Raw genomic sequence first — 56,937 nt, 5'->3', positions numbered from 1 at the left:
GCCATGCGATGTCGAATGGGGCATCGCTCACTTCGCTGCATAAAAGTTATCTGCAAAGTTTTTGTTCCGTGCCTGCGGTCGTTGCGCGTCAGCAATATGATCTTGAGCAGGCCGAGCTGCGTGTTCGCGCCCAGCCAAGCCCTGAGAACAAGAAATGGCAGAAAATTCACGCCGAGCTGTACGATGCGATTAACTGAAAGCCTGATGACTCAGACCGTCAGCTGCTAGGGTTCGCCATACAAACCGATGAGTCGGCGCACCACGCCATTGGTCCAGCCAAAGCCGTCCTGCAACGGATATTCCCCTCCGCCGCCTTCGCGCGGCGCGGCGTCGGCTATGTGGTATTTTTCGATAAGTTTGTGGTGTTCCTGATAAAAGAGATTCACCGTTTTCAGCCAGTTACGGGCAATTTCATCCCCGAGATGGTCGTCACCGTACAGTTTGAAGCCCTGGATCGCCATCCACTGCAGCGGCGCCCAGCCGTTGGGTTTATCCCATTGCTCACCGGTTTCATGCTCCGTGGCTAAAATGCCACCGGGCGTGAGCAGGCGACTGCGAACTGCGTTAGCAAGCCGATCGGCTTGTTCATGCGTTGCCATACCGACATACAGCGGCACAATACTGGCGGCAGAGAACAGGGCCATTTGTTCGCGCCGCCAGTCGTAATCGCGATAGCAGCCGTTTTCATCGTCCCAGAGATAGCGGTTTACCGCATCACGACGATCGCTGGCTTTCTGGCGAAACAGCTCTTCCGTTTCTTTGTCACCTTTCAGCGCGGAAATATTGGCGATAGTGCTTTCCAGCTTGTAGAGGAATGCGTTCAGGTCAATTGGGATGAACTGCGTGGTGCGTATGCTGGCAAGGCGGCCTGCGTCGCGCAGCCAGCGCGATGAATAATCCCAGCCAGAAGCCGCGCCCGCGCGTAAATCCCGATACACTTCATTGGGCGGGCGACCCGAATGCTTGGCGGTCTCGACGTCTTCAAGCCATGACTCATCGCGCGGCGTATCACGATCGTCCCAATAGCGGTTAAGTAGAGAGCCGTCCGACATTCTGATCACGTGGCGGTAGGCCTGGTTGAGTACCAGGGAATCGGCGCCATCCATCCAGAACGCGTACTCCATTTTTAGATGATCAAGGTAACGACGCGCGCCGCGTACGCCATCTTCTTCAAACAGCTCCACCATCAGGGCAAAAACGGGCGGCTGTGAGCGGCTCAGATAGTAAGTACGGTTGCCGTTCGGGATGTGACCATAGTTTTCAATCATCCAGGCAAAGTTATCTGCCATACATTTCAGCAAATCTTCGCGGCCGCTCTCTGCCAGACCCAGCATGGTAAAGTAGGAATCCCAGTAGTATGTTTCGCTAAAACGCCCGCCTGGCACAATGTATGACTGCGGTAACGCCAGCAGCGAGGACCAGGGAATGTGATCCTGCGGCTCGCGCGTCAGCACCGGCCACAGTTGATCGATATGTTCTTTCAGCGAACTTTCCGGGTCAGAAACGTATTCGCTGGAGGGCGTTTCCGGGAGCCAGAAATGGTTCTCGACGAAGCGTCGCAGATCGAAGTCCCGATGGCGTTTAACCTTGCGATAGCGAATTAAAATGTCGAGCGGGTCCATTTTGGGCGCACAATCTGGGAAGGTTTTACTATCCGCAAACAGTTTGGATGACTGGACGTGTTCGAACAGTTCGAGATAACGATCGGCAGGGGTTAACGCATCTGAAGCGGGAAGTCCTTCAATCATCTCCGGCTCAGGCTCCGCCTCAATCATTTCATCCAGCTTTAACTCGCACGGATCCATTTCATAAAGCAGATCGATGTCGATCGTCATTTCTTCAGAAGGGGCGTGGGGTAGTTTCTGGTTGAGCATAATGAGAAAGACCTCCGATGGACGTTGAAAGATTAAGGCTATTGCCCGGTCGTCAGTTAAGCGTAGACATTCGCTTCGGTGTCGGGTGAGTAAAGCGTGCGGTTGATCACGTTTTAATGCTGAGCAAAATTTAAAGAATCAGACTATCCCAATGAAAATAATGGATAATTCAAAGTTCTGCATGATCTGAATATATTCCATTTTCAGAGCATTCGATTGCAACGAGGTGTGAACAGAGACAGGTAACGCCTTATCTCTATAATAGGCGCAGGCTATTCTATTGATAGTTCTCCTCCATGTAATTGCTTGATACTTATCAAAATAGTAATCCCCTTATTTCCTATGATGGTCAGGTCTGACAAAGACTGTGCATTAATTATTCTAATTTTTCTGGGTCACAATAACTCACAACGGTGAGGGTAAAATAATGAAAATCATTACCCGTCTTACCGCGATTGCCATAGCTGGCATCGTGATTTGTTATTTTGGATTATCCGGTTATGTGTGGTATCACGATAATCAACGTAGCAAACAGGCTGATGTTCAGGCCTCTACGCTGGAAGAAAATAATAAGGTATTAGGTTTTTTACGCGAAAAAGGATGCGATTATTGTCACACGCCTTCAGCTGAATTACCTTTCTATTCTTCTTTTCCTGTCGCTAAGCAGTTGATGAATTATGATATTCAACTGGGATACAAATCATTCAATCTTGAAGCCGTTCGTGCGGCGCTGGTCGCAGATAAACCCGTTTCGCAAAGCGACCTGAATAAAATTGAATGGGTGATGCAGTACGACACCATGCCGCCAACGCGATATACCGCGCTGCACTGGGCCGGGAAGGTCAGCGATACGGAGCGAGCCGAGATCCTGGGCTGGATTGCGAAACAGCGTGAGCAGTATTACGCCAGTAACGATACCGCCGCGCAGCATCGTAATGAACCGGTACAACCGATACCAGAAAGTATCCCGACCGATGCCCGCAAAGTAGCGCTTGGCTTTACGCTTTACCACGACCCGCGTATTTCAGGCGACAGCACAATTTCTTGCGCGCATTGCCACGCCCTGAATGCAGGCGGCGTGGATGGCCGGAAAACGTCGATCGGCGTAGGCGGCGCCGTTGGCCCGATTAATGCGCCGACGGTGTTTAACTCGGTCTTCAACGTTGAACAATTCTGGGATGGTCGTGCGCCAACATTGCAGGCGCAGGCAGGCGGCCCGCCGTTGAACCCTATCGAAATGGCATCTAAATCCTGGGACGAAATTATCCAAAAACTGGATAAGGATCCGCAATTGAAGCAGGAGTTTATTGCGGTTTATCCGCAGGGATTCAGCGGGGATAATATTACCGATGCGATTGCTGAGTTTGAGAAAACGCTAATTACGCCAAATTCGCCGTTTGATAAATGGCTACGCGGCGATGAAGCGGCGTTAACTGCTCAGCAGAAACATGGCTATCAATTGTTTAAAGATAATAAGTGTGCGACCTGTCATGGCGGTATTATTTTAGGCGGGCGCTCATTTGAGCCATTGGGGTTGAAAAAGGACTTTAATTTCGGTGAGGTCACTGCCGCAGATATTGGCCGCATGAACGTCACTAATGAATTACGTGACAAGCTGCGTCAAAAAGTCCCGGGCTTGCGTAACGTTGCGCTGACTGCGCCTTATTTCCATCGCGGTGATGTGCCTACGCTCGATGGTGCGGTAAAACTGATGCTGCGTTATCAGGTGGGTAAAGAACTGCCGCAGGAAGATATCGACGATATCGTGGCGTTCCTCGAAAGCTTAAACGGCGTGTATACGCCATATATGCAGGGTAAATAAGAGAAAACCGGATGGCAAAGCACCATCCGGTTTATTTATTGCTTAACGCATGGTAACGAATTCTTCTGCCGCCGTTGGATGAATCGCAACGGTGTTATCAAAGTCTTTCTTGGTTGCGCCCATTTTCAGCGCGACCGCGAAGCCTTGCAGCATTTCATCCATTCCAAAACCAATACCGTGAATACCGACAATTTTCTCTTCCGGACCGACGCAAACCAGCTTCATGCGGCATGGCTGACGGTGTGTGGTGACAGCGGTATACATTGCGGTAAATGATGATTTATACACTTTCACCTGGTCATCGCCGTGCTGTTCGCGAGCCTGCTGCTCGGTCAGGCCCACGGTGCCAATTGGCGGGTGGCTGAAGACCACGGTCGGGATGTTGTTGTAGTCCAGATGCTCGTCCGGCTTGTTGTTAAACAGACGTTCGGACAGGCGACGGCCCGCGGCAACGGCAACCGGCGTCAGCTCAACGGCACCGGTATTGTCGCCGACGGCATAAATACCCGGCACGCTGGTGTTCTGGAATTTATCAACGACGATGTAGCCTTTTTCGTTGGTTTTCACGCCGGTAACAGCCAGATTGAAGTTGTCCGTTTCTGGCTCACGACCAATCGCCCAAATCAGGCAGTCTACCGTTTCGCTACGACCATCTTCCAGTTGCAGGGTCAGGCTGCCGTCAGCGTTTTTAACAACCGCTTTTGGAATCGCGTGAGTATGCAGAGTCGGGCCTTCGGCGTTCATCACCTCAACCAGCGTGTCGACGATCATCGGATCAAAGCTACGCAGCGGCGCGTGTTTGCGTACGAACAGGTGCGTTTGGGCACCCAGGCCGTTAATCACACCAGCCAGCTCAACGGCAATGTAGCCTGCACCAACAACAGCCACGCGTTCTGGTAACGCTGGCAGCTCAAAGAAACCATTAGAATCAATACCGTATTCCGCGCCAGGGACAGCCGGGCGACTCGGGCGACCACCAGTGGCAATCAAAATATGATCGGCAGTGATGATTTCACCATTCACTTCAACGGTTTTTGCATCAACGAAGCGCGCAAAGCCTTTGATCACATCGACATTATTTTTGCCCAGCACGTTGTCGTACGAGGTATGAATACGATCGATATAAGCGGTACGCGTGGCGATCAGTTTATCCCAGTCGAACTTATTGATGGTGGTGTCGAAACCGTAATCCGGACCGTACATGTGGATCGCTTCGCGGACCTGTGCGGCATGCCACATCACTTTCTTCGGTACGCAGCCAACGTTAACGCAGGTGCCGCCTAACTCTTTGGCTTCAATCAGTGCGCATTTTTGACCGTACATTGCTGCACGGTTAATGGAGGCAATACCGCCGCTGCCGCCGCCAATAGCGATGTAATCATAGTGCTTGGTCATGACCGCTCCTTTATGTTCATTGTAGGGCGGAGAAGCGTTACGCCATCCGCCAAAATATTCGCGATTGTATACCTGATATTAAAAGGTTCCACCGATGGCTGCGATTACTCCGGCACTATCCAGCTTACGGAAGTATGCCCGGTTCCTGTCGGAACCAGTTTGCTGTGCAACCACGGCAGGACGTTGTTCATCTGCTGCTCCAGCTTCCACGGTGGGTTAATCACAATCATGCCGGATGCCGTCATGCCGCGCTGATCGCTGTCCGGGCGTACTGCCAGCTCAATTTGCAGAATTTTACGGATGCCGGTGTCTTCGAGATCGTGGATCATGCGCTTGATTTGTTGGCGCAGAACCACTGGATACCACAACGCATAGGTGCCGGTCGCGAAACGTTTGTAGCCTTCGTTAATACCGGTCACTACTGCCTGGTAGTCGCTTTTGATTTCGTAGGGTGGATCGATAAGGATCAACCCACGACGGGAAACCGGCGGTAATTTTGCTTTCAGCTGCTGATAACCATCGGCTTTGGCCACGCGAGCGCGCTCATCTTTCTGGAATTCGCCGCGCAGCAGAGGGAAGTCGCTCGGGTGCAGTTCAGTTAATTGCAGACTGTCCTGTTCACGCAGCAGCTGGCGAGCAATTAACGGAGAGCCCGGGTAGTAGCGCAGCTGACCGCTACGGTTGAAGTGCTGCACTACGCCAATGTAGGGTTCCAGTTCGGCAGGCAAATCGTCCTGCTGCCAGATACGGGCGATCCCTTCCAGGTATTCACCGGTGCGTTCGGCATGCTCACTGCTCAGCTGATAACGGCCAGCACCAGCATGGGTGTCCAGATAAAGAAACGGTTTTTCTTTCTCTTTGAGCGATTCAATGATCAGGCTCTGAACGGTGTGTTTAAGGACGTCGGCGTGGTTGCCTGCGTGATAACTGTGGCGATAACTGAGCATGGGTAATGAAATTCCGCTGAAATGACGATTTGCCACAGTTTACAGCAGATCGGCACAGATTACCCGCAGGCCCGGTAAGAGCAGCGCCACCGGGCGTCTTTCCATCACGGTTAGCATTGAAATCCTCTACACTTAACCCCATTGTACAAATTAATATGCACAGCGCCGGATACGCGCTTCATTCACTCTTTTCAACAGGACCGCGCTAATGACCAATCCATTGCTGACTCCCTTCGAACTGCCGCCGTTTTCTAAAATTCAGCCAGAGCACGTTGTGCCTGCCGTCACTAAGGCGCTGAACGATTGCCGTGAAAATGTTGAGCGAGTGGTTGCGCAGGGCGCGCCGTACACCTGGGAAAATCTCTGCCAGCCGTTGGCGGAAGTCGACGATGTGCTGGGGCGTATTTTCTCTCCGGTTAGCCACCTGAATTCGGTGAAAAACAGCCCGGAACTGCGTGAAGCCTACGAACAAACGCTGCCGCTGCTGTCTGAATACAGTACCTGGGTTGGACAACATGAAGGCCTGTACAAAGCGTACCGCGACCTGCGTGATGGCGATCATTACGCCACCCTGAACACCGCACAGAAAAAAGCGGTTGATAACGCGCTGCGCGATTTTGAGCTTTCTGGTATTGGTCTGCCGAAGGAAAAACAGCAGCGCTATGGTGAGATTGCCACCCGCCTGTCTGAGCTCGGCAACCTGTACAGCAATAACGTCCTCGATGCTACGATGGGCTGGACCAAGCTGGTGACCGACGAAGCGGAACTTGCCGGGATGCCGGAAAGCGCGCTGGCCGCCGCAAAAGCGCAGGCTGAAGCCAAAGAGCAGGAAGGCTATCTGTTAACCCTGGATATCCCAAGCTACCTGCCGGTGATGACCTACTGTGATAACCAGGGGCTGCGTGAAGAGATGTATCGTGCATACTCCACGCGCGCATCTGACCAGGGGCCAAACGCGGGCAAATGGGACAACAGCCCGATAATGGAAGAGATCCTCGCGCTGCGCCACGAACTGGCACAACTGCTGGGCTTTGAGAGCTACGCCTTTAAATCTCTGGCTACCAAAATGGCGGAGAACCCGCAGCAGGTACTCGACTTCCTGACTGACCTGGCGAAACGTGCCCGTCCGCAGGGTGAGAAAGAGCTGGCTCAGCTGCGCGCCTTCGCGAAAGCGGAATTTGGTGTTGATGAGCTACAGCCGTGGGATATCGCTTACTACAGCGAGAAACAAAAACAGCACCTCTACAGCATCAGCGACGAGCAGCTGCGTCCTTACTTCCCGGAAAACAAAGCCGTTAACGGTCTGTTTGAAGTGGTTAAACGTATTTATGGCATCACCGCCAAAGAGCGCACCGATGTTGACGTCTGGCATCCGGAAGTTCGTTTCTTCGAGCTGTACGACGAAAACAACGAGCTGCGCGGCAGCTTCTATCTTGATCTGTATGCCCGTGAACATAAACGCGGTGGGGCGTGGATGGACGACTGTGTCGGCCAGATGCGCAAGACAGACGGCACATTGCAAAAGCCGGTCGCTTACCTGACCTGTAACTTTAACCGTCCGGTGAACGGTAAACCTGCGCTGTTTACCCACGATGAAGTGATCACCCTGTTCCACGAGTTCGGCCACGGTCTGCACCATATGCTGACCCGTGTCGAAACCGCGGGCGTTTCCGGTATCAACGGTGTGCCATGGGATGCGGTCGAACTGCCGAGCCAGTTTATGGAGAACTGGTGTTGGGAGCCGGAAGCGTTGGCGTTTATCTCTGGTCACTTTGAGACCGGTGAGCCGCTGCCGAAGGAACTGCTGGATAAAATGCTGGCGGCGAAAAACTACCAGGCAGCGCTGTTTATTCTGCGTCAACTGGAGTTCGGTCTGTTTGATTTCCGTCTGCACGCGGAGTTTAACCCGCAGCAAGGGGCTAAAATCCTCGAGACGCTGGCGGAAATTAAAAAACAGGTCGCCGTGGTGCCGGGCCCAACGTGGGGCCGCTTCCCGCATGCCTTCAGCCACATTTTTGCTGGTGGCTACGCAGCGGGTTACTACAGCTATCTGTGGGCAGACGTACTGGCGGCAGATGCCTTCTCTCGCTTCGAAGATGAAGGGATTTTCAACCGTCAAACCGGACAATCGTTCCTCGATAACATCCTCACCCGTGGTGGTTCTGAAGAGCCGATGGAACTGTTCAAGCGCTTCCGTGGCCGCGAGCCACAGCTGGATGCAATGCTGGAGCATTACGGGATCAAAGGCTGATTTACCCGTCATACTTCAAGCTGCCTCTTCGGCAACTGCGCTCACTCACCCTGGTCACGTACTATTTGTACGTTCCCAGGGATTCCTTCACTTGTTGTCTTGATGCAACTCGAATTATTTAGGGTAAAGCGGAATTGAAAATCTGCTTAGTAGATGAAACAGGCGCCGGAGACGGCGCCTTATCTGTTCTTGCCGCCCGCTGGGGACTGGAACACGATGAAGATAACCTGATGGCGCTGGTGATGACGCCGGAACATCTGGAACTGCGCAAACGTGATGAACCCAAACTCGGCGGTATCTTCGTGGATTTCGTGGGCGGTGCGATGGCCCATCGGCGCAAATTTGGCGGTGGACGCGGTGAAGCGGTGGCGAAGGCGGTTGGCATTAAAGGCGATTACCTGCCGGATGTGGTCGATGCGACAGCTGGGCTGGGGCGCGATGCGTTTGTACTGGCCTCGGTAGGCTGCCGCGTACGAATGCTGGAACGTAATCCGGTAGTGGCGGCGCTGCTTGATGATGGCCTGGCGCGCGGCTATGCCGACCCGGAAATCGGTCCGTGGCTGCAGGAACGTTTACAGCTGATCCATGCGTCGAGTCTGACGGCGTTAACCGATATCACGCCGCGCCCGCAGGTGGTGTACCTCGATCCGATGTTTCCACATAAGCAGAAAAGCGCGCTGGTGAAAAAAGAAATGCGGGTGTTTCAGTCGCTGGTGGGGCCGGATTTAGATGCGGATGGGCTGCTGGAGCCTGCGCGTCAGTTGGCCACCAAACGTGTGGTGGTGAAGCGCCCAGACTATGCGCCGCCGCTGGCGGATGTCGCCACGCCGAACGCGGTTGTGACGAAAGGGCATCGGTTTGATATCTACGCTGGGACAGCATAGTTTGTAGATCTGTGCGCTGTGCTGCCTGATGCGCTGTGCTTATCAGGCCTACGGCAGCGTGTGGTTTGTAGGCCGGATAAGGCGTTTGCCGCATCCGGCTTGGTGCGCTGTGCTGCCTGATGCGCTGCGCTTATCAGGCCTACGGCAGCGTGTGGTTTGTAGGCCGGATAAGGCGTTAGCCGCATCCGGCTTGGTGCGCTGTGCTGCCTGATGTGCTGCGCTTATCAGGCCTACGGCAGCGTGTCTTTGTAGGCCGGATAAGGCGTTAGCCGCATCCGGATTGGTGCGCTGTGCTGCCTGATGCGCTGTGCTTATCAGGCCTACGACAGCGTGTCTTTGTAGGCCGGATAAGGCGTTAGCCGCATCCGGCATAACCTATTAAACAAACGGTGCCAGCGGGTCGGCAATCTCAAATGCTACTGCTCGGTCTGCTTTCGGTGGGTAAATCAGCTCGCTGACAATCGACACCTTCAGCTTCTTCGCTTCTGCGCGCGTCAGTTTCACCTGCTGATCCCATCCTTCGCTATACACCGCACCCCAGGCACCAAGATCCAGGCAGGTGACGTAGTTTTCCTGACGATATGGCAATGGCGTTACGTCCAACAGGTCCGCCGCGGCGTTATTACCGGCAAATTTACCCAACAAAATCGCGTGCTGACAGGTCATTAACGCATGGTTGCCTTTGTCGTCGGTGGCGGCATAGGCCACATCGCCAGTGGCGTAGATATCATCGTGACCCACAACCTGCAGATTGGCATTCACATGCAGACGGCCCTGCCGATCGCGCGGGGCGTTAATCTGTGCTGCCAGGCTATTAGCCTGCACGCCGACGGTCCAGATAACCGTCTGAGAGGCAATCACCTGCCCATCTTTCAGCGTGACGCCGGAGGCATCCACGCACTCTACTTCCGCATTGACCAGCCACTCGACGCCTAGTTCAGCAGAGGCTTCGATAATCACGTCACGTAATTCCTGGCTCCAGCGTCCTCCTGGTTGAGCACCGCGTTCAACTACGACAACTCTGGTCTTAGCATCAGCGCCCAATATTTCGCGCAAACGACCCGGTAATTCCAGCGCCATCTCTATCCCGGTGAAACCACCACCACAGACCACCACGGTATTACGAGCCTCACTTTCCGGTTGTAATGCCAGATTATTAATGTGCTGCTCCAGTACGGCGGCGCTCTCGAGTTGGTCGAGGTCAAACGCGTGCTCGGCGGCACCGGCGACGGCGTCGCGGTTTACGTGACTTCCGCTGGCGAGCACCAGGCGGTCATAGCGACGCAGATGAGTGTCACCGTTGGCATCTTTCCAGCTCACCTCTTTAGAGTCCGGGAGGATTTGCTCGACGTGACCTTGCAGGAAGTTGACGCCGGTAACGTCAAACAACGGTTGCAGTGGTGCGACCAGCGTATGAACGGCGCTTTCATAAAAGCGTGGGCGGACACGCAGCTCCGGCTGTGGCGCAATTACTGTAATATCAATTGCCTGCTGATGTTTATCCGCCAGTCGTGCGGCGCTTAATGCTGCCCACATACCGGCAAAGCCGGCGCCCACGATCAGAATTTGTTTACGCATTGGGGTTTTCTCACTGGTGACTACGAATTGTTTACTCGGATTTTATTTGTCGTAGTTGTGAATTGCAATGCGATCGAGCTCCTTTTTGCCTTAAAGGGTGGTGTCTCTTGATTATCTGTTTGATAAATATGTATTTAAATTTGTTTTGTGAAAAGGGGTCACTTTGCTGTCTGGAATGAATGAGATGAAAAAGCTACAATAAACTCAGATTCATTTTGGCTGAGATAAGAAAATGGCATTCTACAGTTCGGGAGTTGAGTACGGCATTCATAGCCTGATGTGTATGGTCGACAGTAAGGGCGACGCGCGGGATATGAGCGTGCGGGAAATAGCCGAACTGCAAAGCGTACCGTATGACTATCTGGCAAAAATTTTCACCCGTCTGTCCAAAGCGGGTCTGGTGCGCAGCATTGAAGGCAAAGGTGGCGGTTTCCAGTTAGCTAAACCCGCTGAACACATCACGGTGCTGGATGTGGTGAATGCTATTGATGGCGATAAGCGCATCTTTGAATGTCGTGAAATTCGCCAGCGGCTGGCGGTATTTGAGGAACATCCACCGGAGTGGGCCTGTGAAGGCATTTGTGGCGTGCGTTCGGTAATGGACATGGCCCAGCAGCGAATGGAAGAAGCGCTCGGTCAGCATACGATTCTGGACTTGGCGCGCAAAATGTACCGTAAAGCGCCGGACACTTTTGTGGTGGAAGTGCAGGAGTGGATAGACGCGCGTAAAGGGTAGTGAGTGAAAATGCCCGATAGCGCAAGGCGACCGGGCATGTTGAATGTAGACCGGATAGGGGCAATAGCCGCCATCCGGCACTGAAGGTTATTGCTCGGTGCTCGGCGTATTAATCATGCGGTTCAGCCATGGCACCATAATCGCCATAACAACCGTTACGGCCAGGGTGACAAGGCCAATCTTACTGAAGACGTTGGTATAGATAGGCAGCGTTTGCAGCGGGTCGGTGATGTTCTCTGGTACGGCGGTGAACGTGGCGACATAACCCCCCATCAGGAAGGCCGCGGCCTGCGTCAGGAACCACATCCCAAGAATGAAGCCCATCAGGTGTTGTGGCACGAGAGCGGCGACCATAGCCAGTCCCAGGGCGCTAATCAGCAGTTCACCCAGGCTCTGGAACAGATACACCAGCACGATAAACCACGGCGACGTCAGCCCCTGTGCATCGGCAAACCACATCCCGGCAGCGGTGGCCGTCAGGAAGCCCAATGAGCACAGGAACATACCGAGCGTAAATTTCATCGGCATGGTCAGATCTTTGCCTTTGTTGCCCAGACGGGTATAGATTGCGGCCAGTACCGGACTCGCCAGTACCACCCAGAACGGGTTCAGCGCCTGGAAGCTCACCGGGTTGATGGCGAAACCAAGAATTTCATGGTGTACGTTATTGATCGCAAAGAAGTTTAGCGATGTCGGCATCTGCGCGTACAGCACGTAGAACACCACCGCTTCCAGCATCAGGATAAAGGCCACGAACATCTTGTTGCGCCCGGTTTTATCCAGTTTGAATGCCTGACGGAAGAAGATGATGGTCACGGCAATCGACAGGACGATCAGCACCAGGTTGGCAATCTGCACGTTGTGCATCAGCCAAGCGCAGATAAATACCATCACTACCGTACCGGCCAACACGTACAGCAGGTTACGGAAGTTCAGTGGCTTATGGTCTGGCTCAGAGCCGATATTTTTCACCATTCCGCGGCAGGCAAAGTATACCAACAGCGCGACGATTAGTCCGGCTCCGCACAGGTTGTAAGTCACAGCGTAGCCAAACTTATCGGCAATCACCGGCGCCAGCGACAGTGACAGTAGCGAACCGATGTTAATCGACATATAAAACAGGGTGAAAGCACCGTCCAGACGGGCGTCTTTCGGGGGATAACATTTTGACAGCAGGCTTGCCGGGTTGGCTTTAAATAGCCCGTTACCAACGGCAATGGTACCCAAAGCAATAAAGATCAGATCCGGCTTAAGCAGCGACATCCCGGTCATGAAGTAGCCGATTGCCAGCACAATGGCACCGAGTACCAGCGTGCGCTTGGTGCCTAACAGATGGTCGCCGACGTAGCCGCCGATCGAGATCAGACCGTAAACCAGTGCGGCAAAGGCACCAAAGGTGACAAATGCCTGTTCTTGTGAAAATCCGAGCTGCTTAACAAAAAATACCGCCAGGATGCCCTGTACGCCGTAATAGCCAAATCGTTCCCATAATTCCACAAAGAAGATCATGAAGAACGGACGAGGTTGCTGCAGCAAGCCCGTAGGTGCAGTTTTATTCATATTCCATCGCCTTTCAAAGCCATCCCGAAAAGTATGAACGCGTATGCTTAAACGCGCCGAAAAAGTCTTATTTTTTTATAGACTGCGGTTATTGGCCGCAAGGGTAGAGTATTATAGAGATAGTTTTCGATCCAATTAGTTGATCACACTAATTATGATTTGTTTGTTGGATTGATGTACTAATTGTGACCGAATGATAAAAACAAAAACGCCCGCGAAGGCGGGCGTTTACAGGCTTAACGACTTGCAGTGGGCCGGGTTAACTTCCGGCGGCAAGCATTTTATGCTTCTTCGTCGTCACGCAGCGGAACAATCAACATGTCGACGTGGACGGTGTTGATCAGTTGGCGCGCGGAGGACATCAGTTTGCTCCAGAAATCCTGGTGGTGACCACAGACGACCAGATCCATGTCGTATTTTTTGATGGCATCAACCAGAACCTGACCCAGGTCGCCGCTACCGCTCAGGGTTTCGGTGATAGGGTAGCCTGCATTGGTGGACAGCTCGGTTAACGCGTGGTGGGTTTCTTCAGAAATGCGTTTCTGCATGTCGCCCAGATTCACGTCGATGAGCCCGGTGTACAGGTCGGAATAGTTTACGTCAACGTGGATAAGGGAGACTTTAGCATTGTAAGGTCGCGCCATAGAAACCGCTTTTTCAACCAGAACTTTGCTTTCCGGAGAAAGATCAACCGCGATAAGAATGTGTTTATAAGCCATAGTGTTACTCCTTCCATAAGTTGTCGATGACTAGCCTGCTGGCGTTATATGCCGCCGCGTCATCCGCGTCCTGCGAACCTTGTGCGCGGGGCTAGCCCAGTCGTAAAAACGTACCATATAAGGACTATCCTTACATTATAGCGACCAGGATAATCCGTCAATCCGCCTTGCTTGCCAAATAGTTAAACAAATTTTTTAGTTAATTGCATTGATAGCGATTAACCTTATGGCAAAAAAATTAACTAATCTCCTACACTATCTAAAGAGGCGTTCGGATGCGTGATACTAACACGAACGGTTTCGGCTGCACTCTTCATTGAATGGTTTGGCAGGGTATCGGGGAGCGGTAGTCCCGGAAAGGAGTTCCGTGGGCGGGTCGCCGGGGAGGAGGTATGATAAGCACCATTGCATTATTCTGGGCTTTATGTGTCGTTTGCATTGTTAATATGGCGCGCTATTTTTCTTCGCTACGCGCACTGTTAGTGGTACTTCGTGGTTGCGATCCATTACTTTACCAGTATGTAGATGGAGGGGGCTTTTTTACCTCGCATGGGCAACCGAACAAGCAGATGCGTCTGGTGTGGTATATCTACGCTCAGCGTTACCGCGATCATCATGATGATGAATTTATTCGCCGCTGTGAGCGGGTTCGCGGTCAGTTCATTCTCACCAGCGCGCTATGCGGCCTGGTGCTAATCAGCATGGTTGCGCTGATTATCTGGCACTGATGCCAACAACAGATACAAAAAAAGCGGGTCAGCTTCCTGACCCGCTTTTTTACCGTGCATTCGCTTAGATAAGCTTCAGGGAGAGCCAGTACAGCACCCCGGAAAGAATAATCGCAGCTGGCAGGGTGAAGACCCAGGCCATCAGAATGCTGGTTACCGTTTTACGCTGCAATCCGCCGCCATCAACAACCATCGTCCCCGCAACGGAAGAGGAGAGAACGTGGGTGGTGGAAACGGGCATACCGGTGTAGCTGGCGAGACCGATAGAGACTGCGGCGGTCATCTGAGCCGACATCCCCTGGGCATAAGTCATGCCTTTCTTACCGATTTTCTCGCCGATGGTGGTGGCAACGCGACGCCAGCCAATCATCGTACCAATACCCAGCGCCAATGCGACGGCCATAATGATCCAGATAGGCGCGTACTCAATGGTGCTCAGCATGTCAGCTTTCAGTTTTTTCAGCAGACGCTGATCGTCAGCGCTTACGCCAGGCAGCTTAACCACTTTATCGGTGGTATCAGAGATGCACAGCATAATACGGCGCAGTTGACCACGCTGTTCGACGCTTAATTTGTCGTAGGTTTCCAGGTTCGCCAGCATACCTTTCGCACGTTCCAGCGCGTTGATGGTATTCGCCGGGTGGCAATGGAACTCTGTCGTCGTCGCGGGTGCCGCGTCCGTCGGGGACGGAATCAGCTGGTCTACGCCTGTGGCCTGTTTAAGCAGGTCAGGGCGCTGCTGGAAGAAGACTTCGACGTTATTGATTGCATCACGGGTACGGGTAATCTCGTAACCGGAAGCATTCATATTCACCACGAAGCCTGCAGGCGCTACGCCAATCAGCACCAGCATCACCAGACCAATGCCTTTCTGCCCGTCGTTAGCGCCATGAGAGAACGCTACGCCGATAGCGGAGAGGATCAGTGCGATACGGGTCCAGAACGGCGGCTTTTTCTTGCCATCTTTCTTTTCACGTTCTGCTGGCGTCAGGTGGATACGGGCACGTTTTTTTGTACCGCTCCAGTAACGACGCAGAATGAAAATAAGACCGCCTGCAACCACCAGACCAACAATTGGCGAGATGATAAGCGAAGCAAAAATACCGATAACTTTCGGAATGTTAAGTGCGTCCACCACCGAGGTGCCGGTCATCAGTGCATTGGTTAAACCAATACCGATAATGGCGCCAATCAGCGTGTGGGAGCTGGATGCAGGTAAACCAAAGTACCAGGTACCCAGGTTCCAGATAATTGCCGCCAGCAGCATGGAGAACACCATGGCAAGGCCATGTGACGATCCCATATTAAGCAGCAGATCCGTTGGTAGCATATGCACGATGGCATACGCCACGCTGAGACCACCCAGCAAAACACCAAAGAAGTTGAACAACGCAGCCATGACCACCGCCAATTGCGAACGCATTGCACGGGTATAGATCACGGTTGCGACAGCATTGGCTGTGTCATGGAAGCCGTTAATTGCTTCGTAGAACAGCACAAAAGCCAGAGCAAGCAATAGTAAAAGCCCGGTATGTAAATCCAGGCCAGCAAACAAATGTAGCATAGGACGTTACGCCATTTTGAGGACATGAACGCGGCGCATTATCAGTGACTTTGGCGGCGCGGGCAAAGTGAAATATAGAGTTTTTTTGATTTGTCTCCTGCTTTGTTTTACACCACTAAAGAATTATCCTATATATTTCAGTTAAATACCCTTTATCGGTAGTTTGGTGCTGGTGCGACCACTGAGGAATCTTTACAATTCACACCCGCTTTTTAGAGAGGATCGCAACGTGGAAAGGTTTGATACCGTTATTATAGGCGCTGGCGCAGCGGGTATGTTTTGTGCCGCGCAGGCAGGACAAGCAGGTAGTCGAGTACTGCTTATTGATAATGGTAAAAAGCCAGGACGCAAGATTCTCATGTCTGGCGGGGGACGCTGCAACTTTACCAATCTTTATGTCGAACCGGCCGCCTATTTGAGCCAAAACCCCCATTTTTGCAAATCGGCACTGGCACGCTATACGCAGTGGGATTTTATCGACCTGGTGGGCAAACACGGTATTGCCTGGCACGAAAAAACGCTGGGTCAGCTGTTCTGCGATGATTCCGCTCAGCAAATTGTCGATATGCTGGTAGACGAGTGTGAAAAAGGTAACGTAACTATGCGGTTACGGAGCGAAGTCCTGAGCGTGGTGCAGGATGATGAAGGTTTCACCCTCGAACTGAACGGCATGACGGTCGGCACGAAAAAACTGGTTATCGCTTCCGGTGGGCTTTCGATGCCGGGTCTGGGGGCAACGCCTTTTGGTTATAAAATTGCCGAACAGTTCGGACTGAAGGTGTTGCCAACGCGCGCGGGACTGGTGCCCTTTACATTGCATAAGCCACTGCTGGAGCAGCTTCAGGTGCTCTCTGGCGTGTCGGTCTCCTCCGTTATCACTGCCGAGGATGGCACCGTATTTCGCGAAAATCTGCTCTTTACACACCGAGGACTTTCGGGCCCAGCTGTTTTGCAGATTTCCAGTTTTTGGCAGCCAGGCGAATTTGTCAGCATTAATTTGTTGCCGGATGTTGACCTTGCGAGCTTCCTCGACGAACAACGTAGCGCACACCCTAACCAGAGCTTAAAGAACACCTTAGCAATGCAGTTGCCAAAGCGTCTGGTGGAATGCCTGCAGCAGTTAGGGCAAATTCCTGACGTGTCTCTGAAGCAGCTTAACGTGCGCGATCAACAGACGCTGGTTGAAACGCTGACCGAGTGGCGGGTGCAGCCGAACGGTACGGAAGGGTATCGTACCGCTGAAGTCACGTTGGGCGGCGTTGATACCAACGAGCTGTCATCGCGCACGATGGAAGCCCGCAAAGTGCCAGGGCTCTACTTTATCGGCGAAGTGATGGACGTCACCGGCTGGTTGGGAGGCTATAACTTCCAGTGGGCATGGTCGAGCGCCTGGGCATGCGCGCAGGATTTGGTGTCTGAATAAGCGAAGACGATACGTTGAGCGTGGACCCGCTGCGTTTTACATAAAGCTCACTTGTGAAATTTGCCCGGTAAATGGATTGCCGGGCACGGTTTTTTGCCTGCAACATACCTGCTACAACCGAATAGACATATTGAATCCAGGTGTTAGTATTCAATAGACAGCAGTAATGAGTATGCGTGTTTCATTTCCGGCCAGGAACGCTGATGATGACAACATTACTACCCGATATCACAGCATTTTCATCATTCACTTCCTTCGCGGCGCAGGTTGCTTACATGCCTGTCTGCTCTCTGGCCATTGTTTCTCATTCCTTCTTATCCCGGATGGAATCTCCCGCTGAATAGCTGTTCAGTGGGCTTTGTGACACGCATCGTTTGATAACAGGGATTACGGCGGGTCGAATATGGATAAGTTTAAACGTCATATGATGTGGTGGGTGGCGGGCATTCTGGTCGTGGTGGCCGCGATAGCCTGGTGGATGCTGCGCCCTGCGGGAATACCGGAGGGGTTTGCAGCCAGCAATGGCAGAATTGAAGCTACCGAAGTGGATATTGCCACCAAGATTGCCGGGCGAATTGACACGATCCTCGTGTCGGAAGGGCAGTTCGTTCGCCAGGGCGAAGTGCTGGCGAAAATGGATACCCGCGTGCTGCAGGAGCAGCGGCTGGAAGCGGTAGCCCAAATCAAAGAGGCCGAAAGTGCGGTGGCGGCAGCGCGGGCGTTGTTAGAGCAGCGGCAAAGTGAAATGCGCGCCGCGCAGTCGGTGGTAAAACAGCGTGAGGCGGAACTGCAGTCGGTCTCTAAACGTCACGTGCGTTCCCGTTCGCTATCCCAGCGAGGGGCGGTGTCCGAGCAACAACTGGATGACGATCGGGCCGCGGCAGAAAGCGCACGTGCCGCGCTGGAGTCGGCAAAGGCGCAGGTCTCTGCGGCCAAAGCGGCAATTGAAGCCGCTCGTACCAGCATCATTCAGGCGCAAACCCGCGTAGAAGCCGCGCAGGCTACCGAACGTCGTATTGCGGCTGATATTGATGACAGCGAGTTGAAAGCCCCGCGCGATGGCCGCGTACAGTACCGCGTAGCTGAACCGGGCGAGGTGCTTTCCGCAGGCGGTCGCGTGCTGAATATGGTCGATCTCAGCGATGTCTACATGACGTTCTTCTTGCCAACCGAACAGGCTGGTTTACTGAAGATTGGCGGAGAAGCGCGGCTGGTGCTGGATGCTGCGCCGGATCTGCGTATTCCGGCGACCATCAGCTTTGTGGCTAGCGTCGCGCAGTTCACGCCGAAAACGGTCGAAACCAGCGATGAACGGCTGAAACTGATGTTTCGCGTCAAAGCGCGTATCCCGCCAGAGCTGTTACAGCAGCATTTGGAGTACGTGAAAACCGGTCTGCCGGGCATGGCGTGGGTGCGTGTTGATGAAAGTCGCGCCTGGCCTGACGACCTGGTGGTGAGGTTGCCGCAATGACGCATCTGGCGCTGGTTCCCGTTCCTCCCGTGGCGCACCTTGACGGCGTGAGTCAGCATTACGGGAAAACGGTAGCGCTGAACAATATCACGCTGGATATCCCTGCCCGCTGTATGGTGGGGCTGATTGGCCCGGACGGCGTCGGAAAATCGAGCCTGCTATCGCTCATCTCCGGCGCACGGGTTATTGAACACGGCAACGTGATGGTGCTGGGCGGCGATATGCGCGACCCAAAACATCGCCGGGATGTCTGCCCGCGCATTGCCTGGATGCCGCAGGGGCTGGGGAAAAACCTGTATCACACGCTGTCGGTATATGAGAACGTCGATTTCTTTGCCCGCCTGTTTGGGCATGACAAAGCGGAGCGTGAGGCGCGGATTACCGAGCTGCTGAATAGCACCGGACTGGCACCGTTTCGCGACCGTCCTGCCGGGAAGCTCTCGGGCGGGATGAAGCAAAAGCTGGGGCTGTGCTGCGCGTTAATCCACGACCCGGAACTGTTAATTCTCGATGAACCCACCACCGGGGTCGACCCGCTGTCCCGCGCCCAGTTCTGGGATCTGATTAACAGCATTCGCCAGCGGCAGACCAACATGAGCGTGCTGGTTGCGACCGCTTATATGGAAGAAGCCGAGCGCTTTGACTGGCTGGTGGCGATGAACGCCGGGGAGGTGTTAGCTACCGGGAGCGCGCAGCAGCTACGTGAGCAAACCAACAGCAACACGCTGGAGCAGGCGTTTATCGCGCTGTTACCTGAAGCCCAGCGCCAGGCGCATAAACCGGTAGTGATCCCGCCGTATCACGCTGAGCAGGAAGAGATTGCCATCGAGGCGAAAAACCTGACCATGCGCTTCGGTAAATTTGTGGCGGTGGACCACGTTAACTTCCGCATTCCGCGCGGGGAAATCTTCGGTTTTCTCGGCTCCAACGGCTGCGGTAAATCCACCACCATGAAAATGCTCACCGGACTGCTGCCCGCAAGCGAAGGCGAGGCGTGGCTGTTTGGACAAGCGGTTGATCCGAAGAATATCGATACCCGCCGCCGGGTAGGCTATATGTCGCAGGCATTTTCGCTCTACAGCGAGCTGACCGTCCGGCAAAACCTCGAACTACATGCGCGGCTGTTCCATATCCCCGAAGCAGAAATCCCTGGGCGGGTGCAGGAGATGAGTGAGCGCTTTTCGCTGACCGATGTCGAAGATGCGCTGCCCGGTGCGCTGCCGTTGGGGATCCGTCAACGCCTGTCGCTGGCGGTGGCGGTGATCCATCGCCCGGAGATGCTCATCCTTGATGAACCGACCTCCGGGGTCGATCCGGTAGCGAGGGATATGTTCTGGCAACTGATGGTTGATCTGTCGCGCCAGGACAAAGTGACCATTTTTATCTCCACCCACTTTATGAACGAAGCGGAGCGCTGCGACCGCATGTCGCTGATGCACGCCGGAAAAGTACTGGCCAGCGGTACGCCGCAGGAGCTGGTGAAACAGCGTGGAGCTGCCAGTCTGGAAGAGGCGTTTATCTCCTGGTTGCAGGAAGCGGCAGGCCCGGCGCCGGAAGCTCAGTTAGCGCCAGCCAATGTCCAGACAGTGCATGAAAACAGTAAGCCGCCGCGGCAAGGCTTTAGCCTGCGGCGCTTGTTCAGCTACAGCCGTCGTGAAGCGCTGGAGCTGCGACGTGACCCGGTACGTTCAACGCTGGCGCTGATGGGCACAGTGATCCTGATGCTTATCATGGGCTACGGCATCAGCATGGATGTGGAAAACCTGCGTTTTTCGGTGCTCGACCGCGACCAGACCGTCAGCAGCCAGGCGTGGACGCTGAATCTGGCGGGATCGCGCTATTTTATCGAACAACCGCCGCTCACCAGTTATGACGAGCTGGACAAACGGATGCGTTCAGGTGAAGTTGCGGTAGCAATTGAAATTCCGCCAAATTTTGGCCGCGATATCGCGCGTGGAACGCCGGTGAAGATTGGCGTCTGGGTCGATGGCGCAATGCCAAGCCGCGCTGAAACGGTCAGGGGTTACGTGCAGGCGATGCACCAGACCTGGCTGCAGGATGTGATGGCGCGCCAGCCAAATGCCAGCGGGCAAAACGGGCTGATGACCATTGAAACTCGCTATCGTTACAACCCGGATGTGAAGAGTCTACCGGCGATTGTTCCGGCAGTGATCCCACTGCTGTTGATGATGATCCCTTCCATGCTCAGCGCCCTCAGCGTGGTGCGTGAGAAAGAGCTGGGGTCGATTATCAATCTGTACGTTACGCCCACGACCCGCAGCGAGTTTTTACTCGGCAAACAGTTGCCGTACATCGTGCTGGGCATGCTGAATTTCCTGCTGTTGTGCGCGCTGTCGGTGTTTGTATTCGGCGTTCCGCATAAGGGGAGCTTTGTGACCCTGACGCTGGCTGCGCTGCTGTACGTCACCATTGCCACCGGGCTGGGGCTGTTAATCTCCACGTTTATGAAAAGCCAGATCGCGGCCATTTTTGGTACGGCGATTATTACGCTGATCCCGGCGACGCAGTTTTCCGGAATGATCGATCCAGTTGCCTCGCTGGAAGGGCCGGGTCGGTGGATTGGTGAAATTTATCCGACCAGCCATTTTCTGACCATCGCGCGTGGAACGTTCTCTAAAGCGTTGGATCTGACCGATCTCTGGCAGCTGTTTATTCCGCTGGCGGTAGCCATTCCGGTGGTGATTGGTCTGAGCGTATTACTGCTGAAAAAACAGGAGGGGTGATGCGCCGATTACGCAATATTTATAACCTCGGCATCAAAGAGTTGCGCAGCCTGCTGGGTGACAAAGCGATGCTGACGCTGATCGTCTTCGCCTTCACGATTTCGGTTTATTCTTCCGCGACCGTCCTGCCGGGTTCGCTGCATCTGGCACCGATTGCTATTGCCGATATGGACCAGTCGCAGTTGTCGAATCGGATTGTGAACAGCTTTTATCGCCCGTGGTTTTTACCGCCGGAGATGATCACTGCCGATGAAATGGATGCCGGGCTGGACGCCGGGCGCTATACCTTCGCCGTAAACATTCCGCCTGATTTTCAGCGTGATGTGCTGGCCGGACGACAACCGGATATACAGGTTAACGTCGATGCCACGCGCATGAGCCAGGCGTTTACCGGCAACAGCTATATCCAGAATATCATCAGCGGCGAGGTGAACAGCTTTGTGGCGCGTTACCGCGATAACAATGAGCCGCCGGTGGCGCTGGAAATGCGCATGCGCTTTAACCCTAATCTGGAACCCGCCCGCTTTGGCGCGGTGATGGCGATTATCAACAACATCACTATGTTGGCGATTGTGCTGACCGGTTCGGCGTTGATCCGCGAACGCGAGCACGGGACCATTGAACATCTGCTGGTGATGCCGGTGACGCCGTTTGAGATCATGATGGCAAAAATCTGGTCGATGGGGTTGGTGGTGCTGGTGGTTTCCGGTCTGTCGCTGATGCTGATGGTAAAAGGCGTGCTCGGGGTGCCGATTGAAGGTTCGATACCGTTGTTTATGCTGGGCGTGGCGCTGAGCCTGTTCGCCACCACCTCGATCGGCATTTTTATGGGCACGCTAGCGCGCTCCATGCCGCAGCTGGGGCTGCTGATGATTCTGGTGCTGCTGCCGTTACAGATGCTTTCAGGTGGCTCCACACCGCGTGAAAGCATGCCGCAGGCGGTGCAGGACATTATGCTGACCATGCCGACTACCCATTTCGTCAGTCTCGCGCAGGCGATACTTTATCGCGGAGCCGGGTTTAGCATTGTCTGGCCGCAGTTTCTGACGCTGCTGGCGATTGGCAGCGCGTTCTTCCTGATAGCACTGCTGCGTTTCAGAAAGACGATTGGTACGATGGCGTAATCATTATTGCCGGGGGTGCTTCGCTTGCCTGGCCTACAAACGGTAACGGACGTAGGCCGGATAAGGCGTAGCCGCCATCCGGCATCCCGCAACGAAACAGGCAATTACTCTTCTTTCGGCAGGCACTGTAGATGGCCGTGGCGCACGCCGCGCTGGGAAATCACGTCATCGGCAAAATGCTGTACATCGCCCATGTCGCCTTTTAGCACGGCGATTTCCAGGCAGTCGTCATGGTTGATGTGCACGTGCAGCGTGGCGACCGATAAATCGTGGTGGTGGTGTTGGGTAGAAACAATACGGCTGGCCAGATCACGCTTCTCATGCTCATAAACATACGAGAGCACCGCGAAGCCCTGAGTGCCGTGTTCAAGGGTAGTTTCCTGCGCCAGTGCGCCACGCAGAATATCGCGGATCGCTTCGGAACGGTTGTTGTAGCCACGGCGCTGACTCAGGCCGTCGAGCGTTTCCAGTAAATCGTCATCGAGGGTAATGGTGACTCGTTGCATCTGCAGTTAACCTTTCATGTGGCGCGTTGGCGCACAGGGAGTAAGGGGAATAGCGTATTTTGTAACACACGTCCGGCATCCGGGGAAAAGGTTAATGCTCTCGCAATAAACGCAGCAGAGTACTGACCTGTTCATCCAGCGGGGCAAGCGTATCTTTAACGATCAGATGCAAAGGCGTGGCGCGGCGAGCACCATGGCTTAACGGCAGTGGGCGTAAAAGCCCCTGATCAAGTTGCGTCTGAATACGTTCCTCGGGCAGCCAGCCGTAACCGACCTGATACATCACCGCATCAATCGCGGCATCAATGGTCGAGAAGGTCCAGGCATCGCGCACCGGTTGTTGTGGGTTGTCGCGATCGGCAATGCGAATCAGCGGCCAGGCGCGTAATGCGTCTTCATTCAGCGGCGCATCCAGCATGCAGAGTGGGTGATCGCGGTGGGCCACGGCCACGAAGTCAATATTCATCAGCCATTCGCCGCGTCCGGTGACATCCTGACGCCGGGTCAGGACCATTACGTCCGCATCGGCATGTGCTGCCAGTCGAGAATCACCATTCTCCAGGACTTCGGTCAGACGCACCTGCGTTTGCGGCCAGGCCTGCTGAAACTGTTTGAGAATGGCAAACAGGCGTTTGCGTGGGAAGATACTATCTACCATCAAATCCAGACGCGTTCGCGTACCGTTTTGTAACGTTGCGGCCCGGGTTTCCACCCATAAAAAGGCCTTCAGTAACGGTTTGACCTGATTGAGCAATAGCTCTCCGGCCGGGGTCAGGACAGCCCTGCGGCCTTCCGGGGTCAGCAGCGTTACGCCAAGTCGCTCCTGTAACAGTGCCAGATTATAGCTTACCGAAGACTGGCTACGGTTGGTCTCTTCCGCCGCTTTAGCGAAGCTGCCCAGCTCCACCACTTTCTCCAATAGGGCCCACTGCTCGAGGGTTGTTTTGTGCATAACTCATCTAATAATTGAATGAATTTGATGAAAACATAGCATTATTCATCCAATTTTTGAAGCGTTAAGATCCTCGCATCAAGTAAGAGGAGAACGAATATGAGCGCGTTTGATAAACATGATTTAAGCGGATTTGTCGGCAAACATCTGGTCTATACCTACGATAATGGCTGGAATTACGAGATCTACGTGAAAAACGACACTACGCTGGATTACCGCATTCACAGCGGTATTGTGGGGAATCGTTGGGTGAAAGATCAGCGGGCCTATATTGTGCGGGTGGGGGAGAGCGTTTATAAAATTTCGTGGACCGAACCGACCGGGACCGACGTCAGTCTGATCGTAAACCTGGGTGACAAACTCTTTCACGGCACCATCTTTTTCCCTCGCTGGGTGATCAATAATCCGGAAAAAACGGTCTGCTTCCAGAATGACCATATTCCGCTGATGATGTCGTACCGCGATGCCGGCCCGGCGTATCCCACCGAGGTGATTGATGAGTTCGCGACCATCACTTTCGTACGTGACTGCGGCGTGAACAATGATGACGTTATTGCCTGTGCGGCGAGCGAACTGCCGAAAAACTTCCCGGAAAATTTACGCTAAGGCTTCTAATCGCTGCACGGCGTCTGCGGTCAGGGTAAACGGCGTGGGGGTGCACACCGCCAGGCTCAGGGTATCGAGCTGGCACTGGCTGACGGAGAGTGAGGAAGTTAACGCGGTACTGTCGACGCTGACGATTTGCCAGGCGCTACCGCCGCGCTGTTTCACGATAGCTTCTTTACGCGTCCAGATGCGCCAGAACGCCGCCAGCTGTTGCTCCGGGCGTTCGGCCTCGACTTCGGCATGTTCACCAAGACTGAATACCGTATTTGCCAGCGTTTGCCAGTTATCGCGCGGGCGAACGACTTCTATATCGCAGCCGACTTCCCCTTCGTCGCTGAGCAGCAGGGCGATATCATCACCGCTGTGGCTGAGATTGAACCACAGCGGCGTGTCAGCAGAAAAGGCCGGTTTTCCTTGCTCGCCATAGATGATGTCCGGTAATGGCGAAAGGGCATGGGAAAGCAGCACGCGACCGGCCAGCCAGCGCGCACGGTGAGCACCTTGCGGCGCTTGCTCACTCAGTGCGGCAGGCAGTGCACCAGCGCTTAAAACAGAAACTTTCCCAAGAACGATCCGGTACATATTAGGGCTAACCTTTAGTAATAATGGGGTTGTGTATCATTCTTCACATGCTGTTTGCAAGTTTATCCCGGTAATCGGCTTTTGGGCCTGCCGGGCCCCAGCAAAATTGCCAGTTTGCTGCCGCCTTTGGTGGTTTCCATCCAGATTTTACACACGCTGGTTAACGGCACGGAGAGCAACATGCCGACCGGACCGAGCAGCCATCCCCATACCAACAGAGAGAGGAAGACGATTAGCGTCGATAATCCCAGCCGATGCCCCATCATTCGGGGTTCGAGAATATTGCCAATCACCATATGCACCACCAGAAACAGTGCGCCAACCAACAGACATTCGTAAATGCCATTAAAAAGCAGTGCCTGGATCATGGGCGGGACGGCGGAAATGACCGAGCCAATGTTGGGCACGTAGTTTAACAGGAATGCCAGTACGCCCCACATCAGAGCAAACTGAATCCCCATCAGTGCCAGTCCCAGCCAGATTATGGCACCGGTCCATAAGCTGAGCAGCGTTTTCAGCGCCAGATAGTGTGACACACCCTTCAGCGCTCGATGTAGCCCCGCAATGTGGATTTGCGGATTATTCAACGCAAAACGCATCTTATAGGGGACATGACGCACCTCAAACAGCATAAAAACTACCGTCATCACCAGCAGAAAGACGCTGGCCATGGCACCAGAAAGACTCGTCATCAGCGTGGTTGTGAAGGTCATCAGCTTGTCAGAGTCCATGCGTTGCAGTATACGTTCCGGGGACATATGCAGATTCAGAAAAGGCACCATCTCTTGCAAATACAGAACCTTGCGCGTTAGCTCCTTATTGTATTTTGGCAGCAGGTCCATGAATTCAGTGATTGACGACGCCAGCACGCCAACCAACGCCGTAAGAACGATCAGCATCACAACCACGACTAAGGTAATAGCGATTGGGCGACCGACTCCCCGGCGGATAAACCAGGTGACCAGTGGATTCAATACAATGGCAAAAAAGAGGGCCAGCAGCAGCTGCACAATGATATCTGCCGCAGCATGGATACCTGCGAGGATCACCACCAGAGCGGCCAGTTTGAGCAAAATGTGCAAACCCGTTTTATCGGGCTGGGTGGTTATCATGTCTTCTTCCTGTTTGCGTTTTTGCATTAAGTGTAGCGGCTGGCTTGCGACTGATATTCCTAAACTGGCTACTGATTTCTGCTCTGCAACATGGTAGAAATGAAACACTGTTGTGAAAACGTGGTGACCCTCCATGCCCGAACCCGTCGCTGAACCGACGCTTAGCGGTTTACGCCTGAACCTGCGAATTGTTTCTGTGGTGATGTTTAACTTCGCCAGCTACCTGACCATCGGCCTGCCGCTCGCGGTGTTGCCTGGCTACGTCCATGATGTAATGGGATTTAGCGCTTTCTGGGCTGGGCTGGTCATCAGCCTGCAATATTTCGCTACGCTGCTGAGCCGTCCGCATGCCGGTCGCTATGCCGATCTGCTGGGGCCAAAGAAGATTGTGGTATTTGGGCTGTGCGGCTGCTTTTTAAGTGGCCTGGGCTATTTACTGGCGGGATCAACGAACGGCTGGCCGTTGGCCAGTCTGCTGCTGCTATGTCTGGGGCGCGTGATTCTCGGGATCGGGCAAAGCTTTGCCGGGACCGGCTCTACGCTGTGGGGCGTGGGGGTGGTTGGCTCAATGCACATCGGACGGGTGATTTCCTGGAATGGTATCGTGACCTATGGCGCGATGGCGATAGGCGCGCCGCTGGGTGTTCTGTTTTATGCCTGGGGTGGCTTACAGGGGCTGGCACTGACCGTGATGGGCGTGGCACTGTTGGCAATCCTGCTGGCGCTCCCTCGTCCGGCGGTAAAGGCCAGCAAAGGCAAACCGTTGCCATTTCGCGCGGTGCTTGGGCGCGTCTGGTTGTATGGTATGGCGCTGGCCCTGGCCTCCGCCGGATTTGGGGTAATCGCTACCTTCATTACCTTGTTCTATGATGCCAAAGGCTGGGATGGCGCCGCATTCGCGCTGACGCTTTTTAGCTGCACGTTTGTCGGTACTCGTTTGTTGTTCCCAAATGGCATCAACCGTTTAGGCGGGCTGAATGTGGCGATGATCTGCTTTAGCGTCGAGATTGTCGGGCTGTTACTGGTCGGGATGGCTTCGATGCCGTGGATGGCGAAAATCGGCGTTCTGCTGGCCGGGGCTGGGTTCTCACTGGTTTTCCCGGCGCTGGGCGTGGTGGCGGTAAAAGCCGTTCCTCAGCAAAATCAGGGTGCTGCGCTGGCGACCTACACGGTGTTTATGGATTTATCGCTGGGGGTTACCGGGCCGCTGGCCGGGCTGGTCATGACGTGGGCGGGTGTGCCGGTTATCTATCTGGCAGCGGCAGGGCTGGTAGCGGTGGCGTTATTGCTGACCTGGCGGTTAAAAAAACGGCCTCAGGTGGTGTCACCGGAGGCCGCGTCATCGTCTTAACCGTTACTGGATAACCAGCGTGTTAATGATGTTTTCTGCGGTAGTCTGCGCTTTTTGCTGATCGTCAGCAGGCAGCGTGATTTGCAGCGTCAGCAGTTGGTTGTCCACTTTACCCAACACCACGGAAGAGTATGCGGTCTGGCCTTTGGCCGAGATGATGCTGTCTAACTGCTGCAGCGTGTGGCCTTTCAGCTCAATAGATTTATTGGTGACGACCTGCAGCTGCGGATCACGGCTACGCTGCTGATCTTCCAGACGTTTTGCCAGCACGGCCAGATCTTCGTTGGTGTTGTCGCCAACAATCACAATCACCGCTTTCTGGCCGGTTGCGTCAGAATATACGTGCATATTGTTCGCCTGGGTGCCCAGCTTGCCGCTCTGATCGGTCATATCCGCTGGCAGGGAAAAACTGAGTTTGCCGTCCAGCAGGCTGACCGGTTGTCCGGTGGCGTTACTTTCTGCGGCAGCACCCTCGGCTGGCGCTTTTGTATCGCTATTATCACAGGCCGCAAGCCCCATAACCAGCAGGCCAATACCGACATATTTAACCAGATTGCGCATTGACTTCTTCCTTTCGATAAACGGCCATAACGGCTCATTCGTCCATCTTATCACAACTCGGAAAATGAACCTTTAACTCGTCTGCAATGCAGAGATTTCAGATTTATCTGCCAGCCTTTTCAGTAACATATTCAGCAACACGCCATACATTGGCAGGAAGAAAATAATGCTGATCAGCACTTTGAAGCAGTAATCGACCAGTGCGATTTCCATCCAGTGCTCGGCCATAAAGGCATCCGGGCTACGCCAGAAAGCGATAAAGAAGAAGGCCAACGTATCGCTGATATTGCCAAACAGCGTGGACGCCGTCGGTGCCAGCCACCAGCGACGGTTTTGACGCAGGCGGTTAAAGACATGCACATCCAGAATTTGTCCCAGCGCGTAGGCCATAAAGCTGGCGGCGGCGATACGGGCGACAAACAGGTTAAAGTGCAGCAGTGCGCCGAATCCTTGCCACGATCCCATATAGAACAGTGATGAAACGACATAGGAGATCAGCAGCGCGGGGATCATAACCGCAAAGATGATACGTCGAGCCAGCGGCGCGCCAAAAATACGCACGGTCAGGTCGGTCGCGAGGAAAATAAACGGAAAGCTAAACGCGCCCCATGTGGTATGGAAACCAAAAATGGAGATTGGAAGCTGCACCAGATAGTTGCTGGAGGTGATCACCAGCAGATGAAATAGCGATAGCCAGAACAACGCTTTTACGCGCTGAGTTTGTGTAAACGGAGTCATATTGTGACCTTTTTGTTGGATGGGGTGAGGGAACCCAATAAAAAACCGTCGCATGATACTGCTTTAAGAGCACATTGCAATGGTTGTTTTTCACGCAATCGTTAACCTGATTGGCTTACGCCACAACAGAGCGTAAAATAACGCCGTTTTTGTATGAATGAGACGACGATGAGCGACCTGTTTACTTCCCCCGACCATACTCTTGATGCCCAGGGGCTGCGCTGCCCGGAACCGGTAATGATGGTACGTAAAACCGTACGCGGCATGCAGGCCGGTGAAACGCTGCTGATTGTCGCCGACGATCCGGCAACAACCCGCGATATTCCTGGCTTCTGTACCTTTATGGAACATGAGCTGGTGGCCAAAGAGACCGACTCGCTGCCGTACCGCTATCTGGTGCGCAAAGGCCAGTAATCTTGTTATGCCGGATGGCGCTAACGCTTCTCCGGCCTATAAAGACTGAGTAATCTGTAGGCCTGATAAGCGAAGCGCCATCAGGCGAGAAACAGGCACTACCCTTTACGCAACAACCGCAGCGCGTTCGCGGTCACCAGCACCGTCGCCCCCGTATCCGCCAGCACCGCCAGCCACAGTCCGGTTATCCCGAGCAGCGTGGTGACGAGGAAAATCCCCTTCAGACCCAGCGCAATCGCAATGTTCTGGCGAATATTGGCGTGGGTGGCCCGCGCCAGCTGAATCATTTGCACCAGACCACGCAGACGGTTGTGGGTCAGGGCTGCATCGGCGGTTTCCAGCGCGACGTCGGTCCCGCTTCCCATCGCAATGCCGATGGTAGCCGCTTTCATTGCCGGGGCATCGTTGATGCCGTCGCCGACCATCGCCAGCGGCGACTGTTGGTTAAGATGGGTAACGGCCTGCACCTTATCTTCCGGCAAGAGTCCCGCTTTGAATTCGAGGCCCAGTTCACCGGCAATGGCGGCGGCCGCACGCGGGTTATCACCGGTCAGGATCACGCCTTTCACGCCAATCTGATTAAGCTCGCTGATGGCGCTGCGAGCGTCATCGCGCAGCGTGTCCTGTAGGGCCAGTACGCCGAGTACAGTATCGTTACGCAGCACCAACACCACCGTTTGGCCCGCGCTTTCCAGCTCGCTAATCTGCCCCGCAAAGGCGTCGGCAGGCTGCTTACCAGCGGCGCAAATCAGTACGCGTTCGCCGTTGACCAGCGCTTCAATTCCAGAGCCAACCAGCGCCCGTTGCTCTTTTGCGACAGGAATAGTCAGTTCGCGCGTTTGTGCTTCCCGAACAATTGCTTGTGCCAGCGGGTGTGTCGCGCCTTGCTCTACCGCTGCCGCCAGTGCCAGCAATTCAGCCTCACCAATACCGCTTGCCGGATGAATCGCCGTGACGCGTGGTTTACCGACGGTCAGGGTGCCGGTTTTATCAAACGCCACCTGCGTGACTCTACCCAACTGTTCCAGCGCGGCTCCGCCTTTGATTAATGCCCCACGACGCGCCGCAGCGGCCAGACCAGAGGTAATGGCTGCGGGCGTTGAAATCACCAATGCACAAGGGCAGCCAATCAGCAGCAGCGTCAGCCCTTTATAAATCCACTCCTGCCAGGATGCGGCAAACAGCAGTGGCGGTACGAGGGTGACCAGCAGCGCAACCGCCATAATAGCTGGGGTATAAATTCGGCTGAAACGGTCAATAAAGCGCTCAATGGGAGCGCGGCGTTCTTCCGCTTCTTCAATCAGCTTCAGAATACGGTCAATCGCGCTGGCACCCGGTTCTGAGAGCACTTCCAGCGTTACCAGACGATCCACGCTGGTGGCACCCGCCGGGACTTTCTCGCCGGTGGCGCGTTCAACCGGGAGCGATTCGCCGGTCAGGGCGCTCTCATCAAAGCTGGCAAAGCCGGAGACCAGTTTGCCGTCGGCAGGTAAACGCCCACCCGCGGCAACCTCAATAACATCGCCAGGCCGGAGGGTATTGATAGCCACCTCTTCGCGTTCGCCGTTACGCAAGCGTGTGGCGGTTTCCGGTTTGAGCGCCATCAGAGCGCTGACCCCTTTACGGGCGCGGCTGGCGGCCCAACCTTCCAGACGCTCGCCAATTAAAAACAGCAGCAGCACCATAGCGGCTTCCGCCGTCGCGCCGATAAACAGTGCGCCAATGGCGGCGACGCTCATCAGCGTTTCAATGGCAAAGTAGCTGCCGGTTTTCATCAGACGCAGGGCCTGACGGGCAATGGGATACAGACCGACCAGCGTGGTGGCGATAAACGCTATCTGACCGAAGGGATGATTGAACTGCTCCAGCCCCCAGCTAATCGCCATCATGATAATCAGCGAAATCAGCGGCAGGTTTTCTTTAAAACGTGACTCGGGGGCGGCGTCCGTCGCGTGCTCATCGCGCAGGGTATAGCCTGCTTTTTGCACCGCGTTTTCAACTTGCTGGCGGATATCGGAACCGGCATCGACCACCAGTTTTTCAGTGGCGAACAGAACCTGGACCTGGTTGACACCGCTGACCTGGCGGACCGCATTCTCTACTTTGCGGGCGCAAGCTGCGCAGTCCATGCCTGCCACTTTCCAGGAATAGCGGGTGCCTATTACGGTATCGGATACGGTTGGTGTAGTGGAGCAGCTTCCTTCGCAGCAGCAGTCATCCGCCTTTTGTGGTGCAGGCGCAGGCTTGAAAGAAGAGAATTGTGGAACTTTGTTGCCACGGGTATCGGGTGTCGACATGGCATCCTCCGGTTGATAATCATTTCGTATTAACCGGAGGATACACTCTGGAGTCGACTCCAGAGTCAAGCGTTTTAAAGATACAACGAACGAACAATCAGGAAATGTCCGGCGAAGTAGCAGGCGGCGGCAATGGCGTTATCGGCGCGGAAGCGGCGACGGTAATGGCTACCCAGCCAGACAATGTTGCCGATGAACAGGAGGGATGCGCCCATAAATGCCGACAGCGCCGGGGCGGTCGGGCGGAAGAACCACAGCTCACCGGCCATCCAGACCATCATCAGCGTGATGCCGATAAAGGTGCAGATAGCGACACGCAGCTCTTCCAGACGCGTCCAGATCACGGCGATCAGCAACGCCCCCAGCACTACCAGCACCAACGGCAAAGGCCAGAAGAACGACAGCGTCATTTGGCTGGCGAAGTAAATGGTATAAAGCAGATGCGACAGGAAGAATGCCCCCACGGCGTACAGCAGGCGTTGGCGCGGTAACAGCGTCAGCGCATCGCCCAGCAGCGAGGCAAGCAGGCCAGCCAGCACCAGATAGCTGATAGCGTTAAACATTGGCGCCTGCCAGGCCAGCAGTGCCAGCAGGAGTAACGTCAGGGGCTTAAAGACCCAGCGTTGCCAGGCAGGTCCACGATAGGAAGCATCCACGAACAACCATGCGGAAAGACAGACAGCGATAAACGACCAAAGCATCTTAGTTCCTTGAATTCGTTATTTTTTCGTAAGCGGGGTGCTCACGGCTCTACTGTCCAGTGTAGAGGTCGACACAGCCAGATGACAACACCATAACAGGCGATGTATGCTTATTTCCGCATTTTCTGATGGGCTAATAATATGAGCAAACCACCACTTTTTTTCATTGTTATCATTGTCTTAATCGTTGTCGCTGCGTCGTTTCGCTTTGTTCAGCAGCGGCGAGAAAAAGCCGATAATGATGCGGCGCCGCTGGTGCAAAAGCAGGTGGTGGTAAGTAACAAACGGGAAAAACCGCTAAACGATCGACGATCCCGCCAGCAGGAAGTAAGCCCGGCAGGAACCAGCATGCGCTATGAAGCCAGCTTTAAGCCACAAAACGGGGGGATGGAGCAGACGTTTCATCTGGATGCCCAGCAGTACCACGCGTTAACGGTCGGGGATAAAGGCACGCTGAGTTACAAAGGTTCGCGATTTGTTGATTTTACGCATGGGCAATAAAGCCGATCGGCACTGTATTTATCTTGCCAGTGCCGATAATAAATTCAACTGAAATATATAACACTATTCAAATATAGTTATTATTTATTCTTCTGTGAAAATAACGTTGGTATTATATTTTTTTGTGTGACTAAAATATCGATTGTATCACCATTCTGCTATCCGCCTTTCACTATCCTATTATTCCAACGTTGTCGCATGAATATAAACATGTAATTAAAATGGCTAAGGAATTGAAATGGCGAATACAATGTGGTTGACCTTGAATGGGCAGGCGCAGGGATTGATTTCTGCTGGTTGTGCATCGGTAAATTCGATAGGAAATAAATCACAAACGGCCCACCGTGATCAGATAATGGTCATGACAGTGAATCATGGCATGAGTCGGGTACAGAATGTGAACCATCAATGTTTGACGTTTATAAAGCCAGTAGATAAATCCTCGCCGTTATTAGGGAAAGCCATAACTGACAATGAAACATTGAACTGTGAATTTAGCTTCTATCGCACGAGTCCTGCGGGTTTAAATGAGTGTTATTACGCGATAAAACTTATCAATGCCAGAATATCCAGCATCCATTTACAGGTGCCTCATACTATCGATGACAGTGCGGGTCAGCCAGAAGAAGTCATTGAGCTTTCCTATGAGTCAATTACCTGGGATCACATTATGGCGGGAACCAGTGCATACAGCCTTTGGGATGAGGGAATTTATTAAGGAGTAATGATGGAAAGGTATTATGACTGGATAGGGAATCACCGTGAAGATATTCTTAGAGGAAATAACCGGCAACGTAACCAGCGTATTGAGAACGAAATCAGAACGCTGAAAAATAATCTGAATAGCAATACACAACACATTATACTGCTAACGCTTGAAGAGGCGCAGGGCGTGATTGATGATTTGCTGGGCAGCAAATCTGTCAGTTTTTCGACCAATTATGCAGGTAATATCAAAGATGCGGCTGATGCGACTAAAAAGCTGTCGAAGCTTTTTTCTTATCAACAGGCCGGAAAGATTGTCTTCACTTTAAAAGGCCTTGGGATTAAAGCAACGCAATATGCTTATCAGGGAAAGCTGTATGTGAAGATTACGGGCTACCCTTCTCTGCGGCGCATTCTTAACGGAACCCGTTACCGGATTAACCATCCTAAGGTACTTGAGGTGGGTATTGGCAGCGCCGGGTTTCGAAATGGCATAATGTCAGGGGCCAGATTCTGCATCTGGTTTTCCGCATGCTGGCGGTTGATTGAGCTGGCCTTTAAATCAGAACATGACGTCGCCGCATTGCTGGGGAATGTGACGATGGATGTGGCGAAGGTGATTGTGAGTATTTTTGTCTCAAGATTATCAGGTAATGTTATTCGTTGGGGCGTCTCTCTTTTTGTAACGAGTGCGACTGTTCCAGTTTGGGGGGGAATTGTTGGTGCTGTTGCATTAGGTCTATTTATTGCCTGGTCTCTGAATGAAGTGGACAAAAAATATGAGCTATCAGACAAACTGATAGCGTGTATACGTGAGGGACTTAAAGAACGGCAAAGAATCGAAGAGTGGAACGCCCAACGCCTGGGATACAGAAACTCCCTTTACGGCGGAATTTATTGATATGAATATTAATCTGGAGAACATTAAGAAAAGATGTTGTTTGTTTCTTTTTATGCTTTTTGTGGGAGGGATTAGTTGGGGGTTTTATTATGCCAGTGTGCCAGACATTACCGATCTTATTGAATCCAGAAGCATTGTTTATTTTTTCTGGGGCTCATTTTCTCTGCTGCTGATGTTTCCGGTGGGTTTTTTCTTTGTTTTATGTATTGCCTACGTGACCTTTACGAAAAGCATGCAGCCGCCCAAATTCTTCGACAGGGCATTTACCATCGGTATCCACGTTGCGGGTGTAGGATTTGTTATTGGCAATATTTTATCTTTTATTGTCATTTTTTATCCTCTTGGTACTAACTATGTTTTATGTGAGCGTCCAGGCCCGACGTCTGGCACCTATTACACCCGGACCGAAGAGATTTGCGAGCAGGTGAAACACCTGCGGAAAACAAGAGCCAGTAAAGATATTCCAAAACTGAAAGATCAACTGGACGGTATATTACCACCGTGATGGTGAGTTGCAGGCCCAGCCCGGCCCGCAACGTGCCGCCGGGCGAAAAGATCACAGCTACTTCTTCAACTGATCTTTAATCTTCTTCTGCCACACCAGTAGTTCAAAGACGCCGAACAGAAAAATACGGATTTTCTCTCCGTTGGTCATTTGCGGGCCATCTTTAGGCATGGTGCTTTTTAGCAGCGCCAACTGCATGCCATGCATCAGCACCATAAATATCAGTGCGACGTTAACGAAGATGTTAAGCGGGCGTGGAAAGGGTTGGAAAATATTCAGTAGTAAAAATGCCCAGACGCACAGCATCAACAGGCGTCCCAGGTTAATCAGCATCGTGCTCTCCTTGTGCTTCACGTTGGTACAGGCGATAGGCGACCTGTCCGGCGACTTTCTCACGGTATAGCGACCAGTTCACCGGAACCGGCGGTAAGCCGTTTTCTACTTCGCTTTCAACGTAAATATACGCTTCATTTGCCAGCCAGCCATGAGTTTCCAGAAGAGTTAATGTTTCTTCCAGTAATCCTTTGCGAAACGGCGGGTCAACAAATACCACGTTATGCGGCGTACCTGCCTGAGCCAAAAATGTCAGCGTATTGGTATTGACGACGCGGGCGTGAGAGGCTTTCAGCGTGGCGAGATTCTTTTGTAGCTGCTGAGATACCGCGCGATCCATCTCCAGAAGCGTCGCATTTGCCGCATAGCGAGAGAGGGCTTCCAGCCCCAGCGCGCCGCTGCCGGCGAAGCAGTCCAGACAGTGAGCATCGACCATTACCGGGGCCAGCCAGTTAAACAACGTTTCGCGCACACGGTCGGTGGTCGGACGTAAGCCGGGGCTGTCCGGAACCGGGAGTTTACGGCCACGCCATTGCCCGCCAATAATGCGGATCTGGCCGCTACCAGAGTGATTCGGTTTTTTCATTTCAATTATTGCTCAATCCGCTGCTGACGTGTCATTCCAGGCGGTGATGTGAGTTAAGTTAAGTGATAGACTATTTCATCATTTTTTTAGCTGCTATGTACATAGCGTTGACGCTGTGCCATGAAGCAACAGCGGGGGAGTGTAGTCGCAAATGGCGAAAGAGAAAAAACGTGGCTTTTTTTCCTGGCTGGGCTTTGGTCAAAAAGAGCAGGCACCGGAAAACGAGACAGAAGTAAAAAATGAAGAACAACAACCGGTTGCTGAAGAAACTACCGTCGTTGACGAACAGCCGCACGTCGAGGAAACCCGTAGCGAGGCTGAAACGCAAGCCTTTGCAGCTGAAGTCGTTGAAGTAACTGAACAGGTTGCGGAAATCGAAAAACTGCAGCCGGAAGAAGAACCTGTCGCCGAACAAGCGCAGCCGGAGATTGAGCCGGTTGCTGAACCCGTTGCTGAAACTGTAGTGGAAACGCCAGCAGCGGTGGTTATTGAACGCGAAGAATTGCCGCTGCCGGAAGAGGTGAAAACTGAAGAAGTTTCTGCCGAAGAGTGGCAGGCCGAAGCGGAAACCGTGGAAATCGTTGAGGCGGCTGAAGAAGAAGCTGAAAACGAACCGCAGCTGACCGACGAAGAGCTGGAAGCACAGGCGCTGGCCGCTGAGGCTGCTGAAGAAGCGGTTATGGTGGTGCCGGTAGAAGAACCTGCTGTAGAAGAACCGGTAGAAGAAGAGGCGGTCCAGGAGCAGGAAAAACCAACCAAAGAAGGTTTCTTTGCGCGCCTGAAACGCAGCCTGCTGAAAACAAAAGAAAACCTCGGTTCCGGATTTATCAGTCTGTTCCGTGGTAAAAAAATCGACGATGATCTGTTTGAAGAGCTGGAAGAGCAGCTGCTGATCGCTGATGTGGGTGTAGAAACGACCCGCAAGATCATTGCGAATCTGACGGAAGGCGCCAGCCGTAAGCAGCTTAAAGATGCGGAAGCGCTGTACGGTCTGTTGAAAGAAGAGATGGGCGAGATTCTGGCGAAGGTTGACGAACCGCTGAACGTTGATGGCAAAACACCATTTGTTATCTTAATGGTTGGCGTCAACGGCGTGGGCAAAACCACCACTATTGGTAAGCTGGCGCGTCAGTTTGAGCAGCAGGGTAAATCGGTAATGCTGGCGGCAGGTGATACTTTCCGTGCGGCGGCGGTAGAACAGCTGCAGGTTTGGGGTCAGCGTAACAACATCCCGGTGATTGCTCAGCATACTGGCGCGGATTCCGCGTCCGTTATCTTTGATGCCATCCAGGCGGCGAAGGCGCGTAACGTAGACGTGCTGATCGCTGATACCGCAGGGCGTTTGCAGAATAAATCGCACCTGATGGAAGAATTGAAAAAAATCGTTCGCGTCATGAAGAAGCTGGACGAAGATGCGCCGCATGAAGTTATGCTGACTATCGACGCCAGCACCGGGCAGAATGCGATAAGCCAGGCCAAACTGTTCCATGAAGCGGTGGGCTTAACCGGTATCACCCTGACCAAGCTGGACGGTACGGCGAAGGGCGGGGTTATCTTCTCGGTAGCCGATCAGTTTGGCATCCCTATCCGCTATATCGGTGTGGGCGAACGTATCGAGGATTTACGTCCGTTTAAAGCGGACGATTTTATAGAGGCACTTTTTGCCCGAGAGGATTAACAATGATTCGCTTTGAACATGTCAGCAAGGCCTATCTCGGTGGGAGACAAGCGCTGCAGGGAGTGACCTTCCATATGCAGCCTGGCGAGATGGCGTTTCTGACCGGCCACTCCGGCGCGGGGAAAAGTACCCTGCTGAAGCTGATTTGTGGAATTGAACGGCCCAGCGCCGGGAAAATCTACTTTAGCGGGCATGACATCAGCCGTTTGAAAAACCGTGAAGTGCCGTTTCTGCGTCGTCAGATTGGCATGATTTTTCAGGATCACCACCTGTTGATGGACAGAACCGTGTTTGACAATGTGGCAATCCCGCTGATCATCGCGGGCGCCAGCGGGGACGATATTCGTCGTCGCGTGTCAGCGGCGCTGGATAAGGTCGGGCTGTTGGACAAAGCGAAAAACTTCCCGATTCAGCTCTCCGGCGGTGAACAACAACGCGTCGGCATCGCCCGCGCGGTGGTGAACAAACCTGCGGTGCTGCTGGCGGATGAACCAACGGGGAACCTGGATGACGCGCTGTCAGAAGGGATCCTTCGCCTGTTCGAAGAGTTTAACCGCGTCGGGGTCACGGTATTAATGGCCACGCACGATATTGGCCTGATCTCCCGTCGCTCCTATCGCCAAATGGTTCTGAGCGATGGACATCTGCATGGAGGCCTGGCGCATGAATAGACGTGACGCTATTAACCAAATCAAACAGTTCGGTGGCCGACTGGATCGCTTTCGTAAATCGGGCGGTGCGCCGGGTGACGGCGGTCGCAACGCGCCAAAGCGTGCGAAAGCCGCGCCAAAGCCGAATTCGCGTAAAACTAATGTCTTTAACGAGCAGGTACGTTATGCGTTTCAGGGCGCGTTACAGGACCTGAAAAGCAAGCCGCTGGCGACGTTTCTGACGGTGATGGTCATTGCCATCTCCCTGACGCTGCCAAGCGTGTGCTACATGGTTTATAAGAACGTAAACCATGCGGCAAGCCAGTATTATCCGTCTCCGCAGATCACCGTTTACCTGCAAAAAACGCTGGATGATGATGCGGCGGCGCGGGTGGTTGGTCAGTTGCAGGCCGAGCAGGGCGTGGAGAAAGTGAATTATCTTTCCCGTGACGACGCGCTGGGTGAATTCCGCAACTGGTCTGGCTTTGGCGGCGCGCTGGATATGCTGGAAGAGAACCCGCTTCCGGCCGTGGCGGTTGTTATCCCGAAACTGGACTTCCAGGGGACGGAGTCGCTGAACACGCTGCGTGACCGCATCGCACAAATCAACGGTATTGATGAAGTGCGAATGGATGACAGCTGGTTCGCTCGCCTGGCGGCGCTGACGGGCCTTGTCGGGCGCGTTTCCGCGATGATCGGCGTGCTGATGGTGGCGGCGGTCTTCCTCGTCATCGGTAACAGCGTGCGGCTGAGTATTTTTGCGCGTCGCGATACCATTAACGTGCAGAAACTGATTGGCGCGACGGATGGATTTATCCTGCGTCCGTTCCTCTACGGCGGTGCACTGCTCGGTTTTTCCGGTGCATTTCTTTCACTGATTTTGTCAGAAATTTTGGTGATGCGTCTGTCGTCAGCGGTGACTGAGGTGGCGCAGGTATTTGGAACCAAGTTTGATATCAATGGCTTATCATTCGACGAGTGCCTGTTATTGCTGCTGGTGTGCTCAATGATTGGCTGGGTGGCAGCCTGGCTTGCCACAGTTCAACATTTACGCCACTTTACCCCCGATTAAAAAATCTCTGGTATAATCTTTCCCTGCACTGAGTAGTTCGCTCTGCAGGGAAAGAGTCCCTGTGATCTCTTCCCGGCGTATTCATTGTGATGTCACATTTTGTGCGTAATCTATACACATTACGACATGGAACTTGTGGATAAAATCACTGTCTGATAGAAGATTGAATGATATTCTCGTTGCTCATAAGCTCTGGCATGGTTGTTGCTACTGGTTTTTGTTAATTAGTTTTTAGCCAATGCGCCAGATGAAAAGATTGAGAGGATTTGAATGACCAAAGAAATGCAAAATTTAGCTTTAGCCCCTGTTGGTAACCTGGAATCTTACATCCGGGCTGCGAACGCGTGGCCGATGTTGTCGGCTGACGAGGAGCGGGCACTGGCTGAAAAGCTGCATTACCAGGGCGATCTGGAAGCAGCTAAAACGCTGATCCTGTCTCACCTGCGCTTTGTTGTTCATGTTGCTCGTAATTATGCGGGCTATGGCCTGCCGCAGGCGGATCTGATTCAGGAAGGTAATATCGGCCTGATGAAAGCTGTGCGCCGTTTCAACCCGGAAGTGGGTGTGCGCCTGGTTTCCTTCGCCGTGCATTGGATCAAAGCTGAGATCCACGAATACGTTCTGCGTAACTGGCGTATCGTTAAAGTCGCGACCACCAAAGCACAGCGTAAGCTGTTCTTTAACCTGCGTAAAACCAAACAGCGTCTGGGCTGGTTTAACCAGGACGAAGTTGAAATGGTTGCTCGCGAGCTGGGTGTTTCCAGCAAAGACGTGCGCGAAATGGAGTCCCGTATGGCGGCACAGGACATGACGTTTGACATGTCTTCAGACGATGAGTCTGACAGCCAGCCGATGGCCCCGGTGCTGTATCTGCAGGATAAATCTTCTAACTTTGCCGACGGCATTGAAGAAGATAACTGGGAAGATCAGGCCGCGAACAAACTGACCCACGCAATGGAAGGTCTGGACGAGCGTAGCCAGGACATCATTCGTGCCCGTTGGCTGGACGAAGACAACAAGTCGACGTTGCAGGAACTGGCCGATCGCTACGGCGTTTCCGCTGAACGTGTTCGTCAGCTTGAAAAGAACGCCATGAAAAAACTGCGCGCGGCGATCGAAGCGTAATCTTCCAGCCGACCTGGAAATGCTGATAACCCCTGGATGAAAATCCGGGGTTTTTTGTTTTTATCTCTCCTCCTCTCTCCTGGCGTTTATGCTTTTTGTCATCAAGTTGTTATCTGCATGTCAAATTTAGCTATTCCAAAATAATAAAAATCGGGTATGTTTTAGCAGAGTATGCTGCTAAAGCACGGGTGGCTATCCAATAATCGAAATAAAGTGCTGAACAACAACATCACAACACACGTAATAACCACAATAATGGGGATTGTCAGGATGAATATGAAGGGTAAAGCGTTATTGGCAGGATGTATCGCCCTGTCTTTGAGCAATATGGCGTTTGCTAAGGATATTAAAGTTGCCGTCGTCGGCGCGATGTCCGGTCCGGTAGCGCAGTATGGCGATCAGGAATTTACTGGCGCAGAGCAGGCTATTGCAGATATCAACGCCAAAGGCGGCGTGAAAGGCGACAAACTGGTCATGGTGAAATATGACGATGCCTGTGACCCGAAACAAGCGGTAGCGGTAGCTAACAAAGTGGTCAACGACGGGATTAAATATGTTATCGGCCACCTGTGCTCGTCTTCCACTCAGCCTGCGTCAGATATCTATGAAGACGAAGGCATTCTGATGATCACCCCAGCGGCAACGGCGCCTGAGCTGACCGCGCGCGGCTATAACCTGGTGATGCGTACCACCGGTCTGGATTCCGATCAGGGACCAACCGCTGCCAAATATATCGTTGAAAAAGTGAAGCCGAAGCGCATTGCGATCGTTCACGACAAACAACAGTACGGCGAAGGCCTGGCGCGTTCCGTGCAGGACAACCTCAAGAAAGCCAACGCTGACGTGGTGTTCTTCGACGGGATCACCGCTGGCGAGAAAGATTTCTCTACGCTGGTGGCGCGTCTGAAGAAAGAGAATATCGATTTCGTTTACTACGGTGGTTACCACCCGGAAATGGGACAGATTCTGCGCCAGGCACGCGCTGCGGGTCTGAAAACCCAGTTTATGGGGCCAGAAGGGGTAGCGAACGTGTCGTTGTCTAACATCGCGGGTGAGTCTGCAGAAGGCTTACTGGTAACGAAACCGAAGAACTACGATCAGGTTCCGGCGAACAAACCGATCGTGGACGCGATAAAAGCCAAGAAACAGGATCCGAGCGGCGCATTCGTATGGACCACCTACGCCGCGCTGCAATCCTTGCAGGCAGGTCTGAACCAGTCTGACGACCCGGCTGAAATTGCCAAATACCTGAAAGCAAACTCAGTGGAAACCGTAATGGGGCCGCTGTCATGGGATGCGAAGGGCGATCTGAAAGGCTTCGAATTCGGCGTGTTTGACTGGCATGCAAACGGGACGGCGACCGACGCCAAATAATTTTCCTGGCGCCTTTCGCCCTGCAGATGCGTTGGCTACGTTATTCAACCCCGGTCACTTACTTATGTAAGCTCCCGGGGACTTCATAACTTGCCGCCTTCCTGCAACGTGAAATTCTTGGAAAATTGCGAGATGGTTTTTTATTTTTTGCTCCCAGCATGTAGGCCGGATAAGCGTCAGCGCCATCCGGCTTTTTTATCTTTTTTCCCAGCCATTCTCCTGGGCTGTAAACCCTAACGCCTGCATAAACGCGGCCATCACGCTGCGGTCTTCAACGCCGACGTCGGCCATCCACCATGAACTCACGTCAGGGTTTTCCCGGATGACTTCTTCGATCAAATACTGCCCGACACCGCGACGGCGGGTGATATCGCGTACGCGCAATGAATCTAATGCACCTTGCGTGCCGCTCAGGGTTACGCGAACTGCGCCTAACAGACGCTCGTTAAAGCGTGCGGCGTAGATCCGGTGCGTTTCATCTACGCTTAACGATGAGGCGGAATATTCCGGCCAGATTTTGCCCAGATCAATCTGGTCCTGGTCGCTAAAGTTATCTAAACGAACGATGGTCAGCTTCATTAACAGCATGTCCAAATCACAAAAGATGGAATGAGTGTACCGAAATAATTCGCCCGGATGCTTTCTCTTTTTTATGTGAATAACCAGATTAATAATTTTGTAACAACGGTAATGACAGTTTGAAACCGTAGAGATTGAAAAACAGGCAGAATAATACCCTGGAATGCAGCATTTTATTCGGCTCTTTGTGCCGTTATTTTATGCTGACAAACGTGCTTTTTTTTGTTTATCTATAGTGAAAAGCAGAATATTATCTTTTCTTAATCGACTGAAAAATAGAGATTTTAGCCTGATTTTGCTTAAAAAACTGCGCTAAACCATTAATGAGACTGGTAAAAATAGTGCAGTTCAAAAAAAGCACAGGCTGCTTTTTAACCACATAAATACAAAATATTAATTACGTCACGAATGGGGATTCAGGTAATGAAACGGAATGCGAAAACAATCATCGCAGGGGTGATAGCACTGGCAATGTCACACGCGGTCATGGCGGAAGATATCAAGGTCGCTGTTGTCGGCGCGATGTCAGGTCCGGTCGCGCAGTGGGGCGATATGGAATTTAATGGCGCACGTCAGGCCATTAAAGATATCAATGCCAAAGGCGGGGTCAAAGGCGACAAACTGGTTGCTGTGGAATATGACGACGCCTGCGATCCGAAACAGGCCGTTGCGGTAGCGAACAAAATCGTCAATGACGGCATTCAGTACGTTATTGGACATCTGTGCTCATCTTCCACGCAGCCCGCATCAGATATCTATGAAGATGAAGGCATTCTGATGATTTCTCCGGGTGCCACAAACCCGGAACTGACCCAGCGCGGTTACGCTCACATTATGCGTACAGCGGGCCTGGACTCCTCTCAGGGGCCGACCGCCGCGAAATACATTCTGGAGAAGGTGAAGCCACAGCGTATCGCCATCATTCACGATAAACAGCAATACGGTGAAGGTCTGGCGCGTTCGGTGCAGGACAGCCTGAAAGCGGGCAAAGCCAATATCGTTTTCTTTGACGGTATCACCGCCGGGGAAAAAGATTTTTCTGCGCTGATCGCTCGCCTGAAAAAAGAAAATATCGACTTTGTTTATTACGGCGGCTACTACCCGGAAATGGGGCAAATGCTGCGCCAGGCGCGTTCCGTCGGACTGAAAACCCAGTTTATGGGACCTGAGGGCGTCGGCAATGCGTCGCTGTCTAACATCGCCGGTGATGCTGCTGAAGGCATGCTGGTAACCATGCCAAAACGCTATGACCAGGATCCGGCGAATAAGGCTATCGTCGATGCGCTCAAAGCTGACAAGAAAGATCCAACCGGACCATACGTGTGGATCACTTATGCAGCCGTCCAGTCATTGGCGACAGCAATGGATCGCAGCGGTAGCAAAGAGCCGCTGGACTTGGTGAAAGATCTGAAAGCACACGGGGCTGATACCGTGATTGGGCCGCTGAAATGGGACGAAAAAGGCGATTTGAAGGGATTTGAGTTTGGTGTCTTCCAGTGGCATGCAGACGGTTCTTCGACCGTCGCGAAGTAATACCTGAAGACGAGTTATCCCACCGCCCGTGCAAAACGGGCGGGTTTAAAAAGGTTACCTTATGTCCGAGCAGTTCCTCTATTTCTTGCAGCAGATGTTTAACGGCGTCACGCTGGGAAGCACCTACGCGCTGATCGCCATCGGTTACACGATGGTGTACGGCATTATCGGCATGATCAACTTCGCCCACGGCGAGGTGTATATGATCGGCAGCTATGTCTCCTTTATGATCATCGCTGCGCTAATGATGATGGGCATCGATTCCAGCTGGCTACTGGTCGCGGCGGGCTTCGTCGGCGCGATTGTGATTGCCAGCGCCTACGGCTGGAGCATTGAACGCGTGGCGTATCGGCCCGTGCGCAGCTCCAAGCGCCTGATCGCGCTGATTTCCGCTATCGGGATGTCCATCTTCCTGCAAAACTACGTCAGCCTGACGGAAGGTTCGCGCGACGTGGCGCTGCCCAGCCTGTTTAATGGCCAGTGGACTGTCGGCAGTAGCGATAACTTCTCTGCTTCCATCACCACCATGCAGTTGGTTATCTGGATCGTAACCTTCCTGGCAATGCTGGCGCTGACGCTGTTTATCCGTTACTCCCGTATGGGCCGCGCCTGCCGTGCCTGTGCAGAAGACCTGAAGATGGCCAGCCTGCTCGGCATCAATACCGATCGCGTGATTGCGCTGACCTTTGTGATTGGTGCGGCAATGGCGGCGGTTGCGGGCGTGCTGCTCGGTCAGTTCTATGGCGTAATTAACCCATACATCGGCTTTATGGCCGGGATGAAGGCCTTTACCGCGGCGGTACTGGGGGGCATCGGCAGCATTCCAGGGGCGATGATCGGCGGCCTGATTCTGGGCGTTGCGGAAGCGCTCTCCTCTGCTTATCTGAGTACTGAATACAAAGACGTTGTTTCATTCGCGCTGCTGATTCTGGTGCTGCTGGTGATGCCGACCGGTATTCTGGGTCGCCCGGAGGTAGAGAAAGTATGAAACCGATGCATTTTGCAATGGCGCTGCTCTCTGCCGCTATGTTCTTCGTCCTGGCGGGCGTCTTTATGGGCGTTCAGTTAGAGCTGGACGGTACCAAGCTGGTGGTCGATACCGCCGCGGATATCCGCTGGCAGTGGGTATTTATCGGCACTGGCGTGGTCTTTCTTTTCCAACTGCTGCGTCCAGCCTTCCAGAAAGGCCTGAAGAGCGTCTCCGGACCGAAATTTATTCTGCCGGCGATTGACGGCTCCACCGTTAAACAGAAACTGTTCCTGGTGGCGCTGCTGGTGATTGCCGTGGCGTGGCCGTTTATGGTGTCACGCGGTACGGTGGATATCGCCACGCTGACGATGATTTATATCATCCTCGGCCTCGGCTTAAACGTGGTGGTGGGGCTTTCCGGCCTGCTGGTGCTGGGCTACGGCGGCTTCTATGCCATCGGCGCTTACACCTTCGCGCTGCTGAACCATTACTACGGTCTGGGCTTCTGGACCTGCCTGCCGCTGGCGGGACTGGTTTCCGCTGCTGCGGGCTTCCTGCTCGGCTTCCCGGTACTGCGCCTGCGCGGTGATTATCTGGCGATTGTGACCTTAGGCTTCGGCGAAATCGTCCGCATCCTGCTGCTCAACAACACCGAAGTAACCGGCGGTCCAAACGGTATTAGCCAGATCCCGAAACCGACCTTTTTCGGTCTGGAGTTCAGCCGTACCGCCCGTGAAGGCGGCTGGGATACCTTCAGCAACTTCTTTAACGTCAAGTACGATCCGTCTGACCGCGTCATTTTCCTCTATCTGGTGGCGCTGCTGCTGGTGGTCTTCTCGCTGTTTGTTATCAACCGTTTGCTGCGTATGCCGCTGGGTCGTGCGTGGGAAGCGCTGCGTGAAGATGAAATTGCCTGTCGTTCTCTGGGCTTAAACCCTACGCGCATCAAGCTGACAGCCTTTACCATCAGCGCCGCGTTTGCCGGTTTTGCCGGTACGCTGTTTGCCGCGCGCCAGGGCTTCGTCAGCCCGGAATCCTTCACCTTTGCCGAGTCGGCCTTTGTGCTGGCGATTGTGGTACTGGGCGGAATGGGCTCACAGTTTGCGGTGATCCTCGCAGCTATCCTGCTGGTGGTGTCACGCGAGCTGATGCGTGATTTCAACGAATACAGCATGTTAATGCTGGGTGGTTTAATGGTACTGATGATGATCTGGCGTCCGCAGGGCTTGTTGCCGATGACCCGTCCACAGTTGAAGCTGAAAAACGGGGAAGCAAAAGGAGAGCAGGCATGAGTCAGCCATTATTATCCGTTAACGGCCTGATGATGCGCTTCGGCGGTCTGCTGGCGGTAAACAACGTTGAACTGGAACTGCGACCGCAGGAGATTGTCTCGTTAATCGGCCCGAACGGTGCGGGGAAAACCACGGTCTTTAACTGTCTGACCGGTTTTTATAAGCCGACCGGCGGGACGATTAAGCTGCGTGACCAGCACCTGGAAGGGCTGCCGGGTCAGCAAATCGCGCGTATGGGCGTGGTACGTACTTTCCAGCACGTGCGTCTGTTTCGCGAAATGACGGTGATTGAAAACCTGCTGGTGGCGCAACATCAGCAACTGAAAACTGGTGTTTTCTCCGGCCTGTTGAAAACCCCGTCGTTCCGTCGCGCGCAGAGTGAAGCGTTGGATCGCGCCGCTACCTGGCTGGATCGTATTGGCTTGCTGGAGCATGCCAACCGTCAGGCCAGTAACCTGGCCTATGGCGATCAGCGCCGTCTGGAAATTGCCCGCTGCATGGTGACCCAGCCGGAAATCCTGATGCTCGACGAACCCGCTGCTGGACTCAACCCGAAAGAGACCAAAGAGCTGGACGAGCTGATTGCTGAACTGCGTAACCATCACAACACCACCATTTTGTTGATTGAGCACGACATGAAGCTGGTGATGGGGATTTCCGACCGTATTTACGTGGTGAACCAGGGCACGCCGCTGGCAAATGGGACGCCGGAACAGATTCGTAATAACCCGGATGTTATCCGCGCCTATTTAGGTGAAGCATAATGGGGGCGAGGATTAATATGGATAAGGCGATGTTATCGTTCGACAAAGTCAACGCCCACTACGGCAAGATACAGGCGCTGCACGACGTCAGCTTGTATATCAACCAGGGTGAAATCGTTACTCTGATTGGTGCTAACGGCGCGGGAAAAACCACGCTGCTCGGCACATTGTGTGGCGACCCGCGAGCGACCAGCGGGCGAATCGTCTTTGATGGTAAAGACATTACCGACTGGCAGACGGCGAAAATCATGCGCGAAGCGGTAGCGATTGTGCCGGAAGGGCGTCGCGTGTTTTCCCGCATGACGGTGGAAGAGAACCTGGCGATGGGTGGCTTCTTTGCCGAAAAGGACCAGTTTCAGGAACGCATCAAATGGGTGTATGACCTGTTTCCCCGTCTGCATGAGCGTCGTATTCAGCGTGCGGGAACGATGTCCGGCGGTGAACAGCAGATGCTGGCGATAGGCCGTGCGCTGATGAGCCAGCCGAGGCTGCTGCTGCTTGATGAACCGTCGCTGGGTCTGGCGCCGATTATCATCCAGCAGATTTTTAACACCATCGAACAGCTGCGCGAGCAGGGGATGACCATCTTCCTCGTCGAACAGAACGCTAACCAGGCGCTGAAGCTCGCCGATCGCGGCTACGTGCTGGAAAACGGTCATGTGGTGCTGGAAGACACCGGTGATGCGTTACTGGCTAACGAAGCGGTGCGTAGCGCGTATCTGGGCGGTTAATTATTCTCTGAATAGACAAGGGGCCCGCTGTGGCCCCTTTTTATTGCTCTATGTTATTATTGAGAATAGTTATCAATAATAAAAATGAACATGGAGAAAGGATGATTCGTTCAGGTACCTGCATGATGATTGGCAGTTTGTTTTTGACGCTTTCACTAACCACCCAGGCCTCAACACCGCCAGCGTTTGACCCGCGCGATCCCGCTATCTGGGAAGAGAAACCGGACAACCCGTTAGCGCAATCCGACTCGCCCTGCGAAGTGTTTACCAGCTCGGTATGCCCAGGCTGGGATGATGATAAATCGGATATCCAACGTGAACGTGAGCGGCGAGAGCAGCAGCGTTTACAGAATGAATATGAGCGACGCTGGCGTCGGGATTAATCTTCCTTGCTGGAGCAGCAGATAACGCCATCCAGGCCGGAGAAGGTATAGCGATATCCGGCTTTGTTGTGCACCACCCCGCATTTTCCTGTCACTACGCTTTCACCGCCTTGCCATCTGTTTGTCGCCTTACTATCTTTTTTTTGTAATAAAAAAGTTATTTTTCTGTCATTCGAGCATGTCATGTTACCCCCGCGAGCATAAAACGCGTGATATCGCGCATCCGGCACAACAAGAGAGATAACCGATGATATCGTTACGACATACAGCTTTAGGACTGGCACTTAGCCTGGCATTTGCAGGTCAGGCACTGGCGGTCACCACTATCCCGTTCTGGCACTCAATGGAAGGCGAACTGGGTAAAGAAGTTGATTCACTGGCGCAACGTTTTAATGCAGCCAATCCCGACTACAAAATTGTTCCGCAGTACAAAGGCAACTACGAGCAGAGCCTGAGTGCAGGAATTGCTGCTTTCCGTACCGGAAACGCGCCTGCGCTGCTGCAGGTTTATGAAGTGGGTACGGCAACCATGATGGCCTCAAAAGCCATTAAACCGGTCTATGAAGTATTCAAAGAGGCTGGCATTAACTTCGATGAGTCTCAGTTCGTACCGACCGTTTCCGGTTACTACACCGACTCTAAAAGCGGACACTTGCTCTCCCAGCCGTTTAACAGCTCCACTCCGGTGCTGTACTACAACAAAGATGCCTTCAAAAAAGCCGGTTTAGACCCGGAGCAGCCGCCGAAAACCTGGCAGGATCTGGCGGAGTACACCGCGAAGCTGAAAGCCGCAGGCATGAAGTGCGGTTACGCCAGCGGCTGGCAGGGATGGATTCAGATTGAAAACTTCAGCGCCTGGAACGGTCTGCCGGTAGCAACCAAAAACAATGGCTTTGACGGTACCGACGCGGTGCTGGAGTTCAATAAACCGGAACAGGTGAAACACATCGCTCTGCTGGAAGAGTTGAACAAAAAAGGTGATTTCAGCTACTTCGGGCGTAAGGACGAATCCACTGAGAAGTTCTACAACGGGGATTGTGCCATTACCACCGCCTCTTCCGGTTCGCTGGCCGATATCCGCCACTACGCTAAATTCAATTATGGCGTCGGGATGATGCCGTACGATGCCGACGTGAAGGGCGCGCCGCAGAATGCGATTATCGGTGGGGCCAGCCTGTGGGTGATGCAGGGTAAAGACAAAGCAACCTACGAAGGCGTGGCGCAGTTCCTCAACTTCCTGGCGAAGCCTGAAATTGCTGCTGAATGGCACCAGAAGACCGGCTATCTACCGATCACCACCGCTGCCTACGACCTGACCCGTGAACAGGGCTTCTATGAGAAGAACCCTGGGGCTGATATCGCCACCCGCCAGATGCTGAACAAGCCGCCGTTGCCGTTCACCAAAGGGCTGCGTTTGGGCAATATGCCGCAGATCCGCACTATTGTGGATGAAGAGCTGGAAAGCGTCTGGACTGGGAAGAAAACCCCGCAGCAGGCACTGGATGCCGCCGTTGAGCGTGGCAATCAGTTACTGCGCCGCTTTGAGCAATCGACCAAGTCTTAAGTGTATAAGTGCCTGATGGCGCTGTGCTTATCAGGCCTACAAGTTTGTAGTTTGTAGGCCGGGTAAGGTGCTTGCACCGCCATCCGGCACCTTCCAGGAAAAGAATCTACATGTCTTCATCCCGTCCGGTATTCCGCTCGCGTTGGCTTCCCTATTTATTGGTGGCTCCGCAGCTGGTTATCACCGTTATTTTCTTTATCTGGCCCGCCGGTGAAGCGTTGTGGTACTCGCTACAATCCGTTGATCCGTTTGGTCTTTCCAGCCAGTTTGTCGGACTGGAAAACTTTGTCGCGCTGTTTCATGACCCGTACTACCTCGACTCATTTTGGACCACCATTAAGTTCAGTACGTTAGTCACGGTAAGTGGTCTGCTGGTGTCGTTATTTTTTGCGGCGCTGGTGAATTACGTGGTGCGCGGCAGCCGTTTTTACCAGACGCTGATGCTGTTGCCATACGCCGTCGCGCCCGCCGTCGCCGCCGTATTGTGGATCTTCCTGTTTAACCCAGGTCGCGGGCTGATTACCCATTTTCTCGGTGAGTTTGGCTATGACTGGAACCATGCGCAAAACAGCGGTCAGGCGATGTTCCTGGTGGTGTTCGCGTCGGTCTGGAAGCAGATTAGTTACAACTTCCTGTTCTTCTTTGCCGCACTGCAGTCTATCCCGCGATCGCTGATCGAAGCCGCTGCGATTGATGGCGCAGGGCCGGTTCGCCGCTTCTTTAAGCTGGCGCTGCCGCTGATAGCCCCGGTCAGCTTCTTTCTGCTGGTGGTGAATCTGGTTTATGCCTTCTTTGATACCTTCCCGGTTATTGATGCCGCCACGGCGGGTGGGCCGGTGCAGGCGACGACCACGCTGATTTATAAGATCTACCGTGAAGGGTTTGTCGGGTTGGATCTGGCTTCTTCCGCCGCACAATCGGTGGTGCTGATGTTCCTGGTCATTATTTTGACGGTGGTGCAGTTCCGCTATGTGGAAAGTAAGGTGCGTTACCAATGATTGAGAACCGTCGTGGGCTGACAATATTCAGCCATGCCATGTTGATTATGGGGATCATGGTGATCCTGTTTCCGCTGTACGTCGCGTTTGTCGCGGCGACGCTGGACAACAAAGCGGTGTTTGAAACGCCGATGACGCTGGTTCCCGGCACGCAGTTGCTGGAGAACATGAAATACATCTGGGTCAACGGTGTGGGCGTCAACAGCGCGCCGTTCTGGTTGATGATGCTTAACAGTTTCATCATGGCGTTCAGTATTACGGTAGGGAAAATCACCGTCTCCATGCTCTCCGCATTCGCCATCGTCTGGTTCCGTTTTCCGCTGCGCAACCTGTTCTTCTGGATGATTTTTATCACCCTGATGCTGCCGGTTGAGGTGCGAATCTTCCCCACCGTGGAGGTTATCGCCAACCTGAAAATGCTCGACAGCTATGCGGGTCTGACGCTGCCGTTGATGGCATCGGCGACTGCGACCTTCCTGTTCCGACAGTTCTTTATGACCCTGCCGGATGAGCTGGTTGAGGCCGCGCGAATTGACGGTGCGTCACCGATGCGTTTTTTCCGCGATATCGTACTACCACTGTCAAAAACCAATCTGGCGGCGCTGTTCGTTATCACCTTTATCTACGGCTGGAACCAGTATTTGTGGCCGTTGTTAATTATTACCGACGTCAATTTGGGCACTGCGGTGGCGGGTATCAAAGGCATGATTGCCACTGGTGAAGGCACCACCCAATGGAATCAGGTAATGGCAGCCATGCTGCTGACGCTTATCCCTCCGGTAATCATCGTGTTAGCCATGCAGCGTGCCTTCGTACGCGGTCTGGTCGATAGTGAGAAATAAAAATGGCTGGTTTAAAACTACAGGCAGTAACCAAAAGCTGGGACGGCAAAACCCAGGTGATTAAACCGCTGACGCTGGACGTCGCGGACGGGGAATTTATCGTGATGGTTGGCCCATCCGGCTGCGGAAAGTCTACGCTGCTGCGGATGGTGGCTGGGCTGGAGCGGGTGAGCGGTGGCGATATCTGGATTGATAATAAACGCGTCACCGAGATGGAGCCGAAGGATCGCGGCATTGCGATGGTCTTTCAAAACTACGCGCTCTACCCGCATATGAGCGTGGAAGAAAACATGGCCTGGGGGCTGAAAATCCGCGGGATGGGCAAGGAGCACATTGCTGAACGGGTAAATGAGGCGGCGCGTATTCTCGAGCTGGGTGAGCTGCTCAAACGTCGTCCGCGCGAACTTTCTGGCGGTCAGCGCCAGCGCGTAGCGATGGGGCGAGCGATTGTGCGTGACCCAGCGGTATTCCTGTTCGATGAGCCGCTTTCTAACCTCGATGCCAAGCTGCGCGTGCAGATGCGTCTGGAGTTACAACATCTGCATCGCCGCCTGAAAACCACTTCGCTATACGTGACGCACGACCAGGTTGAAGCGATGACCCTTGCCCAACGGGTGATGGTGATGAACAAAGGCATTGCCGAGCAGATAGGTACACCGGTTGAGGTGTATGAAAAGCCTGCCAGCCGCTTTGTGGCGAGTTTTATCGGCAGCCCGGCGATGAACCTGCTGGACGGGTGCATCAGTACCTCGGGCACCCATTTTGAACTGGAGGGCGGCATGACGCTACCCATCGGCAGAAGCGCGAGAGAGTCTATTGGGCGTAAAATGACGTTGGGTATCCGCCCAGAGCATATTGCGCTAAGCTCGCAGGCCGAAGGCGGCGTGCCGTTGGTTGTTGATACACTGGAAATGCTGGGCGCAGATAACCTGGCACACGGACGCTGGGGCGAGCAAAAGCTGGTGGTGCGACTGGCGCATCAGCATCGCCCAACGGCAGGCAGCACGCTGTGGCTGCATCTGCCGGAAAATCATCTGCATCTTTTTGATGGCGAAACAGGACAACGCGTATGAGTAACTGGCCTTACCCCCATATTGTCGCCCATCGTGGCGGCGGTAAGCTGGCCCCGGAAAACACCCTGGCGGCGATCGACGTGGGGGCGCGATACGGGCATACCATGATCGAGTTTGACGCTAAATTGTCGAAAGACGGTGAGATCTTCTTACTGCATGATGACAACCTGGAGCGAACCAGCAACGGCTGGGGCGTGGCAGGCGAGCTGAACTGGCAGGATTTATTGCGCGTGGACGCCGGCGGCTGGTTTAGCGGTGAGTTTAAAGGTGAACCGCTGCCGCTGCTCTCGCAAGTGGCCGAGCGCTGCCGTCAGCACGGTATGATGGCGAATATTGAAATTAAACCCACAACCGGCACCGGAACGTTAACTGGCAAAGTCGTGGCGCTGGCCGCGCGGGAGCTGTGGGCGGGAATGACGCCGCCACTATTGTCATCCTTTGAAATTGATGCACTTGAAGCGGCGCAGCTGGCGGTACCTGAACTGCCGAGAGGCTTGCTGCTTGATGAATGGCGCGAGGACTGGCGCGAGCTGACCATGCGGCTTGGCTGCGTCTCTATTCATCTTAATCACAAACTGCTGGATGAAGCGCGTGTGGATGCGCTGCGTGATGCGGGGCTACGTATTCTGGTATATACCGTCAACCGACCCCAGCGCGCGGCGGAACTGCTGCGCTGGGGCGTGGACTGCATCTGTACCGATGCCATTGATACGATTGGTCCGGATTTCCAACCTTTTTAAGGCCCAATCGTTTTTAACGGAACGTTAGGCTGCGGCGTGCTGGAGGGCTTCAGCATGTCGCCGTTCTTTTTCTCTGACAGCATATGTTGCTTATTCAGAGAGCTGTCCGGGTTACGGGTTCCACTCAACATCCCACCGTTGCTGTTGGGCAGCATTTGCTGCTGGCTGGGATTCAACTCGCCTGGCTGAGACTGAAGGACCCGCTGGGAGTTGGTGTTAATTTGGTTTTCCAGATGCTGTTGCTGCATACGCGTCTGCGTTTGCAACTGTTGGTTGAGCATCCCTTTCTGCTGAATTTGCTGCGTTTGCATTTGGGTTTGCATACGCTGCTGACTCGGGATCTGATAACCGGGTTGGTTCGGGTTATTCATGGTGTTGATGGGCTGTGCAAAGCCTGCAAACGGCAACAGCATGGCTAAAAGTAAGAGTCGTTTCATCGCTTTTCTCCTCTCGGGGATCTCTTAAGTTTACTCCTTTCTCGCCGTTACGATGATTATTTCAGAGTTATGCACCAGGCTTAGTGGGGGCCGACCCCCATACATCTGGAGAATAACGATGATAAAACCGACGTTTTTACGCCGGGTAGCCATTGCTGCTCTGCTCTCAGGAAGTTGTTTTAGCGTTGCTGCCGCGCCGGCTGCGCCACCGCCGGTATCTTACGGAGTCGAGGAAGATGTGTTCCATCCCGTACGCGCTAAGCACGGAATGGTGGCCTCTGTGGATGCTTTAGCTACCCAGGTTGGTGTGGACATTCTTAAACAGGGTGGGAATGCCGTTGATGCCGCCGTGGCCGTTGGCTATGCGCTGGCGGTGACGCATCCCCAGGCGGGCAATCTGGGCGGCGGTGGTTTTATGCTGCTGCGTACCAAAGACGGTAACACTACCGCGATCGATTTTCGTGAAATGGCGCCTGCTGGCGCGACCCGTGACATGTTCCTCGATGAGCAGGGCAACGCCGATGCGAAAAAGTCACTGACGTCGCATCTGGCATCCGGTACGCCGGGTACAGTGGCGGGTTTCTCGCTGGCGCTGGAGAAATACGGCACGATGCCGCTGAACAAAGTGGTGCGCCCGGCGATGAAGCTGGCGGAAGAGGGCTTTGTGGTTAATGACGCGCTGGCCGACGATCTGAAAACCTATGGCAGCGAGGTGCTCCCTAATCACGAGAACAGCAAAGCCATTTTCTGGAAGGACGGCGAGCCGCTGAAAAAGGGCGATAAGCTGGTGCAAAAGAATCTGGCGAAAAGTCTGGAAATGATTGCCGAGAATGGTCCGGATGCGTTTTATAAAGGGGCGATTGCAGATCAGATAGCCGGGGAAATGCAGAAGAACGGCGGGCTGATGACCAAAGAGGATTTAGCCAGCTATAAAGCCGTGGAGCGCACGCCGATCAGCGGTGACTATCGCGGGTATCAGGTCTTCTCCATGCCGCCGCCGTCCTCTGGCGGTATTCACATCGTGCAGATCCTCAATATTCTCGAAAACTTCGATATGAAGAAGTACGGGTTTGGCAGCGCCGATGCTATGCAGGTTATGGCTGAAGCGGAGAAATATGCTTACGCCGACCGTTCAGAATATCTGGGCGACCCGGATTTTGTGAAAGTGCCGTGGCAAGCGCTGACCAACAAAGCTTATGCTAAAACGCTTGCCGATCAGATTGATATCAACAAGGCTAAGCCCTCCAGCCAGATCAAACCTGGCAAGCTCGCCCCGTATGAAAGCAACCAGACTACGCACTTCTCGGTAGTGGATAAAGACGGCAATGCCGTGGCGGTAACGTATACCCTGAATACCACCTTCGGGACCGGCATCGTGGCGGGTAACACCGGTATTCTGCTGAATAACGAAATGGATGATTTCTCCGCTAAGCCAGGCGTGCCGAACGTTTATGGACTGGTGGGCGGTGATGCCAACGCGGTTGGACCGAAGAAGCGTCCGCTGTCGTCGATGTCGCCGACTATCGTGGTAAAAGACGGGAAAACCTGGCTGGTTACCGGCAGCCCAGGTGGAAGCCGAATCATCACTACCGTACTGCAAATGGTTGTCAACAGCATTGATTTTGGGATGAACGTCGCCGAAGCGACCAACGCACCGCGCTTCCATCATCAATGGTTGCCGGATGAACTGCGCATCGAGAAGGGCTTCAGCCCGGATACAATCAAGCTGCTGGAGCAAAAAGGACAGAAAGTAGCGCTGAAAGAGGCGATGGGCAGCACGCAGAGCATTATGGTTGGACCGGATGGCGCACTGTATGGTGCTTCTGACCCGCGTTCCGTGGATGACTTAACGGCGGGGTACTAAGGATGACGGCCCTCTTCGATGGGAGAGGGCTTGACAAATATTTTTTACTATAGTGAATGGTCTTGGTGATACCGGTCAATTTCGATTAGCAACTTATGGCCTTGGGCGGATACGCGATAATAATCCATTCCTGAGGGGGTTCTTGCTACTATATCGACTAAACCCGCTTTGGATAGGTTATTTATGAGCCTAACTACGTTACCAACTCCATCCATTCTCCTACTGGTCATTGCGCGATCAAGATTATACCAGGTCCAATTTACGTCATCTCTGGAAGCTAATAATTTCAATATGTTAAGTTCAGTATCGTTTACCATGATGGTGCATCCGGGTGATAAAGGTCATTACCAGTTATTCTATAATCTTCGAGTGTTGATGTATGCGTGTTATTCCATAGATCATAAGCCTCTTGGTTATCGCTTGGCCTGCCAGTTTCCCAACCTAAATTGCAATAACGTTGATACTCTCGACATTCATGAGTGTAGTAGTTTAAATCCACTTGTTCTGGTAACAATTCACCGTTCGCTATCTTTTTTAAACGGCTTACCATAAATTCATTACCAGGATCTGGATCGAAGCGAGATATGTGTTTTTCTACAATTGCAATTCCTTCATGGGTAATATTTACGCCTTCAGTTGTAAGATGTTCAACAGGGCCTCCCGCTTTATCTGGATCAAATGGCCTTGATGTATAAGTTCCTTTCGCTCCAAACTGCTCCAGTTCTTCTAATTCAGGAAATTTCATCCTTCCCATAGTTAAGCCTGCAGCTACTGAAGCACCAAGAATCAGCAATCCTTTGTTATCCATAACCTGCTCGTAACCCGCAGGAGCATCGCCACCCAGCTTTTTCGCCGTTTCCCTGAAACTGTCGATATTGCCGTTGTAGATCCCTCCGGCAGCAAGCAATCTGCCAACCCCTTTGCTGTTTAACGTTTTGAGGCCGTTGTCTGCGGGGGTTTTTGGTCGGGGGATAAACAGGCGGTTGTAGTTTTCGGGCAACGCCAGGTAGCTGAACTCAGTGTTGGCAATAAGATGTTTGCAGAGGATATATTCATAGTTGATGGTTATTGTTTCTGTGTCTAAATTATTCTCGATG

The 56,937-nt window shown here is 53.4% G+C and carries 54 protein-coding genes and 1 pseudogene (2 of these 55 only partly in view); 34 read left to right on the top strand and 21 right to left on the bottom strand.

The features are described from left to right. Window positions 1-197, top strand: partial view of an STY4199 family HEPN domain-containing protein gene (locus OGX90_RS17015; RefSeq protein ID WP_286624348.1) — the end only. Its footprint begins 1,393 nt before the window's first position; the window shows 197 of its 1,590 coding nt (coding positions 1,394-1,590); the start codon falls outside the window, past its left edge; it ends in the stop codon at window positions 195-197. A 27-nt stretch (window positions 198-224) separates the two neighbouring features. Here the strand turns inward: OGX90_RS17015 and OGX90_RS17010 are convergent, their stop codons facing one another. Continuing rightward, entirely contained in the window at window positions 225-1,874 is a 1,650-nt protein-coding gene (locus OGX90_RS17010; protein ID WP_048236973.1) for an alpha,alpha-trehalase, read from the bottom strand. A gap of 427 nt (window positions 1,875-2,301) precedes the next feature. Here OGX90_RS17010 and OGX90_RS17005 point away from each other — a divergent pair, with 427 nt between their 5' ends. After that, complete coding sequence (locus tag OGX90_RS17005) at window positions 2,302-3,696, top strand: cytochrome-c peroxidase (protein WP_008786400.1); 1,395 nt, start codon at window positions 2,302-2,304, stop codon at window positions 3,694-3,696. A 42-nt stretch (window positions 3,697-3,738) separates the two neighbouring features. Here the strand turns inward: OGX90_RS17005 and gorA are convergent, their stop codons facing one another. Further along, a complete protein-coding gene (gene gorA, locus OGX90_RS17000; protein ID WP_057068834.1) occupies window positions 3,739-5,091 on the bottom strand; it encodes a glutathione-disulfide reductase in 1,353 nt (450 codons plus the stop codon). Between the two features lie 104 nt (window positions 5,092-5,195). Then, window positions 5,196-6,038 (bottom strand): 23S rRNA (adenine(2030)-N(6))-methyltransferase RlmJ, encoded by an 843-nt coding sequence (locus OGX90_RS16995; RefSeq protein ID WP_003827459.1) that lies wholly within the window; start codon window positions 6,036-6,038, stop codon window positions 5,196-5,198. Between the two features lie 208 nt (window positions 6,039-6,246). Between OGX90_RS16995 and prlC the strand changes: the two genes are divergently transcribed. Together prlC and rsmJ are read left to right on the top strand one after the other, a co-directional pair. After that, window positions 6,247-8,289 (top strand): oligopeptidase A, encoded by a 2,043-nt coding sequence (gene prlC / locus OGX90_RS16990; RefSeq protein WP_060682916.1) that lies wholly within the window; start codon window positions 6,247-6,249, stop codon window positions 8,287-8,289. 134 nt (window positions 8,290-8,423) lie between these two features. Next, entirely contained in the window at window positions 8,424-9,173 is a 750-nt protein-coding gene (gene rsmJ / locus OGX90_RS16985; protein WP_003827462.1) for a 16S rRNA (guanine(1516)-N(2))-methyltransferase RsmJ, read from the top strand. Window positions 9,174-9,551: 378 nt separating this feature from the next. Here rsmJ and OGX90_RS16980 read toward each other — a convergent pair whose 3' ends face one another. Then, window positions 9,552-10,751, bottom strand: coding sequence for an NAD(P)/FAD-dependent oxidoreductase (locus tag OGX90_RS16980; RefSeq protein ID WP_128316465.1), 1,200 nt, complete (start codon window positions 10,749-10,751; stop codon window positions 9,552-9,554). Between the two features lie 232 nt (window positions 10,752-10,983). On the opposite strand from OGX90_RS16980, the gene OGX90_RS16975 reads away from it, so the two are divergent. Next, window positions 10,984-11,487 carry an RrF2 family transcriptional regulator gene (locus OGX90_RS16975; RefSeq protein ID WP_003023361.1) on the top strand — a complete coding sequence of 168 codons (504 nt, stop codon included), beginning with the start codon at window positions 10,984-10,986 and terminating at the stop codon, window positions 11,485-11,487. Between the two features lie 87 nt (window positions 11,488-11,574). On the opposite strand, the gene dtpB is transcribed toward OGX90_RS16975, so the two are convergent. Then, a complete protein-coding gene (dtpB, locus tag OGX90_RS16970; protein WP_286624346.1) occupies window positions 11,575-13,047 on the bottom strand; it encodes a dipeptide/tripeptide permease DtpB in 1,473 nt (490 codons plus the stop codon). A 281-nt stretch (window positions 13,048-13,328) separates the two neighbouring features. Beyond that, window positions 13,329-13,766, bottom strand: a complete 438-nt coding sequence (gene uspA, locus OGX90_RS16965; RefSeq protein ID WP_003023368.1) for a universal stress protein UspA — start codon at window positions 13,764-13,766, stop codon at window positions 13,329-13,331. Between the two features lie 392 nt (window positions 13,767-14,158). Between uspA and uspB the strand changes: the two genes are divergently transcribed. Further along, window positions 14,159-14,494, top strand: a complete 336-nt coding sequence (gene uspB, locus OGX90_RS16960) for a universal stress protein UspB (protein ID WP_003023371.1) — start codon at window positions 14,159-14,161, stop codon at window positions 14,492-14,494. A gap of 64 nt (window positions 14,495-14,558) precedes the next feature. Here uspB and pitA read toward each other — a convergent pair whose 3' ends face one another. Then, a complete protein-coding gene (gene pitA, locus OGX90_RS16955; protein WP_003827471.1) occupies window positions 14,559-16,058 on the bottom strand; it encodes an inorganic phosphate transporter PitA in 1,500 nt (499 codons plus the stop codon). A gap of 229 nt (window positions 16,059-16,287) precedes the next feature. Between pitA and OGX90_RS16950 the strand changes: the two genes are divergently transcribed. The 4 genes from OGX90_RS16950 to OGX90_RS16935 all read left to right on the top strand — a co-directional run bounded on the left by OGX90_RS16950 (window position 16,288) and on the right by OGX90_RS16935 (window position 22,820). Further along, window positions 16,288-17,481 carry a BaiN/RdsA family NAD(P)/FAD-dependent oxidoreductase gene (locus OGX90_RS16950; RefSeq protein ID WP_008786394.1) on the top strand — a complete coding sequence of 398 codons (1,194 nt, stop codon included), beginning with the start codon at window positions 16,288-16,290 and terminating at the stop codon, window positions 17,479-17,481. Window positions 17,482-17,884: 403 nt separating this feature from the next. After that, entirely contained in the window at window positions 17,885-18,952 is a 1,068-nt protein-coding gene (locus OGX90_RS16945; protein WP_003827499.1) for an HlyD family secretion protein, read from the top strand. After that, a complete protein-coding gene (gene rbbA, locus OGX90_RS16940) occupies window positions 18,949-21,696 on the top strand; it encodes a ribosome-associated ATPase/putative transporter RbbA (protein WP_103284611.1) in 2,748 nt (915 codons plus the stop codon). The genes OGX90_RS16945 and rbbA overlap by 4 nt, the downstream gene beginning before the upstream one ends. Next, the gene (locus OGX90_RS16935; RefSeq protein WP_020996068.1) at window positions 21,696-22,820 is read left to right on the top strand and encodes an ABC transporter permease; all 1,125 of its coding nucleotides are present in this window, start codon (window positions 21,696-21,698) and stop codon (window positions 22,818-22,820) included. The genes rbbA and OGX90_RS16935 overlap by 1 nt, the downstream gene beginning before the upstream one ends. A gap of 104 nt (window positions 22,821-22,924) precedes the next feature. Here the strand turns inward: OGX90_RS16935 and nikR are convergent, their stop codons facing one another. Next, on the bottom strand, window positions 22,925-23,326 hold the full coding sequence (gene nikR, locus OGX90_RS16930) for a nickel-responsive transcriptional regulator NikR (RefSeq protein WP_003827507.1): 402 nt from the start codon (window positions 23,324-23,326) through the stop codon (window positions 22,925-22,927). 91 nt (window positions 23,327-23,417) lie between these two features. After that, window positions 23,418-24,278 carry a LysR family transcriptional regulator gene (locus OGX90_RS16920; protein WP_234691903.1) on the bottom strand — a complete coding sequence of 287 codons (861 nt, stop codon included), beginning with the start codon at window positions 24,276-24,278 and terminating at the stop codon, window positions 23,418-23,420. 99 nt (window positions 24,279-24,377) lie between these two features. Between OGX90_RS16920 and OGX90_RS16915 the strand changes: the two genes are divergently transcribed. Continuing rightward, entirely contained in the window at window positions 24,378-24,884 is a 507-nt protein-coding gene (locus OGX90_RS16915; protein ID WP_234691902.1) for a phenolic acid decarboxylase, read from the top strand. Here OGX90_RS16915 and acpT read toward each other — a convergent pair. Both acpT and OGX90_RS16905 read right to left on the bottom strand, forming a co-directional pair. Continuing rightward, window positions 24,876-25,466: a 4'-phosphopantetheinyl transferase AcpT gene (acpT, locus tag OGX90_RS16910; RefSeq protein WP_137378278.1), complete on the bottom strand. Its 591-nt coding sequence runs from the start codon at window positions 25,464-25,466 to the stop codon at window positions 24,876-24,878. The genes OGX90_RS16915 and acpT overlap by 9 nt on opposite strands. Window positions 25,467-25,528: 62 nt before the next feature. Next, window positions 25,529-26,578, bottom strand: coding sequence for an AI-2E family transporter (locus OGX90_RS16905; RefSeq protein WP_079934309.1), 1,050 nt, complete (start codon window positions 26,576-26,578; stop codon window positions 25,529-25,531). A 133-nt stretch (window positions 26,579-26,711) separates the two neighbouring features. Here OGX90_RS16905 and OGX90_RS16900 point away from each other — a divergent pair, with 133 nt between their 5' ends. Continuing rightward, complete coding sequence (locus tag OGX90_RS16900) at window positions 26,712-27,929, top strand: MFS transporter (protein ID WP_003827545.1); 1,218 nt, start codon at window positions 26,712-26,714, stop codon at window positions 27,927-27,929. 3 nt (window positions 27,930-27,932) lie between these two features. On the opposite strand, the gene OGX90_RS16895 is transcribed toward OGX90_RS16900, so the two are convergent. Together OGX90_RS16895 and OGX90_RS16890 are read right to left on the bottom strand one after the other, a co-directional pair. Beyond that, window positions 27,933-28,490, bottom strand: coding sequence for a DcrB family lipoprotein (locus OGX90_RS16895; RefSeq protein ID WP_003827547.1), 558 nt, complete (start codon window positions 28,488-28,490; stop codon window positions 27,933-27,935). Window positions 28,491-28,562: 72 nt separating this feature from the next. Then, entirely contained in the window at window positions 28,563-29,228 is a 666-nt protein-coding gene (locus OGX90_RS16890; RefSeq protein WP_003827549.1) for a 7-cyano-7-deazaguanine/7-aminomethyl-7-deazaguanine transporter, read from the bottom strand. Between the two features lie 168 nt (window positions 29,229-29,396). Here OGX90_RS16890 and tusA point away from each other — a divergent pair, with 168 nt between their 5' ends. Further along, window positions 29,397-29,642 (top strand): sulfurtransferase TusA, encoded by a 246-nt coding sequence (gene tusA / locus OGX90_RS16885; protein WP_003827551.1) that lies wholly within the window; start codon window positions 29,397-29,399, stop codon window positions 29,640-29,642. A gap of 98 nt (window positions 29,643-29,740) precedes the next feature. Here tusA and zntA read toward each other — a convergent pair whose 3' ends face one another. Continuing rightward, on the bottom strand, window positions 29,741-31,939 hold the full coding sequence (gene zntA / locus OGX90_RS16880; RefSeq protein ID WP_234691901.1) for a Zn(II)/Cd(II)/Pb(II) translocating P-type ATPase ZntA: 2,199 nt from the start codon (window positions 31,937-31,939) through the stop codon (window positions 29,741-29,743). Window positions 31,940-32,013: 74 nt separating this feature from the next. Next, on the bottom strand, window positions 32,014-32,640 hold the full coding sequence (locus OGX90_RS16875) for a lysoplasmalogenase (protein WP_003827558.1): 627 nt from the start codon (window positions 32,638-32,640) through the stop codon (window positions 32,014-32,016). Between the two features lie 141 nt (window positions 32,641-32,781). Here OGX90_RS16875 and OGX90_RS16870 point away from each other — a divergent pair, with 141 nt between their 5' ends. The 4 genes from OGX90_RS16870 to OGX90_RS16855 all read left to right on the top strand — a co-directional run bounded on the left by OGX90_RS16870 (window position 32,782) and on the right by OGX90_RS16855 (window position 35,252). Next, window positions 32,782-33,141, top strand: a complete 360-nt coding sequence (locus OGX90_RS16870; protein ID WP_234691900.1) for a DUF2500 domain-containing protein — start codon at window positions 32,782-32,784, stop codon at window positions 33,139-33,141. Between the two features lie 238 nt (window positions 33,142-33,379). Beyond that, the gene (locus OGX90_RS16865; RefSeq protein ID WP_234691899.1) at window positions 33,380-33,859 is read left to right on the top strand and encodes an Hcp family type VI secretion system effector; all 480 of its coding nucleotides are present in this window, start codon (window positions 33,380-33,382) and stop codon (window positions 33,857-33,859) included. A gap of 9 nt (window positions 33,860-33,868) precedes the next feature. Then, complete coding sequence (locus OGX90_RS16860) at window positions 33,869-34,747, top strand: hypothetical protein (protein ID WP_286624342.1); 879 nt, start codon at window positions 33,869-33,871, stop codon at window positions 34,745-34,747. A gap of 1 nt (window position 34,748) precedes the next feature. Beyond that, window positions 34,749-35,252 (top strand): DUF1240 domain-containing protein, encoded by a 504-nt coding sequence (locus OGX90_RS16855; RefSeq protein WP_234691896.1) that lies wholly within the window; start codon window positions 34,749-34,751, stop codon window positions 35,250-35,252. Between the two features lie 57 nt (window positions 35,253-35,309). Here OGX90_RS16855 and OGX90_RS16850 read toward each other — a convergent pair whose 3' ends face one another. After that, a complete protein-coding gene (locus OGX90_RS16850; RefSeq protein WP_003023415.1) occupies window positions 35,310-35,585 on the bottom strand; it encodes a DUF1145 family protein in 276 nt (91 codons plus the stop codon). Further along, window positions 35,575-36,171, bottom strand: coding sequence for a 16S rRNA (guanine(966)-N(2))-methyltransferase (rsmD, locus tag OGX90_RS16845; protein WP_032945257.1), 597 nt, complete (start codon window positions 36,169-36,171; stop codon window positions 35,575-35,577). The genes OGX90_RS16850 and rsmD overlap by 11 nt, the downstream gene beginning before the upstream one ends. Before the next feature lie 151 nt (window positions 36,172-36,322). Between rsmD and ftsY the strand changes: the two genes are divergently transcribed. The 5 genes from ftsY to livJ all read left to right on the top strand — a co-directional run bounded on the left by ftsY (window position 36,323) and on the right by livJ (window position 42,070). Then, window positions 36,323-37,849 carry a signal recognition particle-docking protein FtsY gene (gene ftsY / locus OGX90_RS16840; protein ID WP_234691895.1) on the top strand — a complete coding sequence of 509 codons (1,527 nt, stop codon included), beginning with the start codon at window positions 36,323-36,325 and terminating at the stop codon, window positions 37,847-37,849. 2 nt (window positions 37,850-37,851) lie between these two features. Continuing rightward, complete coding sequence (ftsE, locus tag OGX90_RS16835; RefSeq protein ID WP_003023420.1) at window positions 37,852-38,520, top strand: cell division ATP-binding protein FtsE; 669 nt, start codon at window positions 37,852-37,854, stop codon at window positions 38,518-38,520. Then, the gene (gene ftsX / locus OGX90_RS16830) at window positions 38,513-39,571 is read left to right on the top strand and encodes a permease-like cell division protein FtsX (RefSeq protein WP_003837835.1); all 1,059 of its coding nucleotides are present in this window, start codon (window positions 38,513-38,515) and stop codon (window positions 39,569-39,571) included. The genes ftsE and ftsX overlap by 8 nt, the downstream gene beginning before the upstream one ends. 270 nt (window positions 39,572-39,841) lie before the next feature. Next, window positions 39,842-40,696: an RNA polymerase sigma factor RpoH gene (rpoH, locus tag OGX90_RS16825; RefSeq protein ID WP_003023425.1), complete on the top strand. Its 855-nt coding sequence runs from the start codon at window positions 39,842-39,844 to the stop codon at window positions 40,694-40,696. A gap of 270 nt (window positions 40,697-40,966) precedes the next feature. Beyond that, window positions 40,967-42,070, top strand: a complete 1,104-nt coding sequence (livJ, locus tag OGX90_RS16820; RefSeq protein ID WP_139153507.1) for a branched chain amino acid ABC transporter substrate-binding protein LivJ — start codon at window positions 40,967-40,969, stop codon at window positions 42,068-42,070. Window positions 42,071-42,153: 83 nt separating this feature from the next. Here the strand turns inward: livJ and OGX90_RS23925 are convergent. Then, window positions 42,154-42,281, bottom strand: a pseudogene (locus OGX90_RS23925) (hypothetical protein). Further along, window positions 42,266-42,649 (bottom strand): aspartate 1-decarboxylase autocleavage activator PanM, encoded by a 384-nt coding sequence (panM, locus tag OGX90_RS16815; RefSeq protein ID WP_003827573.1) that lies wholly within the window; start codon window positions 42,647-42,649, stop codon window positions 42,266-42,268. Before panM ends, OGX90_RS23925 begins: the two are co-directional and overlap by 16 nt. Window positions 42,650-43,072: 423 nt before the next feature. On the opposite strand from panM, the gene livK reads away from it, so the two are divergent. From livK to ugpQ, 11 genes are all read left to right on the top strand, one after another. Continuing rightward, window positions 43,073-44,182: a high-affinity branched-chain amino acid ABC transporter substrate-binding protein LivK gene (gene livK, locus OGX90_RS16810; RefSeq protein WP_003023433.1), complete on the top strand. Its 1,110-nt coding sequence runs from the start codon at window positions 43,073-43,075 to the stop codon at window positions 44,180-44,182. A gap of 61 nt (window positions 44,183-44,243) precedes the next feature. After that, window positions 44,244-45,170: a high-affinity branched-chain amino acid ABC transporter permease LivH gene (gene livH, locus OGX90_RS16805; RefSeq protein ID WP_003827575.1), complete on the top strand. Its 927-nt coding sequence runs from the start codon at window positions 44,244-44,246 to the stop codon at window positions 45,168-45,170. Beyond that, window positions 45,167-46,444, top strand: a complete 1,278-nt coding sequence (gene livM, locus OGX90_RS16800) for a branched chain amino acid ABC transporter permease LivM (protein WP_048215381.1) — start codon at window positions 45,167-45,169, stop codon at window positions 46,442-46,444. The genes livH and livM overlap by 4 nt, the downstream gene beginning before the upstream one ends. Continuing rightward, entirely contained in the window at window positions 46,441-47,208 is a 768-nt protein-coding gene (gene livG / locus OGX90_RS16795) for a high-affinity branched-chain amino acid ABC transporter ATP-binding protein LivG (RefSeq protein WP_103284621.1), read from the top strand. Before livM ends, livG begins: the two co-directional genes overlap by 4 nt. A 17-nt stretch (window positions 47,209-47,225) precedes the next feature. Then, window positions 47,226-47,939, top strand: a complete 714-nt coding sequence (gene livF, locus OGX90_RS16790) for a high-affinity branched-chain amino acid ABC transporter ATP-binding protein LivF (protein ID WP_003827581.1) — start codon at window positions 47,226-47,228, stop codon at window positions 47,937-47,939. 101 nt (window positions 47,940-48,040) lie between these two features. Beyond that, complete coding sequence (locus tag OGX90_RS16785) at window positions 48,041-48,322, top strand: hypothetical protein (protein WP_003827582.1); 282 nt, start codon at window positions 48,041-48,043, stop codon at window positions 48,320-48,322. Between the two features lie 247 nt (window positions 48,323-48,569). Then, window positions 48,570-49,886, top strand: a complete 1,317-nt coding sequence (gene ugpB / locus OGX90_RS16780) for a sn-glycerol-3-phosphate ABC transporter substrate-binding protein UgpB (protein ID WP_003827583.1) — start codon at window positions 48,570-48,572, stop codon at window positions 49,884-49,886. Between the two features lie 110 nt (window positions 49,887-49,996). Further along, the gene (gene ugpA, locus OGX90_RS16775; RefSeq protein WP_003837841.1) at window positions 49,997-50,884 is read left to right on the top strand and encodes a sn-glycerol-3-phosphate ABC transporter permease UgpA; all 888 of its coding nucleotides are present in this window, start codon (window positions 49,997-49,999) and stop codon (window positions 50,882-50,884) included. Continuing rightward, complete coding sequence (ugpE, locus tag OGX90_RS16770) at window positions 50,881-51,726, top strand: sn-glycerol-3-phosphate ABC transporter permease UgpE (RefSeq protein WP_003023450.1); 846 nt, start codon at window positions 50,881-50,883, stop codon at window positions 51,724-51,726. The genes ugpA and ugpE overlap by 4 nt, the downstream gene beginning before the upstream one ends. A 2-nt stretch (window positions 51,727-51,728) precedes the next feature. Further along, window positions 51,729-52,799, top strand: coding sequence for a sn-glycerol-3-phosphate import ATP-binding protein UgpC (locus OGX90_RS16765; RefSeq protein WP_008786359.1), 1,071 nt, complete (start codon window positions 51,729-51,731; stop codon window positions 52,797-52,799). Beyond that, window positions 52,796-53,539, top strand: a complete 744-nt coding sequence (ugpQ, locus tag OGX90_RS16760; RefSeq protein ID WP_286624340.1) for a glycerophosphodiester phosphodiesterase — start codon at window positions 52,796-52,798, stop codon at window positions 53,537-53,539. The genes OGX90_RS16765 and ugpQ overlap by 4 nt, the downstream gene beginning before the upstream one ends. Here ugpQ and OGX90_RS16755 read toward each other — a convergent pair. Then, window positions 53,536-53,976 carry a DUF2756 family protein gene (locus OGX90_RS16755; protein ID WP_048215386.1) on the bottom strand — a complete coding sequence of 147 codons (441 nt, stop codon included), beginning with the start codon at window positions 53,974-53,976 and terminating at the stop codon, window positions 53,536-53,538. The genes ugpQ and OGX90_RS16755 overlap by 4 nt on opposite strands. 118 nt (window positions 53,977-54,094) lie before the next feature. Between OGX90_RS16755 and ggt the strand changes: the two genes are divergently transcribed. Continuing rightward, window positions 54,095-55,840, top strand: a complete 1,746-nt coding sequence (ggt, locus tag OGX90_RS16750) for a gamma-glutamyltransferase (protein WP_048215387.1) — start codon at window positions 54,095-54,097, stop codon at window positions 55,838-55,840. Between the two features lie 310 nt (window positions 55,841-56,150). Here ggt and tssD read toward each other — a convergent pair whose 3' ends face one another. Continuing rightward, window positions 56,151-56,937, bottom strand: the 3' portion of a protein-coding gene (gene tssD / locus OGX90_RS16745) for a type VI secretion system tube protein TssD (RefSeq protein ID WP_286624337.1). 353 nt of this gene lie beyond the right edge of the window; 787 of the gene's 1,140 nt are visible here — the last part of the coding sequence; its start codon lies beyond the right edge, outside the window; it ends in the stop codon at window positions 56,151-56,153.

The sequence above is a fragment of the Citrobacter sp. Cpo012 genome, assembly GCF_030333015.1.
In the GTDB taxonomy this organism is placed as follows: domain Bacteria; phylum Pseudomonadota; class Gammaproteobacteria; order Enterobacterales; family Enterobacteriaceae; genus Citrobacter; species Citrobacter portucalensis.
Note: the sequence above shows the minus strand (reverse complement) of the source record. Positions and strands in the feature narration are given on the sequence as shown.

Bases quoted from the DNA above. Each gene is read 5' to 3' on its own strand.
- OGX90_RS17005 (WP_008786400.1), top strand. From the start codon at position 2,302: ATGAAAATCATTACCCGTCTTACCGCGATTGCCATAGCTGGCATCGTG.
- OGX90_RS16850 (WP_003023415.1), bottom strand. From the start codon at position 35,585: ATGCTGATTAACCTGGGACGCCTGTTGATGCTGTGCGTCTGGGCATTT.
- OGX90_RS16855 (WP_234691896.1), top strand. From the start codon at position 34,749: ATGAATATTAATCTGGAGAACATTAAGAAAAGATGTTGTTTGTTTCTT.
- OGX90_RS16935 (WP_020996068.1), top strand. From the start codon at position 21,696: ATGCGCCGATTACGCAATATTTATAACCTCGGCATCAAAGAGTTGCGC.
- ugpA (WP_003837841.1), top strand. From the start codon at position 49,997: ATGTCTTCATCCCGTCCGGTATTCCGCTCGCGTTGGCTTCCCTATTTA.
- ggt (WP_048215387.1), top strand. From the start codon at position 54,095: ATGATAAAACCGACGTTTTTACGCCGGGTAGCCATTGCTGCTCTGCTC.
- OGX90_RS16865 (WP_234691899.1), top strand. From the start codon at position 33,380: ATGGCGAATACAATGTGGTTGACCTTGAATGGGCAGGCGCAGGGATTG.
- OGX90_RS16785 (WP_003827582.1), top strand. From the start codon at position 48,041: ATGATTCGTTCAGGTACCTGCATGATGATTGGCAGTTTGTTTTTGACG.
- OGX90_RS16900 (WP_003827545.1), top strand. From the start codon at position 26,712: ATGCCCGAACCCGTCGCTGAACCGACGCTTAGCGGTTTACGCCTGAAC.
- OGX90_RS16890 (WP_003827549.1), bottom strand. From the start codon at position 29,228: ATGACTCCGTTTACACAAACTCAGCGCGTAAAAGCGTTGTTCTGGCTA.
- rsmD (WP_032945257.1), bottom strand. From the start codon at position 36,171: ATGAAAAAACCGAATCACTCTGGTAGCGGCCAGATCCGCATTATTGGC.
- OGX90_RS16945 (WP_003827499.1), top strand. From the start codon at position 17,885: ATGGATAAGTTTAAACGTCATATGATGTGGTGGGTGGCGGGCATTCTG.
- OGX90_RS16755 (WP_048215386.1), bottom strand. From the start codon at position 53,976: ATGAAACGACTCTTACTTTTAGCCATGCTGTTGCCGTTTGCAGGCTTT.
- livM (WP_048215381.1), top strand. From the start codon at position 45,167: ATGAAACCGATGCATTTTGCAATGGCGCTGCTCTCTGCCGCTATGTTC.
- rbbA (WP_103284611.1), top strand. From the start codon at position 18,949: ATGACGCATCTGGCGCTGGTTCCCGTTCCTCCCGTGGCGCACCTTGAC.
- livH (WP_003827575.1), top strand. From the start codon at position 44,244: ATGTCCGAGCAGTTCCTCTATTTCTTGCAGCAGATGTTTAACGGCGTC.
- nikR (WP_003827507.1), bottom strand. From the start codon at position 23,326: ATGCAACGAGTCACCATTACCCTCGATGACGATTTACTGGAAACGCTC.
- uspB (WP_003023371.1), top strand. From the start codon at position 14,159: ATGATAAGCACCATTGCATTATTCTGGGCTTTATGTGTCGTTTGCATT.
- rpoH (WP_003023425.1), top strand. From the start codon at position 39,842: ATGACCAAAGAAATGCAAAATTTAGCTTTAGCCCCTGTTGGTAACCTG.
- uspA (WP_003023368.1), bottom strand. From the start codon at position 13,766: ATGGCTTATAAACACATTCTTATCGCGGTTGATCTTTCTCCGGAAAGC.
- OGX90_RS16860 (WP_286624342.1), top strand. From the start codon at position 33,869: ATGGAAAGGTATTATGACTGGATAGGGAATCACCGTGAAGATATTCTT.
- ugpE (WP_003023450.1), top strand. From the start codon at position 50,881: ATGATTGAGAACCGTCGTGGGCTGACAATATTCAGCCATGCCATGTTG.
- livK (WP_003023433.1), top strand. From the start codon at position 43,073: ATGAAACGGAATGCGAAAACAATCATCGCAGGGGTGATAGCACTGGCA.
- OGX90_RS16765 (WP_008786359.1), top strand. From the start codon at position 51,729: ATGGCTGGTTTAAAACTACAGGCAGTAACCAAAAGCTGGGACGGCAAA.
- pitA (WP_003827471.1), bottom strand. From the start codon at position 16,058: ATGCTACATTTGTTTGCTGGCCTGGATTTACATACCGGGCTTTTACTA.
- ugpQ (WP_286624340.1), top strand. From the start codon at position 52,796: ATGAGTAACTGGCCTTACCCCCATATTGTCGCCCATCGTGGCGGCGGT.
- livF (WP_003827581.1), top strand. From the start codon at position 47,226: ATGGATAAGGCGATGTTATCGTTCGACAAAGTCAACGCCCACTACGGC.
- tusA (WP_003827551.1), top strand. From the start codon at position 29,397: ATGAGCGACCTGTTTACTTCCCCCGACCATACTCTTGATGCCCAGGGG.
- ugpB (WP_003827583.1), top strand. From the start codon at position 48,570: ATGATATCGTTACGACATACAGCTTTAGGACTGGCACTTAGCCTGGCA.
- ftsE (WP_003023420.1), top strand. From the start codon at position 37,852: ATGATTCGCTTTGAACATGTCAGCAAGGCCTATCTCGGTGGGAGACAA.
- livG (WP_103284621.1), top strand. From the start codon at position 46,441: ATGAGTCAGCCATTATTATCCGTTAACGGCCTGATGATGCGCTTCGGC.
- OGX90_RS16895 (WP_003827547.1), bottom strand. From the start codon at position 28,490: ATGCGCAATCTGGTTAAATATGTCGGTATTGGCCTGCTGGTTATGGGG.
- livJ (WP_139153507.1), top strand. From the start codon at position 40,967: ATGAATATGAAGGGTAAAGCGTTATTGGCAGGATGTATCGCCCTGTCT.
- prlC (WP_060682916.1), top strand. From the start codon at position 6,247: ATGACCAATCCATTGCTGACTCCCTTCGAACTGCCGCCGTTTTCTAAA.
- dtpB (WP_286624346.1), bottom strand. From the start codon at position 13,047: ATGAATAAAACTGCACCTACGGGCTTGCTGCAGCAACCTCGTCCGTTC.
- ftsY (WP_234691895.1), top strand. From the start codon at position 36,323: ATGGCGAAAGAGAAAAAACGTGGCTTTTTTTCCTGGCTGGGCTTTGGT.
- OGX90_RS17010 (WP_048236973.1), bottom strand. From the start codon at position 1,874: ATGCTCAACCAGAAACTACCCCACGCCCCTTCTGAAGAAATGACGATC.
- zntA (WP_234691901.1), bottom strand. From the start codon at position 31,939: ATGTCGACACCCGATACCCGTGGCAACAAAGTTCCACAATTCTCTTCT.
- OGX90_RS16995 (WP_003827459.1), bottom strand. From the start codon at position 6,038: ATGCTCAGTTATCGCCACAGTTATCACGCAGGCAACCACGCCGACGTC.
- OGX90_RS16920 (WP_234691903.1), bottom strand. From the start codon at position 24,278: ATGCACAAAACAACCCTCGAGCAGTGGGCCCTATTGGAGAAAGTGGTG.
- gorA (WP_057068834.1), bottom strand. From the start codon at position 5,091: ATGACCAAGCACTATGATTACATCGCTATTGGCGGCGGCAGCGGCGGT.
- OGX90_RS16875 (WP_003827558.1), bottom strand. From the start codon at position 32,640: ATGCTTTGGTCGTTTATCGCTGTCTGTCTTTCCGCATGGTTGTTCGTG.
- OGX90_RS16975 (WP_003023361.1), top strand. From the start codon at position 10,984: ATGGCATTCTACAGTTCGGGAGTTGAGTACGGCATTCATAGCCTGATG.
- OGX90_RS16980 (WP_128316465.1), bottom strand. From the start codon at position 10,751: ATGCGTAAACAAATTCTGATCGTGGGCGCCGGCTTTGCCGGTATGTGG.
- acpT (WP_137378278.1), bottom strand. From the start codon at position 25,466: ATGTACCGGATCGTTCTTGGGAAAGTTTCTGTTTTAAGCGCTGGTGCA.
- panM (WP_003827573.1), bottom strand. From the start codon at position 42,649: ATGAAGCTGACCATCGTTCGTTTAGATAACTTTAGCGACCAGGACCAG.
- ftsX (WP_003837835.1), top strand. From the start codon at position 38,513: ATGAATAGACGTGACGCTATTAACCAAATCAAACAGTTCGGTGGCCGA.
- OGX90_RS16905 (WP_079934309.1), bottom strand. From the start codon at position 26,578: ATGATAACCACCCAGCCCGATAAAACGGGTTTGCACATTTTGCTCAAA.
- OGX90_RS16870 (WP_234691900.1), top strand. From the start codon at position 32,782: ATGAGCAAACCACCACTTTTTTTCATTGTTATCATTGTCTTAATCGTT.
- OGX90_RS16915 (WP_234691902.1), top strand. From the start codon at position 24,378: ATGAGCGCGTTTGATAAACATGATTTAAGCGGATTTGTCGGCAAACAT.